Source organism: Kaistia defluvii, assembly GCF_026343955.1.
Lineage (GTDB): Bacteria > Pseudomonadota > Alphaproteobacteria > Rhizobiales > Kaistiaceae > Kaistia > Kaistia defluvii.
Genome location: NZ_JAPKNI010000006.1, coordinates 168844 through 223935, shown reverse-complemented (window position 1 = coordinate 223935; position 55092 = coordinate 168844). Strand labels below are relative to the sequence as shown.

Sequence of the window (55092 nt, the reverse complement as noted above, 5' to 3'; positions counted from 1 at the left end):
AGGACCGCCCCTGGCGATCCTCGATCTCGACGACCCAGATATCGGAATCGAACCGGGTTTCCGAGGCGATGCGTTCCTGCATGGCGAGCCGGTCGATCCGGTCGCCAATGCGGGAGAACAGCCGGTCCGTCGGCTTGCTGTCGTCGAACGCCGTCTGCGGCGCCGGGCCGTAGAGGTCCACCGTGCCATCCAGCCAGTCGACGACGACGAAGATGGCGCCGGCCTCTTCCGAGCCGCGCCGGACGACGGCGGCGAACGCCCCCTCGACGAAAGCGCGGCGGATATAGGCGGCGACCCACAGGCCCGACGTCACGCGCATGCTTGCCTCGATGCCTTCAGAAGGTGTTCATGGCGCCGATCAGGACCAGCTTGGCGATGACGGCGTCACCGGCCGCGCCGGTGAGCGGCAGTCCGTTGTCGAGCTCGAAGCGGCGAATGGCGTTTGCGGTCTTGCCGCCGCCATGGCCGTCGGTCTCGATCGGACCATAGCCGATTTCGTTCAACGCTTCCTGCACGCGCTTCACGCGGGCGCGCTCGGCCGGATCGTCGATCGAGCCGGTCGAGACGGGATCGGAAATATGCGCACGCGGCCCGCCCTTGCGGATCTGGCCCAGCAGGCGCGCGCTCGGTTGCCCGGTCGGGATCAGACCGATCTTCTTTTCATAAGCCGAGATGGCCGCCTTGGTCTGCGGTCCCATGACACCATCGACGGCGCCGTCATAGAGCTTGACGTCGGCCAGCGCCCGCTGGGTGTCGGCAATGAGATTGGCGGCCGTCGCCGGGCTGTTCGATGCGGAGATCGCCACCGGCAGCGGCTGGGTCTGGACCGCGCGCGGCTGCGTTCCCGGCAACTGGGTCGCGGCGACGCGGCTCTTCGGCAAGGGCACGGATACCGCCTCCGTACCGATTTCGAGCACCGGCCGCTCGGCGGCGCTGCGCGTCACAAAGAACGGGTCGGGATGATGCCGGGTCTGCAGGAAGGCCGCGTTGGAGACGATCGCCGTCACCGCGATGGCGATCAGCGCGAAGCCGCCGGCGCGGCCCGGATTCTCGATGATCTTGTCGGCGAGCCGGCCGAGCAGGCTCTCGTTCTCCTGCACGACAGGGCGGGAACGGGCCTTCGGACGCTTGCGTCGGACCTGCGTCTCACGCTCACGCACGCCTGCGCTCCCTCTCCTGGAGGCCGGCGGATGGCACGGTCATGGCGCGGGCGGGACGGACCGGCAGCCGCACGGTAGCGACCGTGCCGCGGCCCGCTTCGCTCTGCAGCGCGAAGGTACCGCCCTGCAGCGCCACCAGCCCCTTGACGACAGAAACGCCGAGGCCCGTGCCCTCGCCGCGCCGCTCGGCGCAGGCATCGGCCTGGACGAAAGGCGTGCCGATCCGCGGCAAGTCGTGGGCGGCGATGCCGACGCCCGTATCGCGGACCTCGATGACGAGGTCGCCATGCTCCAGCGAGGCGGAGACGGTGATGGTTCCACCCGCCTCGGTGAACTTGGCGGCGTTGGAAAGCAGATTGAGCAGGATCTGCCGGCAGGCGCGACGATCGGCGACGATGTCCGGCAGCTCGCGGTCGATCCGGCGGACGAGCTTGACGCCGCGGCTGGCGATCTGCTGCGCCATCATGTCGAGCGCGCTGTCGATCACCGGCACGATCGGGAACGGCGCCGCCACGACATCGAACTTGCCGGCCTCGATCTTCGACATGTCCAGCACGCTGTTCACGACCTGCAGCAGATGCTCGCCGGAGGAATGGATCAGCCGGATGTAGTCGCGGTGCCGCGCCATCTCGAACTTGCCGAACAGCTCGCGCTGCAGCAGTTCCGAAAAGCCGATGATCGCGTTGAGCGGGGTACGCAGTTCGTGGCTCATATGCGCCAGGAACTGGACCTTGGACTGGTTGGCCTGATCGGCGGAGGACTGCGCCTCGGCGAAAGCCATCTGCTGGCTGCGGCCAGCGGTGACGTCGCGCATGACGGCGACAACCGAGCGCTCGCCTGTGGCGGCATCCAGCGCCGGTCGGCAACGCATCTCGACCCAGATGAAGCTGGCCGCCCCCTCCCCTTCGCGGCGCAGACGGAATTCGACGTCGCGAGGCTCACCCGTGCGGTCGGTTTCCGACAGGGCGTGCAGGTAGGCAGGCCGATCCGCGACATGGACGCGGTCGAACAGGCCATGGCCGATCAGTTCGCTCGACGCGCACCCCAGCATGGCGCGGGTGGCGGGCGAGGCGAACTCGACCGCGCCGACGCTGCTGTGGCGGGTAACGAGATCGATCGTGTTGTCGGCGAGCATGCGGTAGCGGGCCTCGCCGTCGCGCGCGGCGCCCTCGGCCACGCGCTGGACCAGTTCGATGCGCAGCGCCAGCCCCGCGCCATAGAGGATGGCGGCGGCAATCAGGATCGGCGCGAAGGAGGCGGGACCGTCCAGCGGTGCGGGCATCCAGCCGGCAAGGGCCACCAGCGCGAGGCCGGTCAGCGCGCAGGCCGAGATCGCGATCGAAGCCAGCGTGATCCGGCGCGAGCCGGACAGCGCCGCCTCGGCCGGTACGATCGCCAGCAGCACGAGCGCCGGCGAGCCAAGGCCGCCGGTCAGGGCGCCCCCCCAGACGACGAGCCCGGCCAGCGCCAGGGCGGAAAGAAGATGCGCCTCGCCATAGCGGCCGGTGCGCGACAGGAAGAAGGCGATCGGCAACGGCGCCGCCAGCCAGGCAAAGGCAACAGCCGCGGTGAAACTCGGCCGGCCGGCAAGAGCCAACCAGATCGGGAACAGCAGCAGGACGCCAAGCCCGACGGCGAGATGCGCCGCGATGAAGGCGCGGTGGCGCGCGGCAAGGAGCGAATCGTCAACGACCGAACCGTGCACCAGCCCGTCGATGATTCGCCGCAGGGGCTCGAATGAAACCGTCATACACAACACACCAATGACGCTCGTTTCGGCCTTCCGGCCCGGCTGCGGAGGCCCCGCGCAGGACCATCCGGCAATGAGCGCATCATGCCAGCGCCCGCTTAAGGGAACCCTAAAGGGAACGGTCATGGCGGCGGCGAGCCCGCCGCGCATGGTTAACCGATCCTGACCAACCTCTTTCAAATGCAGCGTTTTCTCTGCACCTCGCCTTCAGTTGCATCGCCTAGGATGACAATCAGCACCACGCGAAGGCCGTGGCGAAGCGGCGCGCAGAGAAGGCGGAAGGGCAGATCGATGTTTATCCTCCGGGCAGCATTCTGGTTTTCGGTCGTCGTCCTGCTGATACCCGGCGATCCCAGCCACGGCGTCCAGGCGCCGCGCGTCGATGCGATCGACGCCCTCCTCGCCGCGCGGGGCGCCGTTGCCGACCTATCCGGCATGTGCGAGCGCCAGCCGGACGTCTGCAGCCATGGCGGCGCGGCCCTGGCGGCCTTTGGCGCTAAGGCGCGCTATGGCGCGCAGCTGCTTTACAACACGATCGATGGATCGCTCGCCGGCGCGTCGCTGCCGAACGGTGGCACGCTGACGCCAGCCGATGTCGAGCCGAACTGGCGCGCGCCCTCGCAGCAGGCGAGAAAGGCCTGAACCGCCAACTTTCTGCCGCCCCGCCGTTTCACAGCGGAACGCAAAACGCTATATGCGGGGTGCCATGAACACCACCACCACGCTTTCGCCCATCGACCAGATCCTGGACGACTTCGCCTTTCTCGACGATTGGGATGATCGGTACCGCTATCTGATCGAGCTCGGCCGTGCGCTCGAGCCCCTTCCGCCCGAGGCGCATAACGACGCCAATCGCGTGCATGGCTGCGCCAGCCAGGTCTGGCTGCAGAAGGAAGTGCGGCAGGAGGCCGACGGGCCGCATCTCGACTTCAAGGGCGACAGCGACGCGCTGATCGTCAGCGGCCTCGTCGCCATCGTGATCGCGCTCTTCTCCGGCCGCCCGGCGGCGGAAATCGTGCAGACCGACGCCGAGGCCGTGTTCGAGAAGATCGGCCTGCGCGAACATCTGACGGCGCAGCGCTCGAACGGCCTGCGCTCGATGGTCAATCGCATCAAGAGCGAAGCGGCCGCCGAAGCCGCCGCCACCTGATCATCCCGCCTTCGGTTTGAAATCCTCGGCGCCCCAGTGGCGAACCGGGGCGGAGGCGCGTCCCTGCGCTCCCGACGCGAGCCCGTAGTGACGCGCCAGCGCCGAAAGCGCCAGTTGAAGCACAAGCTTGGCGGAACGCTTGGGCCAGCCGCGCTCGTGCTCGATCTCCTCGATTCCCTTCAGGAAGCAGCAGAAGTCGACCAGGAGGCCGGAGAACTCAGGCCCTGCGGCCGCGAGCGCCCGCTCGACCCGCAGCCGCGCAGAAAGCGCCGCGTCGGTCAGTTCCGCCATGCCGCCGGCGCCGCCCCGCCGTCCGCTGGCCACCGCCGCCGACCAGTTGGCCGTCACGCGCGGCATCAACTGGCCACGCGTGAAATCTGCCCGCAGCCGTTCGCCGGCCTGGAACGCCGCGTCATCGATCAGCGGCCGGCCGTCGCGGCCCTTGCGGCTGCGCAGCCAGGCGAGCGGGCTCTCGCCCTGGTCGACGAGAACGGAGGCGCGGCCACCCTCCTCCTCGATCGTCCTGCGTTCGCGGGGCTGGTGCTGGGCTCCGAAATCATCGCCGCCGGCGAGGCGCCTGCGGACCATTGCCCGTCCTGCCTGCGACAGCACATAGCCCGCGCCATCGGCATCGAGCGCGCCATCCGCCAGCAGCGCCTTGACGGCGATCGCTTCGACCGCGCCCCGGCGGTCGGTCAGCGGCGAGAGCAGGCGATACCCCTCCGCCTCGCGCACGATCCGTGCGCCGGCAGTGGCGAGACGGCGGGCCAGCCGCGCGGCTTCGCGATTCGCCATCACGCCCTCCCCGATCCAAGCTGGGCCTGGCAGGCCGCCCGCTCCAGGCGATCGACGAACTGGTCCACCCGTTCGATTTCGCGCTGTTCCTCGACCCGCCGGCAGGCATGCGCCGCCGTCGTCCGGTCCCGTCCGAACAACCGCCCGGCCTCGGTATAGGAAAGCCCCAGCGTGGTATGGGCGATATAGAGCGCGACGTGCCGCGCATAGGCCTCCTCCGCGGTGCCGCGACCGGCAGCGCATAATTGCTTGCCATCCACCGCCAGCGCCGAGCCAACCAGCGAAACCAGCATGCGCTTCGTCGCCTCCTCCCGTGCATGCCGCCGCCGGCGTTCCCGGCTTGCCGCCGCCAAAACCGTCCGAACCTCCATCCGAACCTCCCGTTATGCGCACTATAGGAATTATTTCCTATATCACCATAGAGCAATGAAGCGCAGGCGGGGATAGATTTTTGGGTGTGCCGGGAAAGGCTCGTTCCCGATTGCGCCGGGGAATAGAGCGCGGGCTTATCCCCGGTATGCAGCGCGGCGCGAAAATGACGGCTTCGAAACCAGGAGCCGACCATGACCGAAGCTGCTGCATCCCTCGATAGCCCGGCCTTGCGGGCAAGCCTCCGCCACCGTGCGCGACACGCCGTGGACACCACCATCCAAAGCGGCATCGCGCTCTACCGCCGTCAGACCTGCCTGCCCCGCCTGCTGCCGCTGCTGCCGGCGGAACTGGCAGACGAGAGCGAGACGGCGCGGCGGCGGATCGTCGCCAGGCTTGCCCGCGCGCTGCGGGCCGAACGGATGCGCGGTCGGGCGGGGCATTGGAGCTATGACCTCAACCGCCACATCGCGCTGCATCAGGCTTATGAAGGCGAGCGGCAGCGGCTGAGACCCTGAGCCATGCCGGCAACAAAAAAAGGCCCGGCGGATGCCGGGCCTTTTGAGATCCTTGGAAGGAAGGACTAACGGACGCGCTTGCGCTGCTGACCGAGGCCCATCTTCTTGGCCAGTTCGGAACGGGCCGCGGCATAGCTCGGAGCGACCATCGGATAGTCGGCCGGCAGGCCCCACTTCTCACGATATTCTTCCGGCGACAGGTCGTAATGCGTGCGCAGGTGGCGCTTCAGCGACTTGAACTTCTTGCCGTCTTCCAGGCAGACGATAAAGTCCGGGAACACCGACTTCTTCGGGTTCACGGCGGGCTTCAGCGGCTCGGGCTCGGGCTCGACAACTCCGCCATGGGTGCGGTTCAGGGCCTGATAGACTTCGGTGATCAGCCCGGGGAGGTCATGGGCCGAAACCGAATTGTTGCTGACGTAAGCGGAGACGATATCGGCGGTCAGATCTATAAGGTCGCTTCCTGCCGTTTTTTCAATCATGGTCTACCCTAACTTCGGTTGTGTCGTCGCAATTCTGTAGCGAGTAAATTGAGAGCTTGCGGCTTCGATGGCGCCGAGCCGCACTTATCCAAGCGGCGGCAGTGGTCATCGGAGCGCGAAATTCGTTACTTCGTGGCACCTATATAAGTGCGCTTCCGCGAAGACAAGCACTAAGTCGGTGCATTGATAGGCGATGGCACATCTTTGTGGTCGCGGCGATTCGTCTCGGCCAATCTTCAGGTGATCACACGGGCGGAGGGGAAACCCCACTCACAATGCCGCGATCAATACATAAATCGCCAAAAGCGCGGTCGCCCAGAAGGCAATCTGGCCCGTCGGCCAGTTGCCGGCCAAGGTGAGGCGACGCAGTGTCTCCTCCCGAAACGCAGACCAACCTTGGCTCAGGCCTTCCCCGACAGCCGATAGAGACAGGCGAAGCTTATCCAAGTTGCTACGCCAGCGCGGCACTACCAGACGTGGCAGTTCTCGCCAGAGCCAGTCCACGTCCAGCGTAAATCCGGCTTTTGGCTGAAGTAACGGCCAAGCGCCGACAAATATGCAACTTGCCGCGATTAACATCAGGATCTGGAACAGGATGTGATCGATCGTCAGGATCGGCACGCCGGCAATCTCCGGCGCCAATTCCATCAGCCAGCCCGGAAAGCAACCCGGGCCCAGGATGAGGACGCAGAGCAGTCCCATCGCCGCCTTCATCGATGTGGCGGGTTCCAGCGCCACCGTCGCACGCGGCGCCCCGAACAGCGCAAACCAGGGCAGCTTCAGCCCGATATACAGGAAGGAACCGGCCGAGACGGCCGACAGCGCGAACCAGTAAAAGCGCGCCTGATCTTCCGCCAGCGCCGCCAGGATCGCCGACTTGCTGACAAAACCGGCCGTCAGCGGCAAGGCGGCCAGGGAAAGCCCACCGATCAGCATCGCCACCGCTGTGAACGGCATTGACCGCGCCAGGCCGCCCAGCGCGCTCAACCGGGTCTCCCCGGTCGCGCGCAGGATCGATCCCGCCGCCATCATCAGAAGCGACTTGTAGAGGATATGCGCCAGCGCATGCAGCGCGGCGGCGGCCAGCGCCAGCGGCGTTCCGACGCCGACCGCAACGACCATGAAGCCGACCTGGCCGACGATCGAATAGGAGAGCAGCTTGCGGATGTCGTTCTCGAGCAGAGCATAGATCAGCCCATAGACGGCCATGGCGAGACCGATCCACAGCAGCGCCGGCTCGCCTGGAAACAGACGGATCAATACCAGCACGGCCGCCTTGGTGGTGAAGGCCGACAGGAACACCGCGCCCGACCACGACGCCTTCGGATAGGCGTCCGCCACCCAGGCCGAAAGCGGAAACGCGCCGGCATTGAGAAGAATGCCGGAGAGCATCAGCCAGCGCCCGATGCTGTCGGCGCGCATCGGGTGCATCGCGACGCCGCCGGCTCCGGCGATCTCGGCCGAGATGCCGGCCAGCAGCAGCACGCCACCCAGCACGTGGATCAGCGCATAGCGCAGGCCCGCGCGCGCATTTCCGTTCGACCAGATCACCAGCGTCGAGCCGATCGCCAGGATCTCCCAGAACACGAACAGCGTGACGAGATCGCCGGCGAAAGCGATGCCCTGGGCAGCGCCGGCATAGATGAGCGCAGTCGCCTTCTCCAGGCCGCTCGACTGGCTTATGCCGTAGAGCGCTCCCGTCACCGCGGCGATGCCGAAGGCCGTGCCGAAAATGCGGGCCATCCGGTCGGGCGCCAGCGGCACGAGCTGCATGCCGAGCCAGTCGATTGCAATGCCCGGGCCGAGCGGCAGTGCCCAGACAAGCGCAAGCGCGGCGACGGGCGCGGCCAGGAAGAGTCCGTTGCGCAGCCCTCCCTTCAGAAGCGGCAGGAGCAGGCCGGCGACGATCAGGATGACGGCAGGCGAAAGCGGCCCGAAGGTCTCAGTCATCGACCCGCTCCCCGGGACGCCGCATCAGGCGCCCCCAGCCATAGGCGATGACGACCGCCGCGGCGGCGCCGAGGAGGCCAAACCAGGCGGCGAAGCCCGGCGTGCCATCGATGCCGAAGCTGGCGTGATGGGTAACGAAGCTGTCGGCCACGACCAGCAAGGCCAGGAGGGCGACCAGGGCGAGCAGGATCTTGAGGCGGGTAGCGGTCATGACTGCCTCCCGGCACGAATTTGGAAAAAGCCCCTCACCCCACCCCTCTCCGGTGCGCGGGAGAGGGGGCGCGACGGCGTATGCGGGATCGATGGAGCTGCGCCGGAGGCGCGCCGGCGTAAAAGCCCTCGCCCGCTTGCGGGAGAGGGTTGGATGAGAGTCTTGCTGAAATCGTTCATCTCACCCTCCCATGATCATCGAAGCGAGGCGGAACGGCACGCCCGGGAAAAGGAAGAGCCCGATCGTGCCGGCTGCCGTCACCGTCAGCGCGATCACCATCGCCAGCGGCGCTTCCTGCCGCGGCCCATTGGCCGGGCGCAGGAAGGCACGCGTCAGGATCGGGAGGAAATAGGCGGCGTTCAGCACGGTCGAGACGAGAATGACACCGACCGCGAACCAGTCCGTCGCGCCGGTCGCCGCGTCGAGAATGAACCACTTTCCGAGAAAACCGGCGGTTGGCGGCAGGCCGATCATGGAGAGCGCACCGATCGCGAAGGCGCCCATCGTCCAGGGCATGCGGCGGCCGATTCCGTCCATCTGGCTGACCCGGGTCACATGCTCGGCCGTGTAGACCGAGCCGGCGGCGAAGAAGAGCGTGATCTTCGAAACCGCATGGGCGGCGATATGCAGGCCCGCCCCGATGACGGCGACGGGGGATGCGAGCGCTGCCGCCAGCACGATGTAGGAGAGCTGGCCGATGGTCGAATAGGCGAGACGGCGCTTCAGATCGTCGGCGCGGAGCGCGATGATCGAGGCGGCCACGATCGTGAAGCCCGCAACATAGACCAGCCATTGGCTGGCGCCGCTCGTTTGCAAGGTCTCGATGCCGAACACCGACACGCTGACCTTGAGAATGGTGAAGACGCCGGCCTTGACCACGGCGACCGCATGCAGAAGTGCGGAGACCGGCGTTGGCGCGACCATGGCGGCCGGCAGCCAGCGGTGCAGCGGCATGACGGCGGCCTTGGCCGTTCCGAACACGAACAGGGCGAAGAGCAGCGCCAGCGCATCGTCCCCGAGCTTGCCGGCAAGAATGCCGCCAGTGCGGAAATCGAGCGTACCGGCGACGAGACCGGTCCAGACGATCGCCGGCAGCAGCAGCACCATCGAGGCGCCGATCAGCGTCAGCAGATAGACCCGCCCGGCCCGCATCGCCGCCGGGCTCTGCTTGTGCGTCACCAACGGATAGGTCGAGAGCGAGAGAACCTCGTAGAAGACGAACAGCGTGAACAGGTTACTGGAAAAGGCGAGTCCCATGGTGGCGGAGATCGCGATGGCGAAGCAGGCATAGAACATCGTCTGGCGCGGCTCGTCATTGCCCCGCATGTAGCCGATCGAATACAGCGAGTTGACGATCCAGAGCGTCGCCGCGACGGCCGCGAACAGCATGCCGAGCGGGTCGATCTTCAGCGCCAGCGTCAGGCCGGGCGCCACCGAGGCCAGATGCAGCTCGGGCCGCGCGCCGGCCAGCACATGCGCCAGCAGCGTCATCACAACGCCGAAGAGCAGCAGGGCAGCCAGAAGCGTCGCCGCTTCGCGCAGGTTCGGCCAGCGGCCAAGCATGGCGATGGCCAGCGTGGCCCCCGCCGGCAGGGCCAGCGCCAGGGCAAGCAGGGTCGGGTCGCTCAGGAAGTTCATGGCACCATCCGGAGCAAGGTGTCAGCCGCTGCGCTCGCGAGGCCGGCGGGCCATTCGGCATGGACGCCGAACCAGATCGTGACGCCGGCAAGCCCCCACATGGGCAGCAGCATTTCAAGCGGCGCCTCGCTGGCCTCGCGCGCGGCAGCCGCCGGCTCGCGGAACCAGACAACCTCGACGATGCGCCCGACATAGAGCACGGCGATGAAGGAACTCGCGACGATCAGAATCGCCAGCCAGCCATGGCCCGCCTCCAGCGCGCCAAGGATGAGATAGTATTTCGAGACGAATCCACTGGTTCCCGGCACACCGATCAGACCGAGGCCGGCGATCGTGAGCGCCGCGGCGGTCCAGGGCATGACGCGGCCGATGCCGGCGAGTTCGTCGAGCTTGGCGGTGCCGGTGCGCAGCACGATCGCACCCATGGCCATGAAGGCGGCGCCCTTCATCAGCGCGTGGTTGAAGAGATGCAGCAGACCACCGGTAATTCCGGTCGGATTGGCCAGCGCCAGCCCCAGCGTGATGTAGCCGATCTGGCCGACCGACGAGAAGGCAAGGAGCCGCTTGATATCGTTCTGGACAACGGCGGCGGCCGAGGCGAGGAACATCGCCGCCAGCGACAGCCCAATCAGCAGCGAACCAAACGCGATCGAGCCGACATCGATATGGCCGCCGAACACCGTGAACAGGAAGCGCGCCAGCAGATAGATCGCCACCTTGGTCGCGGTCGAGGCCAGCAGCACCGCGGCGCTCGACGGCGCATAGGCATAGGCATTGGGCAGCCAGGCATGCAGCGGAAACAGCGCCAGCTTCAACCCGATGCCGATGACGATGAACGCCTCGGCGACGATCAGCCCCCGGGAGCTCTGCAGGCTGGCGAGGCGCTCGACGATCAGGCCGAGATTGAGCGTTCCGGTCACCAGATAGATCAGGCCGACGCCGATGACATAGAACGTCGCGCCGATCGTGCCGACGATCAGATACTGGTAGGCGGCGACCAGCGCCCGGCGGTCGCGGCCGAGCGCAATCAGGGTATAGGTCGAGAGCGACGAGATCTCGAGGAAGACAAAGGCGTTGAAGGCGTCGCCGGTCACGGCGATGCCGAGCAGGCCGGCGATGCAGAGCAGCATCATGGTGTAGAACGACGCGACCCGCTCCGGGATGATCTCGGCCAGAACGCTGCGGCGGGCAAAGATCATCGTCAGCACGGCGACAATGCCGACCAGCACGACGATGAAGGCGTTGACGGCATCGACGCGATATTCGATGCCGAGCTCCGGCGCCCAGCCGCCGATGCGGTAGGAAATCACCCCCTCCGCCTGCACGCGCCACAGCAACGCGAAAGCGACGGCCGCCGTCAGCGCCGAGGCGACGAGGCCGATCAGCCAGGCGGCGACACCATTGCGCGACAGCGCCGCGAGGATCGCGCCCAGCAGCGGCGCGAGGATCAGAAGGACCGGCAGATGCGTGGCGATCATGCGGCGGTTCCGCCCCGGCCGGATTTGCTGCGGTTTCTCACGCGATCCTTCAGATTTTCTTTGGGGCCTTCCTTGGCGAGGATCTCATCCTCTTCGATCGTGCCGTAGGCTTCCTTGATCCGCACCACCAGTGTCAGGCCGAGCGCCAGCGTTGCGATGCCGACGACGATCGCCGTGAGGATCAGCACATGCGGCAGCGGATTGGCATAGACGGCGCGGGCGGGATCGAGGATCGGCGGCGTGCCGCCCAGCACCTTTCCGGGCAGGATGTAGAGCAGGTAGACCGAAGTCTGGAACAGCGACAGGCCGATCAGCTTCTTGACCATGTTGCCGCGCGCGATAACGACATAGAGCCCGGCGACCATCAGGAGGATCGTGGCGATCTGGCTGAAATGCACGATCACGAACGCCTCCGGCCGGCAAAGGCGTAGTAGATCGCGATCATCGTCGAGAACACGGTCAGGAAAACACCGACCTCGACGAGGAACACGCCCCACTCCTGGCCATGAATCCGGTCATGGGCGAGATGGTTGTAGTCGAGGAAATTGTCGCCCAGCAGCATGCTCGCGAGCCCGACCGCGACATAGATCAGTACGCCGCCGGGGATCAGCACCTCCAGCAGCCCGACAGGCACGATCCTCTGCACGGGGCCCAGCCCGTTGATCAGCCCATAGAGGATGATCGCCGCCGCCGCGATGACGCCGGCCTGGAAGCCGCCGCCCGGACCGTAATCGCCATGGAACTGGACATAGAGCGCGAACAGCAGAAGCGGCGCCAGCATGAACTTGGTCGCGACGCGGAGGACGACATCGAGCCGCATCAGCTTTTCCCCTCGCCGCGCCGGCGCCGCAACAGTGCCAGGATGCCCATGCCGGCGGTGAAGACGACGGTTGTTTCGCCCAGTGTATCGAAGCCGCGATAGCTGGCGAGCACCGCGCTGACCACATTGGCGATGCCGGTTTCCGGCATCGAGCGGACGAGATAATCCGCGCCCTGGCGATGAATCGGCTGGTCGGGCGAGCCGAACTCAGGCAGGTCGCTCAAGCCCCAGAGCAGCGCGCCGGCCGTCACCACCGCAACGAAGAGCGGCATGATCTGGCGGCGCTTGCCGGGAGCCTCGACGGTATCGGTCAGCGACAGCGCGCCGAGGAAGAAGACCGTCGAAACACCCGCGCCGACCGCCGCCTCGGTCATGGCGACGTCGACGGCGTCGAGCACCACGAACAGCGTGGCCATCAGGAAACTGTAGACGCCGAGCAGCACGACGGCGGCGAACAGTCCGCGCACACGCACGATGCCGATCGTGACGGCGCCCAGCATCAACAGGAGAAGGATGGTGACGGTCGTCTCGATCATGGCTTGCGCCCCTTCGCTGCCGACTTCCTGCGCTTGGCGGCGGATTTCTTCGTGCCATCGGCGGCGAGCATCGGCTTGACGCCGGCCTGCAGCGCGGCGGCCGCCAAGGCGTGCGAGGCGACCGGCCCCATGAACAGGAGGAAGGCCAGCAGGAAGACGAGCTTCAGGGTCACCAGGGTGAAGCCGGCAAGAAATACCATGCCGATCAGCATCAGGCTCACGCCCAGCGTGTCGCCAACGGACGCCGCATGCATGCGCGTGAAAAGATCCGGCATCCGGTTCATGCCGATCGCGCCGGCGATCAGGAAGAAGGCGCCCGCGGACAGGAACAGGCCGGCGAGGATGTCGCGTGCGAGGTCCATCACGTTCCGTCGGCCTCCGCCTCGGCGCCGAGCGAGCCATGCCGGAAGAATTTGAGCACGGCGAAGATGCCGACATAGTTGAGCAAGGCGTAGGTCAGGCCGAGATCGAGGAACTCCGGCCGGCCGGTCAGGAAGCCGAACAGCGCCAGAACCAGGATCGCGCCGTTGCCGATCGAATTGGCCGCCAGAAGCCGGTCGAAAGTGGTGGGCCCGCGAAGCGCGCGCACCACGACCAGCGCCATGGCGACAAGCACGGCCAGAAGCGCCGCAGCGATCATGCCGCCCTCCCCTCGAACCGTCGGACGCGCCGGTCCATATCGCCCGCCTCCACATCCTCGGCGCTGGCCTTGGTCAGGGCGTGGACGAGGAACGTGCCCTGCTCGCGGTCGACCCCGACCGTGATCGTGCCGGGGGTGAGCGTGATGGAATTGGCATAGGTCGCAACGCCGACCGCCGTGCGGGCCGACACCCTGGTGTGGAAAAGCTGTGGCGAGATCGGCAGCTTGGGGTCGAGGATGATCCGGGTCACGGAGAGGGACGACTTGACGATTTCACGCGCCAGCCAGGGCCAATACACAAATCCGGCCAGCAGCCGGCCGATGGGATGGCCCTCGTCGTCGGCAACACCGAGCCGCCGCCCGGCCAGGGCCAGCAGGATCGAGATGACGAGTCCGGCACCGACCAGCCAAGGCGTGTAGTGCCCCGACAAAAGCAACCAAAAGGCGAACAGAAATAGAGCAAGACTAGCGGTACGCAGCATGTAATCGGCTCCTTCTGCTCAGGACATCCCCATCCGGTGGCGTGTGATTCGATGGATGGCCATAGACTAATCACGATGAGCCGCCCAACCCAAGGCAAGTCGGACCGTAAAGCGACAGCCGCGACAACGTGAACGGAACCGATTGTGAATTTCCGCTGATCGCCTATCTAGAGGACCCAGCCTGTGTTTCACCCGATTGCCATCTGCCGGCCAGCCTGACCGCAGATCGAAAGGAGCGTGCATGTCCACCGCCGATCGCCCCGACGCCACCATCCAGAAGATCGAGAAGACGGATGCCGAGTGGCGGGCCGAACTGTCGCCCGAGCAATATGCGGTCACCCGCCAGCAGGCGACCGAGCGGCCCGGCACGGGACCTTACCTGCATGAGAAGCGGGCCGGCCTCTACACATGCGTCGCCTGCGGCGCGCCGCTCTTCCGCTCCGAGACCAAGTATGAATCCGGCAGCGGCTGGCCGAGCTTCTTCGCTGCCGTCGATGACGCGGCGGTGGGCGAGGTCACGGATCGCTCGCATGGCATGGTGCGCACCGAGATCGTCTGCGCCCGCTGCGAGTCGCATCTCGGCCACCTGTTTCCCGATGGCCCCAACCCGACCGGTCTGCGCTACTGCACCAACGGCACGGCGCTGAAGCTGCAGCCGGACGACATCCAGGAATAGGCGCGGCCAAGCTTCCTGTGGGTCGAGGAGCCCGCCAAGGCGGGCTCCTCACCAAGCACCGCGCGTTCATGCCATAGTCAATGTCCAATATGCCGAGACGGCCGCAAGGCCGCATCGAGGAATTCCAGGGCCCAATCCCAGGCCGAGTCTTGTCCGCCACCCTTCCCGGAGCACCGCCCCTCGTGAACCCGCCGCTCGCCGCCAAGAAGCCTGTGACATCGACCGTTCACGGCGTCACCCTGACCGACGACTATGCCTGGCTCCGTGCCGACAACTGGCAGGAGGTGATGCGCGACCCGAGCGTGCTCGCGCCCGAGATCCGCGCCTATCTCGAGCAGGAAAACGCCTACACCTCGACCGCCATGGCCGACACAGAGGCCCTGCAGGCGACGCTGTTCGCCGAGATGCGCGCCCGGATCAAGGAAGACGACTCCTCCGTTCCCTCGCCCGATGGCGACTTCGCCTATGCAATGCGCTTCACCGAGGGAGCCGAACAGCCGCTGGTGGTGCGAACGGCGCGGGACGGCAGCGGACCGGAAACGATCCTGCTCGATGGCAATGAGATGGCTTCGGGCCGCGCCTACTTCCGCCTCGGCAGCGCCGATCACAGCCCCGACCACAAGCGCCTGGCCTTCGCCTATGACGACAAGGGTTCGGAATATTACACGCTGCATGTGCGCGACATCGAGAGTGGCGCGGATCTGTCCGACGCCATCGAGGCGACGACGGGCGGCGGCGTGTGGGCGGCCGACAGCAACACGCTGTTCTACACGGTGCTGGACGACAACCACCGTCCCTGCCGCATCTATCGCCATGTCGTCGGCACGCCGCAGTCCGAGGATGTACTGGTCTTCGAGGAAAAGGATCCGGGCTTCTTCCTCGGCGTCGGCCAGACCCAGTCGTCGCGCTACATCCTGATCGACAGCCATGATCACGAGACCTCGGAGGTCCACCTGCTCGACGCGGAGGATCCGACCGGCGCGCACCGCCTGATCGCCGAGCGGGTCACGGCGGAGGAATACTCCGTCGATCACAATGGCGACACGCTCTACATCCTGACCAATGCCGGCGGCGCCGAGGACTTCAAGATCGTCACCGCGCCGGTCGCTTCGCCCGGCCGCGAGAACTGGGTCGACCTCGTGCCGCACCGTCCTGGCACGCTGATCCTCGGCATGACCGTCTACCAGGACTACATGGTGCGGCTGGAGCGGGCCGGAGGCCTGCCGCGCATCGTGGTCCGCGCGCTCGCCAGCGGCGAGGAGCACCCGATCGCCTTCGACGAAGAGGCCTATTCGCTCGGCATGGGCGACGGCTACGAGTTCGATACCTCGATCCTGCGCTTCACCTATTCGTCGATGACGACGCCGTCTCGCGTCTATGACTACAACATGGCGACGCGCGAGCGGACGCTGCGCAAGGAGGAGGAGATCCCCTCCGGCCACAACCCGGCCGACTATGTCACGCGCCGCGTCTTCGCCAAGGCGGCGGACGGCGAGACCGTGCCGGTATCGCTGCTCTACCGCAAGGACACCAAGCTCGACGGCAGCGCGCCCTGCCTGCTCTATGGCTATGGCGCCTACGGCATCACCATTCCGGCCTCGTTCAGCATCTCGCGGCTGTCGCTGGTCGATCGCGGCTTCGTTTATGCCATCGCGCATATTCGCGGCGGCAAGGACAAGGGCTTCCGCTGGTATGCGGATGGCCGGCGCGAAAAGAAGATGAACACGTTCACCGATTTCATCACAGCCGGCGAGTATCTGGCGCAGCAGGGCTTTACCGCGCGCGGCAAGATCGTCGCCTGGGGTGGCTCGGCCGGTGGCATGCTGATGGGCGCCGTCGCCAATATGCAGCCGGACCTGTTTGGCGGCATCATCGCCGAAGTCCCCTTCGTCGACGTGCTCAACACCATGTTGGACGACACCCTGCCGCTCACCCCGCCGGAATGGCCGGAATGGGGCAATCCGATCGAGAGCGCCGAGGATTTCGCCGTGATCGCCGCCTATTCGCCCTATGACAGTGTCGGCGAACACGCCTATCCGCCGATCCTGGCGATCGGCGGGCTGACCGACCCGCGCGTCACCTATTGGGAACCGGCGAAATGGGTCGCGAGGCTGCGCGAGACCAAGTCGGGCGAGGATCTGCTGCTGCTCAAGACCAATATGGATGCCGGCCATGGCGGCGCTTCCGGCCGGTTCGACCGGCTGAAGGAGACCGCGTTCTCAACCGCCTTCGCCATCAAGGTGGTTGCCAGCAAGATCATCGGCAACGGCTGATCCTTTGCAGGACCGGCGGCGGCGCTTGACTTCACCGGGCGCTGCCGCACCTTTGACGAAAGGACAATCGAGGGCATGGCGATGAACAGATTGGCTGCCGCGATACTGGCTGCATCGGCGCTGGCGGGCGCGACGGCCGCGCCCGTGCCGGCGAGCGCGCAGGTCTTTTTCGGCCTCAGTTACGGACAGAATGTTTCGCAGGGCGACTGCAAGGGCCTGGCCGCTTCGCTCGGGCCGCGAAAAGTCTGGTTCTCGCGCTTCTCCGGCTCGAAGCCGGATGTCTGGGATCGCGGCCTGGAGCCGGCATGGGGCGTCGGCTGCTTCCGCACCCAGCAGGAATGCAAGCGCTGGCTCTACAACACCCAGACGGAATGGCCGCGCCTGATGAATTTCACCCGCTGCGCCCAGGGATTGCCGGCGCGGTTCTGATAACAAGCCCCTCACCCCAGCCCTCTCCCGCGAGCGGGCAAGGGAGTTCATCGGCGCTTGTTGAACCCCAAGCGATGAAGGCCACCGTCCGAAAAGCCCTCGCCCGCTCGCGGGAAAGGGCTTTGTGAGGGTCCTGCTTTCCCGGCCCACAAACGAAAAACCCCGGCTCAAGGCCGGGGTTTCCGTATTCGACGTCGATCCGTGGGATCAGACGGCCTTCTCGTACTGCTCCAGGACGTAGTCCCAGTTGATCAGGCTGTCGACGAACGCCTCGAGATACTTCGGGCGGGCGTTGCGGTAGTCGATGTAATAAGAGTGCTCCCAGACGTCGACACCGAGGATCGGCTTCGCGCCATGGATCAGCGGGTTCTCGCCGTTCGGGGTCTTGGAGATGGCGAGCTTGCCATCCTTGACTTCAACCCAGGCCCAGCCGGAGCCGAACTGCGTCGTGCCGGCGGCGATGAAATCGGCACGGAACTTGTCGTAACCGCCGAGGTCGGAATCGAACGCCGCCTGCAGCTTGCCCGGCAGCTTCTTGCCGCCGCCGTCCTTCTTCATCCAATTCCAGAAATGAAGATGGTTGTAGTGCTGGCCGGCATTGTTGAAGAGACCGGCGTTCTTGCCGTAGCTCTCCTTGACGATCTCTTCCAGGCTCTTGCCCTCGAGGCCCGAGTCCTTCAGCAGATTGTTGCCGTTGGTCACATAAGCCTGGTGATGCTTGTCGTGATGGTACTCGAGAGTTTCCTTCGACATGAAGGGACCGAGCGCCTCGTAGTCATAAGGCAGCGGCGGAAGTTCGAAAGCCATGGGAGACTCCTATCGACCATGTCGGTGGGTTTGGGGCTCGTTGGAAAACGGCGCCCCGGCGGGAAGGTTCCGAACGCAACATAGGCAGCGCCGGGTCGTCCGGCAACTCGTCTCCGTTCGGATGCACAATCAAAGGTATGCGGTTTCCGATCGCCGCGCCGGACCGCATCCCCAAAGGCGCGGCGGGGCGGGAAAGGCGATCATATTTGCGTGACCACGCCGCCTTCCGACTTGCCGCTGTCATGGTTCGCCGCGACAGTTGGAACGATTCCGAACACCACAACGGAGGATTGTCGATGCGATTCAAGATCATGCTGGCCGTACTGGCCCTGACGCTGGGAGCCGCGGGCCTCGCCCATGGCGCCGACGACGTCATCGCCCAGCGCCAGGCGCTGATGAAGGACAATGCCGGCGCCGCCAAGACGATCTTCCAGATGGTGCAGGGCAAGACCCCCTACGACGCGGCGGCCGCCCAGGCGGCGTTCGAGAAGATCGCCGCCGACATGAAGACGTTCCCGACCCTGTTCCCGGAAGGCTCGGACCAGGGCAAGACCACGGCCTCGCCCGCCATCTGGCAGGACAAGGCGGGATTTGAAGCTCTCGCCGCCAAGTTGGGCGCCGCCGCCACCGCGGGCGCCGCTGCGGCCTCAGGCGGTCTCGACGCCATCAAGGCATCGGCCGGGGAAGTCGGCGCCAGCTGCCAGAGCTGCCACGAGAAGTTCCGCATCAAGAAATCCTGACCGTGCGGATCCGTACCGCGAGCCTTGCCGCCGTCGCCGCCGCTGCCCTGGCTGCGGCGGCCTTCTGGTTGCTGACCGCGCCGCAGCCGCTCGACGCCGCCGTTCTGCCCGACAAGCCGGGCGACGCGGCGAAGGGCGAAAGGCTGTTCTGGGCCGGCGGTTGCGCCTCCTGCCACGCCGCGCCCGGCGCGAGCGGCGACGACCTGCTGAAGCTCTCCGGCGGCGTGGCGATCGCCTCCCCCTTCGGCACCTTCCACGCGCCCAACATCTCGCCGGACAAGACGCATGGCATCGGCGACTGGAGTACGCTCGACTTCGTCAACGCCATGAAGCGCGGCATGGCGCCGGATGGGTCGCACCTTTACCCGGCCTTCCCCTACACCTCCTATCAGCGGATGACGGTGCCGGATCTCCTGGATCTCAAGGCCTATCTCGACACGCTGCCAGCCGAGACGACCGCCAACCAGCCGCACGAGCTGCCCTTCCCGTTCTCGATCCGCCGGGCGATCGGATTGTGGAAGCTGCTCTATCTCGACGGCAAGACTTTCACGCCCGACCCGGCCAAGAGCGCGGCGGTCAACCACGGGGCCTATCTGGTCGAGGGGGCGGGCCACTGCAACGAGTGCCATACGCCGCGCACGGCGCTGGGCGGGCTGGAGATGGACCGCGCGCTTGGCGGCGCGCCCAACCCGTCCGGCAAGGGCAGCGTTCCCGACATCACCTCCGGGCCGGGCGGTCTCGCCGACTGGAGCGCCGAGGACATCGCCAACGCGCTCGACACGGGCTTCACGCCGGACTTCGATTCCCTCGGCGGCACGATGGCCGAGGTCGTGCGCAACATGGCGAAGCTGACGGCGGAAGACCGCCAGGCGATCGGCGAATATCTGAAGCAGGTGCCGCCGGTGGCAGCGCCCGACGCGCCCAAGCCCTGAGGGCCTTTCGCTTGACGGGACCGGTGTCGCCCTGCGAGATCACGGAAGTTTATTTTCCCGGCCCTGTCCGAATGGCGGGTCGGGCCGCGACATGGTCGTGAAGGCCGGGAATGGTCCCGCCTCTCGAACCGCACCGAGATTTCCATGCAATACGCCCTGCTCTTCTACGAAAACAGCCAGCAGTTCATGACCCGCGAACACGACCCCGAGACCGTCGCCTATTGGGGTGCGTGGAAGGCCTATGTCGAGGATATCAGCGCTTCCGGCATCGTTCGCGGCGGCGAGGGCCTGCTCGGCCCGGAGACGGCAACGTCCCTGCGCATCCGCGACGGGCAGCACCAGGTCCAGGACGGGCCGTTCGCCGATGCCAAGGAGCAGTTGGGCGGATTCTTCATCATCGAAGTCGACGATCTGGATGCGGCGCTCGCCTGGGCCGCCAAGGCGCCCTGTGCGCCTTATGGCGGCGTGGAGATCCGTCCGACGCTGACCACGATGTAACGAGCCGCTCGCGTCGGGGGGCGTATCCATGACGGGAGGTCGCGTCGAGCAGGCGGTTCGCGAGAGCTACGGCCGGCTCGTCGCCATCCTCTCCGCGCGAGGGCGCGATATCGGCGCGGCCGAGGACGCGCTTGCCGATGCGATCCTCGCCGCCCTGGAGCAATGGCCGGATCGGGGTATCCCGGATCGTCCCGAGGCGTGGCTGCTTGCCGTTGCGCGGCGCCGGTGGATCGACCGCGCGCGACGCGCAACGACCGATGAAGCGTTGTCGCGCTCGCTCGCGCTGCTGACCGACATCGCCGACGAGATCGATCTGGCGGCGCCGAACTTTCCCGACGAGCGGCTGAAGCTGCTTTTCGTCTGCGCCCATCCGGCGATCGATCCCGCCATCCACGCCGCGCTCATGCTGCAGAGCGTGCTCGGGCTCAACGCGGCGCGCATCGCCGCCGCCTTCGTCGTGTCGCCCGATGCGATGGGGCGCCGGCTGACGCGCGCCAAGCTGAAGATCCGCGACGCCGGCATCGGCTTCGAATTGCCGGACCGGCGCGAACTCGCCGGCCGGCTGGATCCCGTGCTCGACGCCATCTATGCCGCCTATGGCCATGGCTGGGACAGCCCGGAGGATGACAGCCAGCGGCATGACCTCGCGGCCGAGGCGATCTGGCTGGGCCGGACCCTGGTCGAGCTGATGCCGCAGGAGCCGGAAGCGCTGGGCCTGCTCGCCCTGATGCTGCATCTGGAGGCGCGCTCGCCGGCGCGGCGGGGGACGGACGGCGCCTATGTGCCCCTTTCGGAGCAGGATCCGTCGCTCTGGTCGCACGCCAGGCTCGCCGAGGCAGAGGCAGCGCTGGCAAGCGCCGGAGCGCTCGGACGGCCGGGGCGATACCAGCTGGAAGCGGCGATCCAGTCCGCCCATGCCGGCCGCCGACTGACGGGCCAACCGGATCGCTCCACCATCGCATCCCTCTATGACCGACTCTATCGCGCATCGCCGCGACTGGGCGTTGCCGTTGGCCGGGCCGCGGCGGTCGCGGAGGCGCATGGCGTCGAGGCCGGGCTGCGATGCCTGGCAGAACTCGACAGAGGCAGGGCTGAAGCCTACCAGCCCTTCTGGGCGGTTCGCGCCGACCTGCTGGCCCGGGCGAATGCGCGCGGCGGCGCGATCGAGGCCTATGACCGTGCCATCGCGCTCGCGACCGATGCCGCCGTTCGATCCTATCTGACCGAACGGCGCGCCCGGCTTATGTCCTGAACCGGCGCCTACCGCTCGGTCGGGCCGATCCACTTGGCGAGCGCCACCGGCTGGTAGTTCTCGTAGCGATCGAGCAGGGTGACGGGATTGTCGTCGACGATCAGCATGTCGCGATGCTCGGCGCGCACGAAACCGGCCTCGACGGTGTGATCGAGGAAGGCGTCGAGCTTCTCGTAGAAGTTCGCGACATCCAGCAGGCCGACCGGCTTCCTGTGATAGCCGAGCTGGGCCCAGGTCCAGATCTCGAACAGCTCCTCCAGCGTCCCGAGCCCGCCCGGCAGCGCCACGAAGCCGGTCGAGAGATCCGCCATCATCTGCTTGCGCTCATGCATCGAGCCGACGACATGCAGCCTGGTTAGATGCGGGTGGGCGATTTCCTTGTCGCGCAGCGCCTCGGGAATGACGCCGATCACCTCGCCGCCCGCCGCCAGCGCCGCATCGGCCACCGCACCCATCAGGCCGACCTTCGAACCGCCATAGACGAGCGAGGCGCCGCGATCGGCTATGGCGCGTCCAAGCGCCACCGCCGCGTCGCGATAATCGGGCCGGAAACCGGAGCTCGAACCACAGAAGACGCAGATCTTCACTGCGCGCCCTCCTCGGACAGCGCCGCCAGGATCCGCGCCCAGGAACGGATGCCACCATGGAAGCTGGTGAGGTCGTATTTCTCGTTCGGCGAATGGATGCGGTCGTTCTCCTGTGCGAAGCCGACCATCAGCGCATCGAGGCCGAGCACGGTCTTGAAGTCGCCCGCGACCGGGATCGAGCCGCCCGAACCGACCACGACGCAATCATGGCCCCATTCGTTCGTCAGCGCGGCGCGCGTCTTCACCAGCGCCGGGTTCTCGGCTGAGAGCCGGATGCCGGGCGAGCCGCCATGCCGGGTGAACTCGACCGTGCAATCGGCTGGCAGCTTCGACTCGACATAGGCGCGGAAGGCGGCGCGGATCTCTTCGGGATCCTGCTGGTCGACCAGGCGGAACGACACCTTGGCGAAGGCCTGCGACGGGATCACCGTCTTGAAACCCTTGCCGGTATAGCCACCGGAAATGCCATTGACCTCGCAGGTCGGCCGCGCCCAGATCTTCTCCAGCACGCTGCGGTCTTCCTCGCCGGCCGGGATCGACAGGCCGACCTCGCCGAGGAACTGGTCGGGATCGAAGCCGAGCGACTGCCACTGCTGGCGGATGCTGTCGGGGATCTCGCCGACACCGTCATAGAAGCCCGGCAGCGTGACGCGGCCCGTCTCGTCGCGCAGGCCGTCGAGGATCGAGACGAGGACATGGATCGGGTTGCGCGCGGCGCCGCCATACATGCCCGAATGCAGGTCGCGCGAGGCGGCGGTGATGGTGATTTCCTCGCCGACCAAGCCACGCAGCATGGTCGTCACGGCCGGCGTCTCGCGGTCCCACATGTTCGTGTCGCAGATGAACGCGAAATCGGCGGCGAACTCGTCCTTGTTGGCCTGCATGAACGGCACGAGGCTGGGGCCGCCCGATTCTTCCTCGCCTTCCAGCAGGATCGAGACCGGAATCGGCAGGGAGCCAGTGACGGCCTTCCAGGCGCGGAACGCCTCGATGAAAGTCATCAGCTGGCCCTTGTCGTCCGAGCTGCCGCGGGCGACGATCTGCTTGGTGCCGTCGGCGGCGGTGACGATCTTCGGCTCGAACGGGGCGGTATCCCAGAGCTCGATGGGATCCACCGGCTGCACGTCGTAATGGCCGTAGAACAGCGCGCGGGGCCCCTTGGCGCCGCCCTGGTGGGCGACGACCATCGGGTGGCCGGGAGTCGGCCGCGTGCTGGCGTCGAAGCCGATCGAGGCCAAATCGGCGGCGATCATCTCCGCCGCCTCCCGGCAGGCGCCCGCATAGGCCGGGTCGGTCGAGATGCTCTCGATTCGGATCAGCTTGAACAGCCGCTCAAGGCTGTTTTCGATATCGGCGTCGATATGGGCGAGAACGTCGGCGAGGCGATCGGACACGGGCGGGCTCCAGGGCAATGAGCGCGCGCAGGCACGCGCTGTCAGCGGCTCTGATACGCTCGCGGCCCGAAAAAGAAAAGGCAAGCGCTTGTCGCCCCTCCCACCACAATTCGCCGCATTGTAAGGCATTGGTAGAATGCCCACCTTACAAACCACCCACTGACGCCAAACCCTTCCCCGGCCGTCTGTTCCGGTCCCAATCTAGGATGTGATGAATGAAGCTCTTCTACGCTCCGGGCGCCTGCTCGCTGTCGCCCCATATCGCCCTGCGCGAAGCCGGCCTGCCCTTCACGATGGAAAAGGTCGACCTGCGCGCCAAGGCGACCGAGAGCGGTGCGGACTTCAAGGCGATCAACCCGAAGGGCTATGTGCCCGCGCTGGAACTCGACAATGGCCACGTCGTCACCGAAGGCCCCGTCATCGTGCAGATGATCGCCGACATGGCGCCCGAAAGCGGTCTGGCTCCGGCCTTCGGCTCGACCGAGCGCTATCAGCTGATGGACTGGCTCGCCTTCATCTCGACCGAACTGCACAAGGGCTTCAGCCCGCTGTTCAATCCCTCGCTCAAGGATGAGGCCAAGCAGAGCTTCAAGGACCGGCTGGCGCTGCGCTTCGCCTTCCTGACCGAGGCGCTCGGTGACAAGCCCTATCTGATGGGTGACAAGTTCAGCGTCGCCGATGGCTACCTGTTCACGGTGCTGCGCTGGGCCAAGGGCTTCAAGTTCGATGTCGGCGCGAAGCTCGACGCGTATTTCGACCGCGTCGCCGCGCGTCCGGCCGTCAAGGAAGCGCTCCAGGCCGAGGGCCTGCTCTCCGCCTGACCTGCGACACGCCAATACCCAAATGAAAATCCCCGGCGTCTCGGCGCCGGGGATTTTTTTGTGCCTGCCTGGTGCCGGGCGCGTCAGCGCGGGCGCAGAATGCTGCCCAGGACGCCGCGCACGATGGAGCGGCCGACAGAGCCGCCGATCGAGCCGGCAACGCTCTTGCCGATATTCGCCGCGACGTCGCCCGCCACGCGGTTGGTCACGGTGCGCGTCACCTCGCGCGCCACGCGCTGCGTCGCCGTGAAGCGCTCGCCGCGCTTCTTGTCGGTGCCGAGCAGCGAACCCAGAATGCCGCCAATGTCGAAGCCGCTGGCCGAGGCAGGGGCCGCCGCCTCGGCTTCCGCCGACGCATTGGCAGCGGCCTGGCGGCCCAGGATCTCATAGGCCGACTCGCGATCCACCGTCTTGTCATAAGCGATGCCGATCGGGCTGGTGGCGATGATCTGGCGGCGCTCGGCCTCCGTCACCGGACCGATGCGCGAGGATGGCGGACGAATGAGCGTGCGCGCGACGATACCGGGCACGCCCTTCGGTTCCAGGGTCGAGACCAGCGCCTCGCCGACCCCGAGCTGGGTGATGACGTCCATCGTCTTGAAGGCGGGATTGGGCCGGAAGGTGTCGGCCGCGACCTTCACCGCCTTCTGGTCGCGCGGGGTGTAGGCGCGCAGCGCGTGCTGGACGCGGTTGCCGAGCTGCGACAGCACGCTGTCCGGCACGTCGAGCGGGTTCTGAGTCACGAAATAGACGCCGACGCCCTTCGAGCGGATCAGCTTGACCACCTGCTCGACCTTGTCGAGCAGGGCCTTGGGCGCCTCGTCGAACAGTAGATGCGCCTCGTCGAAGAAGAAGACGAGGCGCGGCTTGGCGGGATCGCCGACTTCCGGCAGCACTTCGAACAATTCCGAAAGCAGCCAGAGCAGGAAGGTCGCGTAGAGGCGCGGCGAGTTCATCAGCTTGTCGGCGGCGAGCACGTTGACCATGCCTCGGCCATCCGTGGTGGTTCGCATCAGGTCGGCGATGTTGAGCGCCGGCTCGCCGAAGAAGGCGTCGCCTCCCTGATTCTCGAGCACCAGCAGCTGGCGCTGGATCGCACCGACCGACGCCTTGGTGACATTGCCGTATTTCGCCTGGATGCGATCGGCGTTCTCGGCCATGAAGGAAAGCATGGCCCGCAGATCCTTGAGGTCGAGCAGCAGCAGCCCTTCCTCGTCGGCGACGCGGAAGGCGATGGTCAGCACGCCTTCCTGGGTATCGTTCAGGTTCATCAGCCGCGCGAGCAGCAGCGGCCCCATCTCGCTCACCGTGGTGCGGATCGGGTGGCCCTGCTGGCCGAACAGGTCCCAGAAGACCGTCGGGCAGGCGCTGAACTTGTATTCAGCAGAGAAGCCGATCTCCTCGGCGCGCTTGGTGAGAAAATCCTTTGCCTCGCCCGGCTCGGCGATGCCGGATAGGTCGCCCTTCACGTCGGCGCAGAACACCGGCACGCCGGCATCGGAAAAGCCCTGCGCCATTACCTGCAGCGTGACCGTCTTGCCGGTGCCGGTAGCGCCCGTGACCAGTCCATGCCGGTTGGCGAGACCGAGCAGGAGATATTCCGGCTTGTCGCTCGTCCCGAGATAGATCTTGTCCGCTTCCAGCATCGGCATCGACACATTCCTCTGGCGCCGCCGCTTCGAGGATCGAAGGGCTATCGCGACCTTATAGAACCCATTCCGCTCGGCGCAATCTACTGTCGCGCATCCGATGTGACGAGACGACTTGCCATGACGGAACACAAAGGCGAACATCCAAGCCTAGACTTCCAGCACTTGGGATTCGCTCAGGAGAGTTCGAGAATGTCTTACCCCATCAAGGATATCGAAGGCATCGGCACTGTCTTCGCAGAAAAGCTGATTGCCGCAGGCATCCGGACGACCGGCGCTCTTCTTGAGCAGGCGAAGGATCCGAAGGGGCGCAAGGCGCTTGCCGCGACGTCGGGGCTCGGCGAGGACAAAATCCTGAAATGGGCCAACATGGCCGACCTGATGCGCATCAAGGGCGTCGCGGAGGAGTATTCCGAGCTGCTCGAGGCGGCGGGCGTCGACACGGTCAAGGAGTTGAAGACCCGGCGGGCGGACAATCTGGCGGCCAAGATGGCCGAGATCAACGCCACCAAGAAGCTGGTGCGCCAATTGCCTTCGGAGAAGATCGTCGAGACCTGGATCGAGCAGGCGAAGAACCTGCCGCCGATGCTCACCTACTGAGGTCGAGAAAACCCAAGCCCATGTCCGGGTGATGCAATCGCCCCGATCGGTTGCGCCGGAAGGCGAACGTCGTCGCGCGAGCGCCGATGCGCGTCCGGACCAACTCCAAAAGACGGAGAGGTCCGGCACCGTTCCAGTGGGCGGGGCGGCCTCCGGAACGGTGCCAGTGCGCAGATCGCGGAGGCGATGCGGCGCGCAGGGAGTTGGTGAACGTGCCAGGAGGCAGGGGCAGGAACACCAACTTGTCCTCAATGTACGGAGCGGGCGCCGGAAAGGTTTCAACGACCGCCAGATTTATTCGACGGCGGCGCGAAACCGACCGCGCCGGGGCCAGAAGGAACCCGGCCTGGCAGCCGGGTTCCGAGCAAAACCGTCGCCGGCTCGATTACGGAAGCAGGACGGCGTTGATGACGTGGATCACGCCGTTCGACTGGTTGACGTCGGCGATGGTGACGCGAGCCTTGTCGCCCTTGGCGTCCATGACCCAGATCTTCTTGCCGTCGACCTTGAACTTGAGCGACTCGCCCTGCACGGTCTTGTATTCGGCCATGCCATTCATCTTCTTGGCGGCCTTCATGATGTCCGCGGCGGAAATCTTGCCGGGAACGACATGATAGGTCAGGACGGCGGTCAGCTTGTCCTTGTTGGCGGGCTTCAGCAGCGTGTCGACGGTGCCGGCCGGCAGCTTGGCGAAGGCTTCGTTGGTGGGCGCGAAGACGGTGAACGGACCGGGACCGGACAGCGTGTCGACCAGGCCGGCTGCCTTGACGGCGGCGACCAGCGTGGTGTGGTCCTTCGAATTGACCGCGTTTTCGACGATGTTCTTGTTGGGATACATCGCCGCGCCGCCGACCATCACGGTCTTGGCGAAGCTGGGGGCTGCCATGGTGGCGACGCCGCCGAGGGCCAGGGTAGCGACAGCCGCGACGCGAATGAAATTGCCAAAATGAGACATGAGACTTCCTCCTGTAACGTCGGGATTTTCCCGTCCGTTGGTCCACGTTGAACTTCCGAAGTCGCGTATCGTGACAGTCAAGAAAATCCGTATTCAGGCGATGAGATAGCGTTGACGGAAATCGCATCTTCAAAATGCGATCTACATCCGTATCCAATTCCGGGATTTTCTTGATCGAGTCCGAAACGTCCTTCTGCTACCTTATACGGCGGCAGATCCAAACGGTTTCAGCGCGTCTCATAAAAATTGCACGCGGCGACCTCCAGGATGCGCTGATGGCAAAAACCGCCTGCGACCCGGTGTATCGAAGGCATGCGATTGCTTGCACGGGCGGGGTGCGCGCCATAATCTCCCGCGCGCCGAGTGGAGTTCCCTATGAAACCGACCAATCCCGTCTATACCGGCCTTCCGACCACCATCTTCGAGGTGATGTCGCGGCTTGCCATCGAGCACGGCTCGATCAATCTCGGCCAGGGCTTTCCCGATGTCGACGGGCCGGAGGACGTAAGGCGGATGGCGGCCGAGGCGCTGATCGCCGGGCCCAACCAGTATCCGCCGATGATGGGCGTGCCGGCGCTTCGCCAGGCCGTGGCCCACGCCAACAAGCGATTCTACGATCTCGACATCGACTGGAAGACCGAGGTCCTGGTCACTTCCGGCGCGACCGAGGCGCTCTCCGACGTATTCACGTCGCTGATCGAGCCGGGCGACGAAGTCGTGATGATCGAGCCGCTGTATGACTGCTACGTGCCGCTGGTGCGGCGCGCGGGCGGGATTCCGAAGATGGTGCGCGTGACGCCACCGCTCTGGAAGCTCGACCTCAACCAACTCGCCGCTGCCTTCTCCGACAAGACCAAGGCGGTGCTGCTCAACAACCCGATGAACCCGGCCGCGAAGGTGTTCACCCGCGACGAGCTGAGCGGGATCGCCGAACTCTGCGTGCGCTTCGACGCCTATGCGATCTGCGACGAAGTCTATGAGCACATCATCTTCGACGACCGCGCCCATATTCCGCTGATGACGCTGCCCGGCATGCGCGAGCGGACCGTGCGCATCGGTTCCGCCGGCAAGACCTTCTCCCTGACCGGCTGGAAGGTCGGCTATGTGACGGCGACGCCGCGCCTGCTCGATCCGATCGCCAAGGCGCACCAGTTCACGACCTTCACGACGCCGGCGGCCCTGCAGTCGGCGGTCGCGTTCGGGCTGGCCAAGGAAGACGGCTATTATGCCAGCCTGGCCGGAGACCTCGCCAGGAAACGCGACCGGCTCGCCTCGGGGCTGGAGCGGCTTGGCTTCGAGGTCGTCCCCTGCGGCGGCACCTATTTCGTCACCGCCGACACCGCCGCGCTCGGGCTTGGCGGCAGCGATGTCGAGATCTGCCAGCGCATGACGGTGGAAGCGGGCGTCACGGCCGTCCCCGTCTCGGCCTTCTATGTCGGCGATGCGCCCAGGACCTTCGTGCGCTTCTGCTTCTCGAAGCAGGATTCTATCCTCGACGCGGCGCTGGAACGGCTGGGCAACTGGATCGATAAAAAAGTAAAGGCGGTGGCCTAGCCACCGCCTCGATATCTCGCGACGAGGGATGCCGGCTCACTCGGCCGGCAGCAGATCGCCGATATAGACCACCGGTCCGGTCGCCTGGCCGGTCGGCGAGCCACCCTTGGGCTCCAGCGAAATCGCCAGTTTTTCGCCCGGCTTCAGCGAGACGTTCACCGACTTGAGATCGCTGAGATTGTCGGCGACGCCCATCGAGACGGTCGGACCTTCGGCCGGGACCTGCCAAAGCTCGTAGCTCTTGTCCGGCGGCGGCGCATCGCCGACCCGACGCAGCCTGATGGTGCCGGCATTGGTATCGACCGACGCCACGAAGGCCGGCTTGCCGCCCTCCCCGCCCAAGACCGCGACATAGTTGGCGGCGGGCGGCGGCGGCACGAGCCGGTCGCTGGCCACGACGACCGCGAGCACGGCGGCCGCGGCGCCGAAGATGCCGGTCGCGATCCGCAGCCGGCGCACGGTGCGCTCCAGCAGAAGCACGCGCGCTCCGCCGCTGCCGACGGCGCGGATCTGGGAAAGGATGCTGGCCCAGAGGCCGTCGGGCGGCGCCTGCTCGCCGGCGAGGTCGGCCAGCGGTTGCAGCCGGCCGGCCCAGCCGCCGATCGCGGCGCGAAGCGCCGGATCGCTCGCGGCGCGCGTCTCTACCGCGTCCCGCTCGGGCCGATCGAGCGTGCCGAGCACATATTCGCCGGCCAGGCCCTCCATTTCGTCGTCATCGGCCACCGAGGCACTCCTTCAAGGCGATCAGGCTTCGCCGCAATATCGTCTTCACCGTCGCGACCGGCTTGTCGAAGCGCCGCGACAACTCCTCCCGGCTGTAGCCATAGCTATAGGCCAGGAGCACCATGCCGCGCCGGTCGGGCTCCAGCCCTTCCAGGCAGCGCCGCAATTGCGGCCCGGTCAGGCCATCCGCCGTCGAGCCGGGGGCTGGCAGCTTTTCCGCCAGCTCCTCGTCGATGACGACGGTCGTCTTCGAAACGCGCTCCGATCCTTTGCGTACGGCGTCGATCGCCGCGTGACGGGCTATCGTCGTCATCCACGTGATCGGGGACGCCATGGCCGGATCAAACCTGTCGGCATGATTCCAGATCCGGACCCATGCCTCCTGCAGCGCCTCCTCGGCAGCTGCTTCACTAACGGCAATACGGCGGACCACGGCGAATAGTTTCGCGGAAGCACGATCATAGAGCCTTTTGAACGCGGTTTCGTCGCGCGAGGCGACGTCCCGCATCAGGGCGACCAGTTCGGCCTGCATCACCCCGTTGGAACCTTGATAGACCAAGCTCGTCCTCCCCCGCGTCCGACGACCGGATGACCAAGCTTAGGCGAAACTCCTCCGCCCTGCCATGGGCACGCGTCGCCCGATCGCGTCGGTTCCGCGCCCACCTGCGCGATCCGCCTTGCTACCGCCCTCGCGCATCGCTACATCCCGTCGAATGGCTCCTCCTCTGCTTCTCCTCCAGGACATCCGCCTCACCTTTGGCGGCCGTCCGCTCATCGAAAACGCCACGCTCTCGGTCTCGGCCGGCGAAAGGCTGTGCTTTGTCGGCCGCAACGGTTCCGGCAAGTCGACGCTGCTCAAGATCGCCGCCGGCACCGTCGAGGCGGATTCCGGCACGCGCTTCGTCCAGCCGGGCGCGACGCTGCGCTACCTGCCGCAGGAGCCGGATCTTTCCGCCTTCGCCACCGTGCGCGCCTATGTCGAGGCCGGCCTCGGACCGGGCGACGACCCGTACCGCGCCACGATGCTGATGGAATCGCTCGGCCTCACCGGCAACGAGGCGCCGAACACGCTTTCGGGCGGCGAGGCGCGCCGCGCGGCGCTGGCGCGCGCCATCGCGCCGGAGCCCGACGTGCTGCTGCTCGACGAGCCGACCAACCATCTCGACCTGCCGGCAATCGAATGGCTGGAAGAGACGCTCAAGTCGATGCGCTCGGCGCTCGTCCTCATCAGCCATGACCGCCGCTTCCTGGAGCGACTGTCCAAGGCGACGCTGTGGCTCGACCGCGGCACGACGCGACGGCTCGAGCAGGGCTTCACCGCCTTCGAGGAATGGCGCGACAACGTCCTGCATGAAGAGGAAAAGGAGCGCGAGCGCCTCGACCGCAAGATCAGCCAGGAAATCGACTGGGTGCGCTACGGCGTCACCGCGCGGCGCAAGCGCAATATGGGCCGCCTGCGCAAGCTCGAGGGCCTGCGCCAGGAGCGCCGCGACCAGCGCCGCGCCGTCGGCAGCGTCAACCTGCAGGCGAGTGAAGGCAATGTCTCCGGCAAGGCCGTGGTCGAGGCGATCGGCGTGTCGAAGTCGTTCGGCGACCGGGCGATCGTCCAGGACTTTTCCACCCGCATCCAGCGCGGCGACCGGATCGGCCTCGTCGGCGCCAATGGCGCGGGCAAGACCACGCTTCTCAACCTGCTGACCGGCGTCCTGCAGCCGGACAGCGGCATCATCAAGCTCGGCACCAATCTTCAGATGGTGACGCTCGACCAGCGCCGGGAGAGCCTCGATCCGAGCCTGCGCCTCGCCGACGCGCTGACCGAGGGCCGCGGCGACAGCGTCATGGTCAACGGCGAATCGCGCCATGTGATCGGCTACATGAAGGACTTCCTGTTTACGCCCGAACAGGCCCGCGCCCCGATCACCGCTCTCTCCGGCGGCGAGCGAGGCCGGCTGATGCTGGCGCGCGCCCTGGCGCGGCCCTCCAACCTGCTGGTGCTCGACGAACCGACCAACGATCTCGACCTCGAGACGCTCGACCTGCTCGAGGAACTGCTCGACGACTATCCCGGAACCATCCTGCTCGTCAGCCATGACCGTGACTTCCTCGACCGCGTCGCGACCTCGGTGATCGTGGCGGAAGGCGATGGCCGCTGGACGGATTATGCCGGGGGCTATTCCGACATGCTGATCCAGCGCGGCGCCGCAGCCCCGGCCCGCGCGATCAACAAGGCCGAGCGCAAGGACGAGAAGAAGGTCGCCGCCGACAAGGCGCCGCCCTCCAAGAGCAAGCTCTCCTTCAAGCAGAAGCACGCGCTGGAGACGCTGCCGGCGAAGATCGAGGCGCTCACCGCCGAAATCCGCAAGCTGGAAGCGACGCTCGCCAAGCCGAACCTGTTCGCCGTCGACCGCAAGGCCTTCGACACGGCCAATGCCCGCCTCGCGGCCGCCCAGCATGAGCGGGACGCGGCCGAGGAGGAATGGCTGACGCTGGAAATGCTGCGCGAGGAACTGGCGGGCTAGGCTCTTAAGGGCAAGGCGGGCCACCCCAACTCTCCTTGAACCCTCCCCTTGAGGGAGGGTCAAAACCGCGTCGCGGTTTTGGGGAGGGGTTCCTTCCCGACCTCGTAGCACAACCATCCCGACTTGTCGGGCGACGCCCCCTCCCCGAAAACGCCACGGCGTTTTCGACCCTCCCTCAAGGGGAGGGTTCAGAAGAAACACCCTACTCCACCGCCCGCACGCTTTCCCGCACCACGAGTTCGCAGGCCAGACGCACCTTCAGGGTCGGCACCGTGCCGTCGCGCCCCGTCGCCATGCGGCGCAGCAGATCGGTGGCGGCGAGCCGGCCCATCTCGTTGCGCGGCTGGCGCATCGTCGTCAGCGCCGGATCGTAGTGCACGGCATATTCCGTATCGTCGAAGCCGATGACCGATACATCGGCCGGAATGCCGACGCCCCGGTTCTTCAGCGCCCGCATGAAACCGAGCGCGATCTCGTCTGCCGCCGCGAAGACCGCGGTCGGCTTTTCGTCGAGCGCGAAATAATCCCTGGCTGCCCGCTCGCCGGAAGCAAAGTCGAAATTGCTGGCGCCCCGCCAGATCAGCGCCGGATCGACCGGCAACCCTGCCTCGCGCATTGCATCGCAATACCCACCGAGACGCTCGCTCGCCTCGAGCCCGCCCTCGGCGCCGGGAATATGGGCGATGCGGCGATGGCCCTGCGAAATCAGATACCGCACCGCCTCGGCCGAGGCGCCGCGATTGTCGACGTCGAAGACCGAGAATTGCGGCGTGCCGGGAATTTCGGAGAACATCAGCGACACGGGAACCGTGTCCGGCACCGAGACGAATTCCTCGTCGCGCGGGACATTCCCGGTGACGACCAGAACACCGTCGACCTGCCCGGCCCTGATCACGCGAGCATAGTGCGTCTCGCGGCTACGGCTTTGACGCGTATAGCCAATCAGCACGCCGTACCCGCCCTCGGTGAACACTTCCTCCAGCGCATTCAGCACCGGCGTGAAGAACGAATTGCCGATGCCGGGCAGCAGCACCAGCACCATCTTGGTCGATTTGGCGCGCAGCGACCGGGCAGCCGCGTTGGGCGTATAGCCGGTTTCGCGGATGGCCGAAAACACCGCGGCGCGGGTCGCCTCGGTCACCCGTTCCGGCAGGGCGAGCGCCCGGCTGACCGTCGCCGTGGACACGCCAGCGCGGCGCGCGACGTCCTGGATCGTGACGGATCGGGCAGCCGCTTCCGGCTCCGGCGGTTCTGATTTTCGCACCGTTTGGTCCTTCCCCAGTCCGGCTTTTCTTTTGCACTGCAAAATAACTTTGCGTTGACAGCCGGTTTGGGGAGTATACGGTAGATGTAATCGATTACAAGAATTCGGGCGTTCAAGTCCGGCAGATCGGACGGACGTTCACGAATTGGCGCCTTTGAGGAAAGGCGCTGAACCCCGGGAGGAGGAAGCATGAAGCATTTTACCAAGGCGTTGCTCGGTGCAGCAGCAGTCGTGGCCCTGATGGCTGGTCCGTCGGTCGCGGCCGAAAAAGCCGAAGTCATCCACTGGTGGACCTCCGGCGGCGAATCCGCTGCCGTGAAGGTGTTTGCCGACCAGTTCAACGCCGCTGGCGGTGAGTGGGTCGACGCCGCCATCGCGGGTGGCGAAGCCGCTCGCGCCGCCGGCATCAACCGCATCGTCGGCGGCAACCCGCCGACCGCCATGCAGTTCAATACCGGCAAGCAGTTCGAGGACCTGGTCGCCCAGGGCCTGCTCGGCAATCTGGACGAAGTCGCCAAGGCCGATGGCTGGGACAAGTTCCTGTCGCCGGTTCTCGTGAAGGCTGTTTCGCGTGACGGCCATTACTTCGCCGTCCCGGTCAACATCCACTCGAACAACTGGCTCTGGTACAACACGGCCCTGCTCGAAGCGAACCAGATCGAGCCGCCGAAGACCTGGGACGAACTGTTCGCCGCCATGGACAAGCTGAAGGCAGCCGGCGTCATTCCGATGGCGCAGTCGGGCGACGCCTGGACGCAGGTCCTGCTGTTCAACGACGTCCTGCTCGGCGTCGGCGGCCGCGACCTCTATCTGAAGGTCTATGGCGACAACAATGTCGAAGCCGTGAAGTCGCCGGAATTCGCCAAGGTCGTCGAGACCTTCGGCAAGCTTCGCGAATATGGCGATCCGGGCCAGCAGGGCCGCCAGTGGAACCAGGCCACCGGCCTCGTCGTCTCGGGCAAGGCAGGCTTCAACTTCATGGGCGACTGGGCCAAGGGCGAAGTGATCGCCGCCGGCCTGACCCCCGGCAAGGAAGTCGGCTGCGTTCCCGGCATCGGCAACCAGGTCTACTGGATCGGCGGCGACGTGTTCGTCTTCCCGAAGACCGACAATGCCGACGCCCAGAAGGCCCAGGCGCTGCTCGCCCACACCATGCTGACGCCGGAGACCCAGGTCGCCTTCAACGCCAAGAAGGGCTCCGTCCCGGTTCGCGGCGATGTCGACACCTCGAAGCTCGACGCCTGCGCCCAGGCCGGCCTGAAGCTGCTCGGCACCGAGAACGGTTCGGTCCCGGGCTTCGACTTCCTGCAGACGCCGGACAAGATCGGCTCGATCCAGGACGTCATCGGCCAGTTCTGGACCACTCCGTCGCAGGCCCCGGCGGACCTCCAGGCGAAGTTCGCCGACATCATCGCCACGGAATAACAAGGCTCCGACCCGGCCGGTTCTCCGGCCGGGTTTCCTCGTCGATCTGGCGCCACCGCGACGGTGAGCCGGTCCGCGGCGGCTCGCATCCGCCGGGCTATCGGAGTGCGTTATTGTGAAACCTCGATTCCTACGCTTCTGGATGGCGCAGGTCGCCCTGGCTCCTGCCTGGCTGATCGTGATCTTCGCCTATATCGGCACCATCCTCTGGACCATCCAGATCTCGTTCACGAGCTCGAAGGTCTTTCCGGTCTCCAACTATGTCGGATTCTCGCAGTATACCCGGCTGTTCGGATCGGAACGCTGGATCATATCGGTCCAGAACCTGGCGATATTCGGCATCCTGTTCATCGTCGGCTGTCTGATCCTCGGCTTCCTGCTGGCGGTATTCCTCGACCAGCGGATCCGCGCCGAAAGCGTGTTCCGCACGATTTTCCTCTATCCCTACGCCCTGTCGTTCATCGTGACCGGCCTGGTCTGGCAGTGGACACTGAACCCGACGCTCGGCATCCAGCAGACCGTGCGCAACTGGGGCTGGGAGAGCTTCACCTTCGATTGGCTGTCGCGCGGCGACCGGGCGATCTATGTCATCGCGCTCGCCGGCATGTGGCAGGCCTCCGGCCTCGTCATGGCGATCCTGCTCGCCGGCCTTCGCGGCGTCGACGGCGAACTGTGGAAGGCCGCCAAGGTGGACGGCATCCCGACCTGGCGCGTCTATCTCCACATCGTGATCCCGATCCTGACGCCGATGTTCGTGACGGCAACCGTGCTGCTCGCGACCGCGGTGGTGAAGGTCTACGACCTGGTGGTGGCGCTGACCAATGGCGGCCCGGGCATATCGACGGAGGTGCCGGCCAAGTTCGTCATCGAATATCTGTTCCAGCGCCAGAATCTCGGCCTCGCCACGGCAGCCTCGACCGTCATGATGATTACCGTGCTGTGCGTCCTCGCGCCCTGGCTCTACGTGCAGTATTTCCGCCAGCCGAGGAGCGCGCACTGATATGGCTTCTCTCACTGCAAACGCCCCTGTCGAGCCTTCGGGACCCCGGCCGAAACGGATCGGCCCCGGCCGCTACGGCGTCTACGCCTTCCTCATCATCTCGGCGCTGTTCTTCCTGATCCCGCTCTACGTGATGATCGTGACGTCGCTGAAGCCGATGGACGAGATCCGGATGGGCAATCTGTTCGCCCTGCCGGGATCGCCCAGCTTCGACGCCTGGATCAAGGCATGGTCGCAGGCCTGTACCGGCCTCAACTGCAACGGCATCCATGTCGGCATGCTGAACTCGATCAAGATCCTGATCCCGAGCGTCATCCTGTCGATCGCGGTCGGCTCGGTGACGGGCTACGCCCTCTCCTTCTGGCGGCCCAAGGGCGCCAACATCCTGTTTGCCATCCTGCTGCTCGGCGCCTTCATCCCCTACCAGGTGTTCCTCTATCCGCTGGTGCGGATCCTCTCGATGGTGTCGCTCTACAATTCGATCCCCGGCGTGGTGTTCGTGCACACGATCTTCGGCCTGCCGCTGATGACGCTTCTGTTCCGCAACTTCTACGCCGGCATCCCGATCGACCTGTTCAAGGCGGCGCGCGTCGATGGCGGCGGGTTCTGGGCGATCTTCCTGCGGCTGATGCTGCCGCTCTCCACGCCGATCATCGTCGTCGCCGCGATCCTGCAGATCACCGGCATCTGGAACGACTTCCTGTTCGGGCTGATCTTCGCCGGTCGCGAGAACTTCCCGATGACCGTGCAGCTCAACAACGTCGTCAATTCGAGCTTCGGCGAGAAGGAGTACAACGTGAACATGGCTGCCACGATCCTGACGGCACTCGTTCCGCTCTTCGTTTATTTCGTGTCGGGACGCTGGTTCGTTCGCGGCATCGCTTCCGGCGCCGTGAAGGGGTGATCCATGGCCACTGTCTCCATTCGTGACCTCGAAATCGAATTCGGCAACCTCAAGGTCCTCAGGAATCTCGACCTCGAAATCGAACAGGGCGAGTTCATCGTCCTGCTCGGCCCGTCCGGTTGCGGCAAGTCCACGCTGCTCAACGCCGTCGCCGGCCTGCTCGACGTTTCCGCCGGCCAGATCTGGATCGGCGGCAAGAACGTCACCTGGGAGGAGCCGAAGAACCGCGGCATCGGCATGGTGTTCCAGTCCTACGCGCTCTATCCGCGCATGACGGTGACGGGAAACCTCTCCTTCGGCCTGAAGATGGCCAAGGTGCCGAAGGACGAGATCGACAAGCGCGTCGCCCGCGCCGCCAAGATCCTGCAGATCGAGCCGCTGCTCGACCGCCGTCCGGCCGAGTTGTCCGGCGGCCAGCGCCAGCGCGTCGCCATCGGTCGTGCTCTTGTGCGCGATGTCGACGTGTTCCTGTTCGACGAGCCGCTCTCCAACCTCGACGCCAAGCTGCGCACGGAACTGCGCGTGGAATTGAAGCGCCTGCACCAGGGCCTCGGCTCGACCATGATCTACGTCACGCACGACCAGATCGAGGCGCTGACGCTCGCCGACCGAGTCGCGGTTATGAATGGCGGCGTCATCCAGCAGCTGGCCTCGCCGAAGGAAATCTACCGCCGGCCGGTCAACCGCTTCGTCGCGGGCTTCGTCGGCTCGCCATCGATGAACTTCATCGACGGCAGGCTCTCGGTCGAGGGCGGCGTCGCGTCGTTCGAGCTTGCCAACGGCAAGCGGATCGACCTCGCCGGATACGAATTCGAGAAGCCGCCCGAGCATGGCCGCCCGGCGACCCTCGGCATCCGGCCGGAACAGGTCGATCTCGAACAGCGCGACCCGAGCTCCAGGCCGATCCCGGTCAATCTGACCCTGCTGGAGCCGATGGGCGCCGACAGCCTGGTCTGGGGCGATGTCGGGGGCACGACGTTCTCGGTGCGCATCGATGGCGATGCCCATGTCCAGACGCCGTCCGCGACGGATGCCTTCTTTCAGCCCGCCTACGCGTCGATCTTCGATCTCGCCAGCGGCCAGCGCCTCTGATCACCCCCTGAGCCGCCTGGCTTTCCAGGCGCCTTCCTCAAGAACGGATTCAAGAGAGACATTCCCATGTCGCAGCACAAGATCTCGTTTCAGCTCTACTCCGCCCGCAATTTCCCGCCGCTTGAAACCGTTCTCGAGGGCCTGGCCAAGATCGGCTATGACGCGGTCGAGCCCTACTATCCGCTCTATGGCGACGATGCCGCCGGCTACCGCGCCAAGGTCGACGCCGTCGGCCTCGTGACGCCCACCTTCCATGCGCCGCTCGAGGGCGTCGTCGGTGAGACCAGCCGTTTCATCGACATCGCCAAGACCATCGGCGCCGAAACCATCGTCATCCCCTATCTCGTCGCCGAACAGCGGCCGACCGATGTCGATGGCTGGAAGAAGCTGCATGAGAGCTTCGCCGGCGCGGCCGAAAAGGCCAAGGCCGCCGGTCTCGGCCTCGGCTATCACAACCATGACTTCGAATATGCGACACTGGCCGACGGCTCGCGGCCGATCGACCACCTGATCGGCAATGGCGTCAGTTCCGAGCTCGACCTCGGCTGGGTCGCCCGCGCCGGCCAGGACGTGGCCGCCGAGATCGACAAGCTCGCCGACGAGACGATCGCCTTCCACATCAAGGACCTCGCCCCCGCCGGAACGACCGCCGATGACGGCTGGACCAATGTCGGCGACGGCGTCGTGGACTGGAAGGCGCTCTGGCCGCATATCGAGAAGGCGAAGAAGGCCCGCATCCTCGTCGCCGAGCACGACAACCCCTCGGACTGGAAGCTCTTCGCCGAGCGTTCCTATGCGGCCATCAAGGCCCTGGTTTCCTGAAAGGCTTCCCCGACATGACCAAGGTTCACAAGATCGGCCTGATCGGCGCCGGCAACATTTCGGCCGCCTATCTGAAGCTGGCGCCGCTCTTTCCCGGCACCCAGATCGTGGCGGTCGCGGACATCGTGGCGGAGGCCGCCAAGGCGCGCGCCGACCAGTTCGGCGTCCGCGCCCTTACGATCGACGGATTGCTCGGCGATTCCGAGATCGACACGGTCATCAACCTGACCATTCCGTCTGCGCATTACGAAGTATCGAATGCGATCCTCTCGGCCGGCAAGCACGCCTATTCGGAAAAGCCGTTCGCGCTTTCCGTCGAGGACGGCAAGAAGCTGGTGGCTCTGGCGGACGCCAAGGGGCTGAAGCTCGGCAGCGCGCCCGACACCTTCCTCGGCGGCGCGGGCCAGACGGCGCGCAAGCTGCTAGATGAAGGCAAGATCGGCCGCGTCATCGCCGGCACCATGCATGTGATGAGCCATGGCATGGAGATGTGGCACCCCAATCCGGGCTTCTTCTTCCAGCCCGGCGGCGGCCCGATCCTCGATCTCGGACCCTATTACATCGCGGCGCTGATCAACCTGCTCGGCCCGATCCGCACCGTGACTGCCGTCGCGACCAAGGGGTTTGAAGACCGCCTGGTCACGGCCGAAGGTCCGCTCAAGGGCAAGACCGTGCCGGTCGGCACCCCCACGACGATCAACGCCATCCTCCATTTCGTCTCCGGCGCGCAGGTCACGCTGACGGCGAGCTGGGACGTCTGGAAGCACGGCCACGTCAATCCGATCGAGCTCTATGGCTCGGAAGGCACGATGCTGGTGCCCGATCCGAACTTCTTCGGCGGCAGCGTCCGCTACTCCGTGGAGAAGGGCGACTATATCGAAGTCGACAGCTCGGAAGCGCCGTTCGGCAAGGCCAACTGGGAAGACGGCAGGCATGCCAATTACCGCATGCTGGGCGTCGCCGACCTGCTCGACGCCGCCGATCAGGGCCGCGAGCCGCGCTGCTCGGGCCGGGTCGCGCTGCATGCCCTCGACGCGATGGTCTCGATCCTCGATTCGGCGGCGCAGGAGAAGGTGATCACGCTCTCGACCACCACAGAGCGCCCCGCCCCGCTGACCCAGGCCGACGCCGACCGCTTCACCGCGGCGCGCTGATCCCCAGCACGAAGCAGAACGGGGCCGCGTGCGGCCCCGTTTTTCGTTTGGGTCGGCAGGCTGCAAGGGGGCCTCTTCCTACCAGGCTGCGAGGGCGTCCTGCGGTCCTCCCTCGGCATGTCGAGGCTGCGCTCGTGCGGAGCGTTGCCGGCGGAGAGCCAGCCGCCGTCAGTTCGCCGGCCGGGCCAGCGCGGCGCGCTGTTCCGGCGGCAGGTTGAGAAGCGCTTCGAAGGTGCGCGACTGCACCTGTTCCTGCATGGCTCCGACCTCGATGCGGATGTTGCGCAGATGCGCATCGATCTGCGCCTTGTCGGGCAACGGCGCGGCGACGAGATCATTCAGCTCGCCCCGCAGCGTCTTCAGGCGGTCGATCCGGGCCAGGATGTCCGGCTTGAGCACGTTCAGCTGGGTCTCGATGCTTTCGAGCGCTTCGGGCGACAGGCGATTCTTGAGCCAGCGTAGCTCGGTCCGGATGATGCGCGGGCTCCTGTCCTCGGAACCCAGCCTGAAGCGGGCCAGATCGGTGACGGTCGCGCCGATGAAGAAGGCATTGACGGCCAAGGACACGACGAGCAGCCCCCATAGAAGGGCGCGCCGGGTCTTGGGTTCGATCCTGAAAGCCATCAGAAGTCTGCCTCTGACGGTCCGAAGACCAACGTATCCAGTTGCACCACGTCGACCCTTTGCGGTTCGACCTGGGCCGGGACCATCTCGGCGAAGGCGCTGCCGAGGGCGGCCGACAGCATCATGACGGCGGCGAGCGCCGCGATCCGGCGACGCCAGTGCACGACCTTCGACCCCGTCGCCTCGAGCAGCTTGCGGGTGATCCGCTCGACGGAACCGCTATCGGCGATCCGCTGGTCCAGCGATGCCGCCGCGCGGGAAAGCCGGGCCGCCTCGGCCACGGCGCGGTCGCGATGCCCACGGAACCTGCGGTCGGCCAGCAACGCCTCGCGCGCCCGACGGACGAGCATCAGGTCGGGCCAGAGATCGAGATCGGGGCCCCAGCGATCGACGGCGTCCTGCAGGTTGGCCGGACCGCTCGCCAGTTCGAAACGTCCGTCACCGGATGCCTTGCTCATGATCGCATTCCTTCCTGCCGATCGTCCTCGTCCTTGCCGCCAAGCAGGCTTCGAAGCCGGCGCCTGGCTCTTGCGAGGAGCGATTCATAGGCGTGCTCGCCAATTCCCATGATGTCCGCGCCCTCGGCCTGGCCCAGTTCCTGAAAGTGGGCCAGTACGATGACGGTGCGCTGCCGTTCCGACAGCTTGTCGAGGGCCGCCTGCACGACGCGGCCATCATCCTTCTGCGTCAGCTGACGCTCCGGGGTCGGACCATCGTCCTCGAGAATGTCGTCGAACCCGTCGATATCGAGATGCGGCCGGCGGCGCCGAAGCCGATCGATCGCGATGCGGTAGGCGACCTGATGCAGGAAGGTGCCGACGCGGGCGTTCGGTTCCCAGGTCGCGGCCTGCTTCCAGAGCCGCAGCAGCGCCTCCTGCACGACCTCCTCCGCCTCGGCCAGATCGGACAGCACGGACGCCACGAAGCGGGTCAATTTCGGCGCCTCGGCCTGGATCAGGCGCGCAAACGCCCCCTCCTCGCCGCCGGCGACCGCCTGCATCAGCGCATGGTCGGCCTGGATCGCCTTGTCGTCACCGGGATCATTCCTGCCTGCCAATGCGTCCGCCCGACCTTTCGAACCAATCCCGCCGGCGCTCTCGCCGGCTCGCCCGCCCGGGATCAGACGATAGCGTATCGACGCTGTCGTGGCAGCCTTGAGGCGGGGAAGATCGGGGTAGGAAAAGGCCATGGCGATCTCCCCCCTATTCCGCCGCGATGGCGAGAGGACGCGGCGGTGCTTCCTCCGTTCCCGTTCCCTTGCCCTCGCCGCGGGGCGCAACTCGCCCTTCCACGGCGGCAAGCTCGGCCACCAGCCTGTGCTCCTCGGCGATACGCGGCTTGGAGAAGCCGGCCAGCAGCAGGAACGAGACGGGCGTCAGGAACAGGGTCGCCAGGGCCGAGACCCCGAGTCCGCCGACCATGATCCAGCCGAGCGCGGCGCGCGCTTCCGAACCGGCGCCGCCGGTCAGGATGAGAGGCAGGCCGCCCAGCACGGTCGCGATCATCGTCATCAGCACCGGACGAAGCCGGATCAGGCAGGCATTGCGGATCGCGTCGCGAACCGACTGGCCCTCGTCGCGCAACTGGTTGGCGAATTCGACGATCAGAATGCCGTTCTTCGCCATCAGGCCGACCAGCATGACCAGGCCGATCTGGGTGTAGATGTTGAGCGAGCCGCCCGAGAGCAGGATGGCGTAGATGCCCGCCGCGACGCCGAAGGGCACCGTGGTGAACAGGATCGCCGCCGAGACGAAGCTCTCGAACTGCGCCGCCATCACCAGCAAAATGATGACCACGGCAAACAGGAAAGTCTGCAGGATGCCGCTCGACGTCTCGTTGAGGGTCGCCGCCTCGCCCGTCAGCACGATGTTCATGCCAGCCGGCAATTCCCTGGCGGCTTCCTCGTTCAGGATCTGCATGGCCGAGCCGAGGTCGACGCCGGGGCTCAGCGTCGCGGTGATCGGCACGGCGCGACGCAGCGACTGGCGCGCCAGCGTCGGCGACGTCGCGCCTTCGCTGACCGAGATCACGGAGGACAGGGGCACCATGGTGCCGCTGCCCGTGCGGACCTGCACGTTCATCAGATCGCTCGGGGTCACGATCATGCCGTCCGGGGCAAGCGCCGTGATGTCGATCTTGTCGTCGCCGACATAGAAATTGCCCATGTCCGCGCCGGCCAGCAGCGTCGAGACGATGGTACCGATATCGGCGACCGAGATGCCGAGATCGGCGGCGCGGTCCCGGTTGATGTCGACCGAAAGCTGCGGCTGATTCAGGTCGTAGTTGAGCTGGACATTGGAGAAGGCGGGATTGGCGCCCAGCGTGTTGATGAGCTGCTGCGCCGCCTTGGTGATGCCGTCATATTCCACGCCCGTGACGGCGAAGGTGAGGCCTTGGCCGCCGCCGCGAATGCCGAGGCTGTTGGGCTGGCGCAGATTGATCATCGCACCCGGGATCGAGCGGATCTTGCGGCTGAGTTCGGCGGCGATCTGCGCCTGACTGCGGGTGCGTTCACCCCACGGCGCGAGCGTCACCATCATGAAGCCGTTGCTCGGGCTGCCGAAATTGCCGGCCACCGAGAAGATGTTGGTCGCCTCGCCGGATTTCAGTAACGGTTCCACGGCGCGCGTCACCAGCGACATCTGGCCCTGCGTGTAGTCGACCGTCGATCCCTGCGGCGTCGTCATGGCGATCATGACCGAGCCGCGATCCTCCTGCGGCGTCAACTGCCGCGGCAGCATGTCGAAGGCCAGCACCGCGCCGCCCGCGAACAGCAGGCTGATCAGGATGATCACCGCCGGCGCCTTCAGGCAGAAATCGAGCACGCGCTCATAGACCCGCTGGCCGATATTGCCGACCGCGTTCAGCCCGCGCTGCAGGACATTGCCGCCCTCGTCATGGCCGTGATCGCCCTTGTCGAGCAACCTCGACGCCATCATCGGCGCCAGTGTCAGCGCCACGAAGCCGGACAGCGTGACCGCGAAAGCGAGCACGAAGCCGAATTCGGAGAACAGTCGGCCGGCGGTCCCCTTGAAGAAGGAGATCGGGACGAACACCGCGACCAGGGTGGCCGTGGTGGAGATGACGGCGAAGAACACCTGCTTGGCGCCGAGAACGGCGGCGGCGCGCGCGCCGACGCCCTGGGCGCAATAGCGGGTGATGTTCTCGAGCACCACGATGGCGTCGTCCACCACCATGCCCGTCGCCAGCACCAGCGCCAGCAGCGTCAGGATGTTGAGCGAGAAGCCCATCAGATACATCGCCGCGATCGTGCCGAGCAGCGAGACCGGCACCGTGACGGCTGGAATGAGCGTCGACCGGAGCGAGCCGAGGAACAGATAGATCACGCCGATGACGATGAGGATCGCCAGGGCGAGGCTGCGCTCGACTTCCTCGAACGAGCCCGAGATGAAATCGGCGTCGTCGGACGTGACCCGGACCGAGACATCCTTCGGGAGCGTCGAGGCCAGTTCCGTGATGGCCTTGCGCACGCCGGCCGAGATTTCCAGCGTGTTGGAGCTGGCCTGGCGGACGATGCCGAGGCCGACGCCGACGCGGCCATTGACCTGCAGGCTGGAGGATTTCGCGGCCGGGCCGAACACCACGTCGGCGACATCGCCAACCCGCGTATCGCCCTTGATCCGGATCGCCTTGACGTCGTCCGCGCTCTTCACGCTGGCGTCGGCGCGCACGAACATGTTGCGGTTCGTGTCCTTGAGATTTCCGGCCGGCACGTCGAGCGCGACGGTGGCGAGCGCCGTCTTCAGATCCGCGACCGTGAGGCCGAACGAGGCGAGCCGCATCGGATCGATATAGATGCTGATATTGGGCGAGCGATCGCCGTTGATCTGCACGTCGGCGACGCCGTCTACGGCCTTCAGGCGATCGACGATCACGTCGTTCACCAGCTTGGTCAGGTCCTCGATCTTCTCGGTCGGCGACGTGACGGCCAGCCGCATGATCGCGTCGCCATTGGTGTCCGCCTTGGCGATGGTCGGTGGATCCGCGTCGTCCGGCAGGTTGCGCTGGGCGTTGCCGACCGCGTCGCGCAGGTCGTTGGCGGCGACGTTGATGTCGACGGAATCGGAGAACTGCACCGTGACGCGGCTGCGGCCGCTGGTCGATTGTGACTGGATGTCGGTCCAGCCGGTGACGCCGGCCGCCGCCTTCTCGATGACGCTGGTGATCTCCTTGTCCATCGTATCCGGCGTGGCGCCGGTATAGGTGGTGGTGATCGTGACGACCGGCTGGTCGATATTCGGCAGTTCGCGGATCTCGACGCCGCGATAGGCGGCGAGACCGGCAATGACGATCAGCAGATTGAGAACGATGGCCAGAACCGGGCGCCGAACCGAAAGCGCGGAAATGCCGCCCGGCACCGCCCCTTCCTTCGGCATCAGGCTCGTGGTGTCGTCGACGCTCGATCCTTTCGGGTCGTCCGGATCGCGCGAAGGGTCCGCTCCATCGGTGCGCATGATCAGCTGCCCTTCCCGGTGGAGGGATTCGCGCCCGGTGCGGCAGCGGCGAATTCGGCCACCTTGGAGCCCTCGCGGAGGCGTTGCAGGCCCTCGACCACGACCTTGTCGCCCTCCTTCAACTCGCCCGAGACGAGCACGCGTCCACTCTGGCGCTCCAGCACGGTGATCGGCAGGCGCTTGGCGACGTCGTCTACTACCGTCCAGATATAGGAGCCGGCCCGGTCCCACTGGATCGAGAGGGCCGAGATGGCCATGCGCTTCTCGCCGGCGAAGCCGAGCGAGACGACGACCGACATGCCCGGCTTGACGCCGACCGCGTTGGCAGTGTCCGCGTCGAGCGAGGCCTCGACCTTGAGGGTGCGGGCGCTCGGGTCGATGCGCGTGTCGACCGAGGTGACCTTGCCGGAGATCGTCGCATCCGGCTTGCTCGCCGCCGTCGCCGTCACCGCCAGGCCTTCCGCCACCCGGCCGGCATAACGCTCCGGCACCAGGAAGCTGACCAGCAGGGTCGAGACATCGTCCAGCGTGGTGACGACCGTCGACGAGGTGACGAAATCGCCGACCGCGAGGTCGCTCAGGCCCACGACGCCCTCGAAGGGCGCGGTGATGGTGCGGCGGTCGAGCGCGATCTGCGCGCCGAGCACGGCGATCTGCGCCTTGCGCTCCGCCGACTGCGCATCCTCCAGCGCCGAGAGCGCGAGGTTGCGACTGGCCGAGAGCTTCTGGGCGCGATCCAGCGCGGCCTGGGCATCCTTGAGCGCGATATTGGCAAGGTCCAGCGCGACGCGCTGGTCGGCATCATCCAGCCGGACCAGGGGCTGATCCTTGCGGACCTTGTCGCCCGCCTTGAACAGTACCTCGTTCACGATCGCCGAGACCTGGGGGTAGATGTTGATCGACCGCGGCACCTTCACCGTGCCGACGGCGCGCACCTGGTCGCTTTCCATCTCGCTCGAGACGGCCTCGGTCACAACCAGCGTCGGCCCGCCGCCCCCCGCCCGGCCCCCACCGGGCGCCGCGGCGGCCGCCCGGCTTTCACCGCCCCACGAATCGCGATGCTGAAAGGCGTACCAGCCTCCCGCCGCCAGAAGGAGGACGACGGCGCAGACCAATATCTGTTTCCAAAGCGGCATAGTGTGTCCGGTGAATGAAGCCTGTTCCCCCCTTCAACGCGGCAACCGGCCGCTTCCGTCGCGGCGTTGCGGAAAAAGAATCGCCATGCCGTCGCAGCGCCGAAGGCCCTTTCTTCGCGACGAAGACTCCCGCGTTTCGCGCGAGGCCGCGCCACGGGACGAAAACAGAGCGCGAGAGCGCGGCCATCGCCCGCCTCCCGCAAGGTAAAAATAGGTCGTCGGCGCACTATCAACAGATCAGTCTTTGTGGCCGCCATGGAAATCGGCCTGGTTTTGAGGCATGGCCCCGCCGACTCCCGCAGGGGAAATACAGCCTTACGGGCCGTTGCTGCGGCGGCAGGCACCCAGGGTTGCGACTTGGCGCGCATATGATCCGATTGATCAGCCGCACCCTGCGCCGCGGCCGCATTTCGGGACTTTACTCAAGCCCCGCGATCGTGGACGGTAGGTATGGAGGAATGATCCTGCTTGTGGGATTGCGGCCGTCTCGACGGCCGCGCCCGTTTGCGTGTCCATCTTGGAGGTTTGATTAATGGCAAGTCTGACGTTGCGCGAAGTCCAGAAGTCGTTTGGTGAAGTTCCCATCATCCGCGGCGTCGATCTCGAAGTGAAGGACGGCGAGTTCTGCGTCTTCGTTGGCCCGTCGGGTTGTGGCAAGTCGACGCTTCTGCGTCTGATCGCCGGACTTGAAGGCACGACGGACGGCACCGTCCGCATCGGCGATCGCGACGTGACCCGCCTGGCGCCGGCCGAGCGCGGCGTTTCGATGGTGTTCCAGTCCTACGCCCTCTACCCGCACATGACCGTCGCCGAGAACATCGGCTTCGGCATGAAGATGGCCAAGATGCCGAAGTCCGAGATCCAGGCGCGCACGGAAAAGGCAGCCAAGATGCTGCACCTGACGGAGCTGCTGCAGCGCCGCCCGGCCCAGCTCTCCGGCGGTCAGCGCCAGCGCGTCGCCATCGGCCGCGCGATCGTTCGCGAGCCGGACGTGTTCCTGTTCGACGAGCCGCTGTCGAACCTCGACGCCGCGCTGCGCGTGCAGATGCGCATCGAGATCTCCAAGCTGCACAATGATCTCAAGGCGACGATGATCTACGTCACCCACGATCAGGTCGAAGCCATGACCATGGCCGACAAGATCGTGGTGCTCAGCGCCGGCAAGATCGAGCAGGTCGGTTCGCCGCTCGAGCTCTACCACCGCCCGAACAACATCTTCGTCGCCACCTTCATCGGCAGCCCGAAGATGAACCTGTTCAAGGTCAACGTCACGGAAGTGACCGGCGGCTCGGCGATCATCGCCCTGCCCGGCGGCTCGACCCTGGCGGTGCCGACGCGCGGGGCCACCATCACCCCGGGCCCGATGACCCTCGGCGTTCGTCCGGAGCATCTCACGATCGCCCCGACCGACACGGGCGGCATCCCCGGCGTCGTCTCGCTCTCCGAGCATCTCGGCGGCGAAACCATGCTCTATATCGACGTGGACGGTTCCGACCCGACCGTCGTCAAGGCCGATGGCCTTGCCGCCCAGCGTTCGGGCGACAAGATCCGCATCATCGTCGCGCCGGAGACGGTCCACCTGTTCGACCAGTCGGGCAAGGCCGTCGTGAACGGTTCGCTGATCTAGGATGCCTCGGGGGCCCTGCCCCCGGCATTCCCTGGACTGGCTGCATCGCCGTAACGAAGCCCGGAAGGTTCGCCTTCCGGGCTTTTGTTTGCCCTGTCCCGAGACCGCCGGAACCGCCCGCCAGCTGGCGCGAAACCCGGCCGCGCGGCGACGCGTCCCGGGCGGGAAGAGTCGATTCGGTTGAACTCTGGAAAACAAGACTTTAAAGAGAAGGTATTAACGACCGCTCGAGCGGCGCCCGATTCCGGGGCGCGGGCTTGATCGGGGGTAAAAGAGGGACGCCATGCGCCTGACCCAGCAGACCAGCTATTCCATCCGCATCCTGCTTTATTGCGCCGCCAATCCGGGCAGCAACAGCCGGATCAAGGATATCGCGGCGACCTACAGCATCTCCGAGCTGCATCTCTTCAAGATCATGCACGTCCTCGTCGAGAGCGGATTCGTCGAGACCATCCGCGGCCGCAATGGCGGCATCCGGCTTGCCCGCTCGGCGCATGAGATCTCGATCGGCGAAGTCGTTCGCGCCACCGAAAGCAACTTCTTCCTGACCGACTGCTTCGACACGGCCAACCGGGATTGTCCGCTGGTCGATTCCTGTGGCGTGAACAAGATTCTGGCGGAAGCGCTGCGCGCCTTCTTCGCCGTTCTCGACAGCTACACCATCGCCGACGTCGCCAAGGATCGCGGCCAGCTTCGCGGCCTTCTCGATCTCGACCACGAAGCGATGCACCCGGTTGCCGCCCTCTCCTTCGCCGCCCAGCCCTCCTGAGCGGCGTCGGCCACGAATTTATAGTTGACTTTCAGTCTCATATTTTAATACCTGCACATGTGGCGGTCCCTGCGAAGGGGCCGACGGCTTCCTTCGGATGACGGGGTGGAACATGGCAGTTTTGAGTGGCGGCAAGCGCGTCGGCGTGCAGCTCGGCGCGGCACTGGCCCTGATGGCGGCGACATCGGTCGCCGAAGCGCAACCCGCGCCCCCATCGCTCTCCATCGAGCTGAATGGCGCCGAGGCCAATGCCAAGGCCTGCCGGCTGAGCTTCGTCATCGACAACCGCCTCTCGACCGGCATCGACGACATGGCGCTGGAACTGGTGCTGTTCGAGCAGGATGGCCGAGTCAACCGCTTCGTCGTCGTCCGCACCGCCAAGGTGCCGGCCGGCAAGAGCCGTGTCCGCCAGTTCGACATCCCCGAGACGTCCTGCCCGTCGATCGCCCGCATCCTCGTCAACGACGTCAAGGAATGCAGCGGCGCCGGCCTCACCCCCGGTTCCTGTGCCGAGAGCATCCAGGTCGCGACGCGCACCGACATGCGCTTCGACAATTGATGATGACGCGAGGGATCGAGGCTCCGTGATGAAGGTTCGGCGCGCGTCCTGGGCTTGGGCACTGATCCTGTCGATCGCGGCGCATGGCGCGGTGGTCGCAGCCTTCACGCCCGATCCCGACGCGGTCGCGGAAGCCGGCAGCGGCGCCGGGAGTTCGGTCGAGGGTTCAATCGACGCGACGCTCGGATCGGATGTCGAGATCCAGGAGTTCCTCAGCGAAGAACTGCAGACGGCGCAGGATACCGAGGTCGCCCCTACCGCCGAGCCGACGACGCTGGCCGCCCTCTCCCCCTCCCCGATCAATGCCGAGCCGACGCCGCAGTTGGCGCCATCAGCGGTCGCCGAGGCCGTCGAGGCCACGGCCGTGGCCGAGATCACCCCCAGCGAGACGCCGTCGAGCAGCATAGCGCCGGTACGGACGGCCGACATTTCGGCGACGCCGGTCGAGAGCGACCTCCCGGCCGCGCCCTCGCCCGCGACGACCGAAATCGCGCCCACGGAGACGCTCGCCGCCATCGCCCCGACGACACCGGACCTCGCGCCAGTCGAGCCGACCGTCGCACCGGTGCAGACCGCCGTGCTGACGGCGATAGAGCCGGCGGAGGAACTGCCGCCCCTGCCCGAGGCCAAGCCGGTCGAGGCGCTGCCCGTCGAGAAGCCAGTCGAGACCCGGCCGGTCGAAGCCAAGCGCGTCGAGCCGAAGCCGGTTGAGAAGAAGATCGCCGAAAAGGCCGAGCCGACCCGCAAGCCGCCGCGAGAGAAGGCGGAAAAGGCCGACCGGAAGCGCAGGGCCGAAGCGCCGAGCCGCGGCAATGCCGAGACGGACAGCCACCGTGGCGCATCCGTCGCCAGCAATAACACGACCGCCCGCGACAGCGGCAAAGGACGGTCGCGCGAGGCGGGTTCCGGCGCTGCCGCCAATTCCAACTACAAGGGCAAGGTGCGGGCCAAGATCGCGCGTTCGACCCAGATGCCCAGCAAGGCGAAGCGGCTCGGAATCAGCGGCCGCGCCCAGGTCCAGTTCGTGATCACGCCGTCGGGCGACGCCCGGAACATCGTGGTGGCGAGCAGCGCCGGAAACCCGATGCTCGACGAAGCCGCCATCTCGGCGGTCCGCAGGGCATCCCCCTTTCCGCGCATGCCGGAAGGCATGACCCAGCTCGAGATTAGCGTTCCCATCGCCTTCAGACTCCAGGACCGCTAGCCTCGAGCCTTTCACCGTTTCTCTGAACCGGAGAAAGGCTCCAACTCCTTGTGGGATCGCGTTTTCTTTGCGCGAACCGGTACCCACTTCGCTCGAAAACGCTCTCGGCAGCCCGCCGCTTGACGGCGAAGCCATGCTGGACCCACACTCCGGCAACAATGGAGACGATCTTCCATGGAAGCGCGCGACGTTCTGGCCCGGACCCCGCTATTTGCCGACGTGCTTTCGGCGCGGCAGATCGACGAGCTCGCCGCGCGCAGCAAGGTCTATGACGTCGGCAAGGACCGCGTGCTGATGACCGAGGGGGATTTCGGCACCTCGATGTTCATTCTCGTCAGCGGCAAGGTCGACGTCACCGTCGCCGGCACCCGCCATCCGCTACGGGAAGTCGCCATGCTCGGTCCCGGCGAAATCTTTGGCGAGATGTCGCTGATGACCGGCGCCCGCCGCGCCGCTACCGTCACGACGATGGAGCCGACCCGCGTCGTCGAGATCACCAAGGTGGCGCTGGAAAACGTTCTCACGCATTCGCCCGAACTGGTGGACCATTTCGGCGCCGTCCTGGCCAGGCGCCGGGCGGAACTGGAGCAGATCGCCGACGACGAGCATGCGAGCCGGATCCTCGGCATCCGCACCGACGAGATCGTCGCCGCCATGCGGCGGCTATTCGGGCGGGGGTGAGCCAACCGGCCGAGGCAAGGCCGCAGTTGGGGCATCAAGGACACGCCCGCCTGAACGACATGCTTCCGTGCTTCCGTGCCCCCGGTGTCAGTCGCAGTAGCGGTCGTGGTTCGCGCCGCAACCGCAATTGTAGTCACCGTCGCCGCAGGAAGGCCCGGAATCGTAGTTCCGCACGCGGTTGTTCAGATCGTTGATGATGTCGTTGCGGCCACCTTCCTGGGCCTTCAGCTTCTCCGGATAGGGCAGGAAGCTGTCGCCATAAAGCGGATAGGGCACGACCCCGGTGACGCGGATCAGCGAGCCGTCCCAGGTCAGCGGCCCTTCGATACGCCCGCCCTTGTGGATGCGCAGCGCCTTGCCGGGCCGGTCGAGCGTGACCTCGCGCCCGCCGGGCAGCGTGATCACCAGCTTGCCCTCGACCAGGATGATGACGGATTCGCTGGGTCCGACGATGGTGTCGTAGATGGTGCCGCGCACGCCGATCGTCGCGACCGGCGTCTTCAGGTGATAGCTGCGCGGATCGGACGAACCGGAGACGAAGCGAAAGATGCCCTTGGTGGCGCGCAGCGCGATGTCGTTCTGCGAGCGGCCGGGATCGTAGACGAAACGGTCGAGGGTGATGTCCGAGCCGGGCCCCACATTCAGGCTGGTCTCGTCCAGGAACAGGAGCTGCGCGGTCGAGTTGTCGCCCGTGCGCACCTGCTGGTTCTGGACAATGGGGTCGCGCACGGCGAGCGGACGCGCGGCGCCCCGCACCACGCCTTCCACCTTGTTGTGAATCGCCCCAGCCCGGCCGATCGTCGTCTCGGCGGCGGAGACCGGGGCCGCAGCGACCGTGGCGAGGGCCAGGACGGCCGCGGCGGTCCTGATGAGACGACCGATACGCATGATGGGCTCCCGGTTGCTGGGATCATTGGAATTGCCGAGGATTTTGCCACTCCGCGTCCGACAAACCAAGCCCGGCGGCAAGAAGAGCGAGCGGAGACACTACGGAAGGACCGCTTTTGCGGTAGTCGTGGCCAATCTGCACCGCTCGCCAGCAAAGTCGCGGCGAGCGGTCGACAGAGGTTGCCCCAGGACCCGGTGGAATTTATCCTTGGTTAATTCAGGATTGATGGGGAGCTTCCGAGCGTGAAGCGCAGTCTTCTGGCGTTTGCACTCGCCGCCTACGCCGTAGCGCTTGGTGCGTCCCTCGCGCCGGCGCTGGCCGTGGATCGTTCGGAGGCGATCGCCCTCGGCGAGGCTTACCAGCGCGTGCTCGCCAACCCGACCGATACCGCCGCCAACATGGAATATGCCCGTCTGGCCGAGGCTGTCGGACAGCCGCGCAAGGCGCTGGCGACCTATGAACGCGTGCTGCTCTACGACCCCGAAAACGCCGAGGCTCTGGCCGCGCTGGTCCGCATCCGTCGCGAGCTGCAGCCGGACACGACACTCGTCACGCTGACGGGCGGGCTCGGCTATGAGAGCAACCCGCTGCAGCGCCATAGCGACCTCGAAAGCTCGCTCAAGGCCTATGTGGCCGGGCGGGTCGAGGACGAGCGCCGTCTGGGCGACACGCGCTGGCGCACGCTGCTGCTCGGCAACGCCGAATATTTCAGCGATGTCAGCTACCTCGACTATGGCTATCTCGGCGGCGTCACCGGGCCGATCCTGCCGGTCAGCACGCAGATCAACGTCAACCCATTCGCCGGCGGCGGCGTGTCGTTCCTCGACAACGCCTATTATTATTCCGAGGCGATCGCCGGCATGCAGTTCGAGGGCTACTTGCAGGGCGCCTATCAGCTGCTGCGCGTACGCGGCGGCTATCGCAGCTTCGGCGACCAGTCCATCTCGACGGATGGCTTCTATGCCGATGTCATCGGCCGCTGGGCGTTGCCGCAGGTGGTGCAGAACAGCGACGTCTTCGTCTTCACGCCGCATGCGCGCTGGAGCGGCATTGGCGGCATCGACGTGACCAATGGCAGCCTCGGCCCGGATGACATCAAGCCCGGCAATTATGTCTCCTGGGGCGCGCGCTTCGAATATTTCAACCAGGTGGCCGATTGGCTGACTTTGGGTGGCGGCGTCGACATCACCCAGACGCTGTACAGCAACCTCTACACGCCGGACGGCGCGGATCGCGACGACGTGATGATCGAGCCGCTCCTCAGCGCCGTGTTCAACCGTGCGCTCGGCATGCAGACCGACATCGCGCTCGACTACCGCTACCAGTGGAACCAGTCGAACGACGAGCAGGCCGAATTCGGCAACCACATCGCCATGGCGCGGGTGGTCACGCGGTTCTGAGGCGTCCGGTCCCAATTGGACCATGGATGGTTCATGGCCATGCGAAGACTAAGCCTCTGATGCTCCAAGCGCGTGTCAACACGCTCGGCCATCCTCCTTCGAGGTCGGCTTTGCCAAGCACTCCGGGATGAGGGTCGAGTTCTTCAATATCGGTCCCTGAGATCGCCGGCGCGTCTGGATCCGCCTCGGCCGGGGCGTGCGGGGTCGGCGTTTCAACGACGACGCCGGCAACGCTCGCGACCCGCGCGAAAAAAACGCCCGGTGCTATCGATTGACCAGCACCAGCGCCAGCGTCATCGCTAGATAGGTCGCCTGGTGCGCCAGCTGGTCGAGGCCCATCGCCCACCAGTACGCCTTATCCTTCGGACCCCAGCCAAACCGGGCGCCAAGGTCGTTCTTGAGCCAGTCGATGTGGTAGTGCAACACGAATTCCATCGCCAGGATCAGCAGCGCGATCGGCAGGCGCGTCGGATAGATCAGGAAGACCGGAATCGAGCCGAGGGCGTGGATCCCGGCATGAATCAGCCCGGCCGGATGGCCATAACGGCCCTTGTTGAGGATCTGGTTGGTCGTCTGCAGGAAATAGTCGCAGACGACGTGCTTGACCTGGAATATTGCCAATGCAGCGATCGGTGCGAGCGTCGGATCGATCAACACGGTCCCCCGGAATGCCGCCGGCTTGCCTGTGCAACCCGGACACGGTTCGAATCTGGCAGAACGCGCGCGGGCCGAATGTGATCCACGTCACAGGTCGATGGTGATCTGTGGGGACGGCTCCCCCCCGGGTCCGCCGCGCGCCGAAAGCCGCTCGAGCATAGTGTGATAATAGCCGGCAAAGCGAGCCGGCGCGGAGGACTTTGCGCGATAAAATGCCTCCCGCCAGATCGCCGGATCGTGCTGCGGCAGCACGGCGGCGAAAGCCTGCTGCGCCGCGACGAAGTCCGGCTCGGCATCGGCCGGCACCATGGTGAAGATCCGGCTGACGCCAAGGCGGCCGCGCACCTGGATGCGGTCGATCTCGACCAGCCCGGCGCTCCCCGCCGCCCGCACCGTCGGCTCGCCGACAATCACGCCAAGGCCGTACTCCTTGGTCAGTTGCTCGAGGCGGCTGGCGATGTTGACCTCGTCGCCGATCGCCGAATAGTCGAAGCGCCGGGCCGTCCCGAGATTGCCGACGCAGCAGGCGCCGGTATTGATGCCGATGCCGATCCGCACCTCCGGCATGGCGCGCCCACGCTCGGCCGCCGCGGCCTGCCAGCCCGCGTTCAGCTTGATCATGGCGGCCATCATCGCCTCGGCGGCGTCCAGCGCATGGCGCGCGTGGTCGGGATCGTCGAGCGGGGCGTTCCAGAACGCCATGACGGCGTCGCCCATATATTTGTCGATCGTGCCGCGATGCTCGAGGATGATGTCGGACAAGGGCGTCATCAGCTCGTTGATGAAGCCGGTCAGCTCGGTCGCGCTCAGGCCTTCCGCCAGGGTGGTGAAATTGCGCACGTCGCAGAACAGCAGCGTCAGCTCGCGCATCTCGCCCCCCAGTTCCAGCCGCGTCGGATCGGCGATGATCTCATCGACCACCGCCGGCGAGACGTAATGCTGGAAGGCGCGGCGGATGCCGGCGCGGGCGCGCTCGGCCTGGCGGAAAGTGTAGAGCACCGATCCGATCACCAGCAGCGCGA

General features: G+C 66.1%; 58 protein-coding genes (2 of these 58 cut by a window edge). 26 read left to right on the top strand and 32 right to left on the bottom strand.

Annotated elements, in window-relative coordinates; translation table 11 throughout:
- The 3 genes in view from OSH10_RS17045 to OSH10_RS17035 are tightly spaced (at most 16 nt apart) and all read right to left on the bottom strand, a layout consistent with a single transcriptional unit that may run on beyond the window.
- A protein-coding gene (locus OSH10_RS17045; RefSeq protein WP_266333112.1) for a DUF1491 family protein crosses the window boundary here: on the bottom strand, positions 1 to 319 show its 5' portion. 23 nt of this gene lie to the left of the window's left edge; only the first 319 of its 342 coding nucleotides appear in the window; its start codon is at positions 317 to 319; its stop codon lies beyond the left edge, outside the window.
- A gap of 16 nt (positions 320 to 335) precedes the next feature.
- Positions 336 to 1160 (bottom strand): peptidoglycan-binding domain-containing protein, encoded by an 825-nt coding sequence (locus OSH10_RS17040; protein ID WP_266333111.1) that lies wholly within the window; start codon positions 1158 to 1160, stop codon positions 336 to 338.
- Positions 1153 to 2910, bottom strand: a complete 1758-nt coding sequence (locus tag OSH10_RS17035) for a PAS domain-containing sensor histidine kinase (protein ID WP_266333110.1) — start codon at positions 2908 to 2910, stop codon at positions 1153 to 1155. The genes OSH10_RS17040 and OSH10_RS17035 overlap by 8 nt, the downstream gene beginning before the upstream one ends.
- 291 nt (positions 2911 to 3201) lie before the next feature.
- On the opposite strand from OSH10_RS17035, the gene OSH10_RS17030 reads away from it, so the two are divergent.
- Together OSH10_RS17030 and OSH10_RS17025 are read left to right on the top strand one after the other, a co-directional pair.
- On the top strand, positions 3202 to 3552 hold the full coding sequence (locus OSH10_RS17030; RefSeq protein ID WP_266333108.1) for a DUF5330 domain-containing protein: 351 nt from the start codon (positions 3202 to 3204) through the stop codon (positions 3550 to 3552).
- Between the two features lie 64 nt (positions 3553 to 3616).
- On the top strand, positions 3617 to 4060 hold the full coding sequence (locus tag OSH10_RS17025) for a SufE family protein (protein WP_266333107.1): 444 nt from the start codon (positions 3617 to 3619) through the stop codon (positions 4058 to 4060).
- Here the strand turns inward: OSH10_RS17025 and OSH10_RS17020 are convergent, their stop codons facing one another.
- Entirely contained in the window at positions 4061 to 4855 is a 795-nt protein-coding gene (locus OSH10_RS17020; RefSeq protein ID WP_266333105.1) for a DUF6456 domain-containing protein, read from the bottom strand.
- Positions 4855 to 5148 (bottom strand): helix-turn-helix domain-containing protein, encoded by a 294-nt coding sequence (locus OSH10_RS17015; RefSeq protein WP_266333104.1) that lies wholly within the window; start codon positions 5146 to 5148, stop codon positions 4855 to 4857. Before OSH10_RS17015 ends, OSH10_RS17020 begins: the two co-directional genes overlap by 1 nt.
- Positions 5149 to 5418: 270 nt before the next feature.
- Between OSH10_RS17015 and OSH10_RS22935 the strand changes: the two genes are divergently transcribed.
- Entirely contained in the window at positions 5419 to 5742 is a 324-nt protein-coding gene (locus tag OSH10_RS22935) for a hypothetical protein (protein WP_323181622.1), read from the top strand.
- A 65-nt stretch (positions 5743 to 5807) separates the two neighbouring features.
- Here the strand turns inward: OSH10_RS22935 and OSH10_RS17005 are convergent, their stop codons facing one another.
- The 11 genes from OSH10_RS17005 to OSH10_RS16955 form a co-directional block, all read right to left on the bottom strand.
- Complete coding sequence (locus OSH10_RS17005; RefSeq protein WP_266333103.1) at positions 5808 to 6224, bottom strand: MucR family transcriptional regulator; 417 nt, start codon at positions 6222 to 6224, stop codon at positions 5808 to 5810.
- 270 nt (positions 6225 to 6494) lie between these two features.
- Positions 6495 to 8174: a proton-conducting transporter transmembrane domain-containing protein gene (locus OSH10_RS17000; protein ID WP_266333102.1), complete on the bottom strand. Its 1680-nt coding sequence runs from the start codon at positions 8172 to 8174 to the stop codon at positions 6495 to 6497.
- Complete coding sequence (locus OSH10_RS16995) at positions 8167 to 8385, bottom strand: hypothetical protein (RefSeq protein WP_266333101.1); 219 nt, start codon at positions 8383 to 8385, stop codon at positions 8167 to 8169. The genes OSH10_RS17000 and OSH10_RS16995 overlap by 8 nt, the downstream gene beginning before the upstream one ends.
- A gap of 180 nt (positions 8386 to 8565) precedes the next feature.
- Complete coding sequence (locus tag OSH10_RS16990) at positions 8566 to 10023, bottom strand: monovalent cation/H+ antiporter subunit D family protein (protein ID WP_266333100.1); 1458 nt, start codon at positions 10021 to 10023, stop codon at positions 8566 to 8568.
- Positions 10020 to 11501: a monovalent cation/H+ antiporter subunit D family protein gene (locus OSH10_RS16985; RefSeq protein WP_266333099.1), complete on the bottom strand. Its 1482-nt coding sequence runs from the start codon at positions 11499 to 11501 to the stop codon at positions 10020 to 10022. Before OSH10_RS16985 ends, OSH10_RS16990 begins: the two co-directional genes overlap by 4 nt.
- Positions 11498 to 11905, bottom strand: coding sequence for a cation:proton antiporter subunit C (locus OSH10_RS16980; protein ID WP_266333097.1), 408 nt, complete (start codon positions 11903 to 11905; stop codon positions 11498 to 11500). The genes OSH10_RS16985 and OSH10_RS16980 overlap by 4 nt, the downstream gene beginning before the upstream one ends.
- Positions 11902 to 12321, bottom strand: coding sequence for a Na(+)/H(+) antiporter subunit B (locus OSH10_RS16975; RefSeq protein WP_266333096.1), 420 nt, complete (start codon positions 12319 to 12321; stop codon positions 11902 to 11904). Before OSH10_RS16975 ends, OSH10_RS16980 begins: the two co-directional genes overlap by 4 nt.
- The gene (locus OSH10_RS16970) at positions 12321 to 12857 is read right to left on the bottom strand and encodes a DUF4040 domain-containing protein (RefSeq protein WP_266333094.1); all 537 of its coding nucleotides are present in this window, start codon (positions 12855 to 12857) and stop codon (positions 12321 to 12323) included. Before OSH10_RS16970 ends, OSH10_RS16975 begins: the two co-directional genes overlap by 1 nt.
- Positions 12854 to 13219 carry a monovalent cation/H(+) antiporter subunit G gene (mnhG, locus tag OSH10_RS16965; protein ID WP_266333153.1) on the bottom strand — a complete coding sequence of 122 codons (366 nt, stop codon included), beginning with the start codon at positions 13217 to 13219 and terminating at the stop codon, positions 12854 to 12856. The genes OSH10_RS16970 and mnhG overlap by 4 nt, the downstream gene beginning before the upstream one ends.
- On the bottom strand, positions 13219 to 13497 hold the full coding sequence (locus OSH10_RS16960; protein ID WP_266333093.1) for a monovalent cation/H+ antiporter complex subunit F: 279 nt from the start codon (positions 13495 to 13497) through the stop codon (positions 13219 to 13221). The genes mnhG and OSH10_RS16960 overlap by 1 nt, the downstream gene beginning before the upstream one ends.
- Positions 13494 to 13979 (bottom strand): Na+/H+ antiporter subunit E, encoded by a 486-nt coding sequence (locus OSH10_RS16955; RefSeq protein WP_266333092.1) that lies wholly within the window; start codon positions 13977 to 13979, stop codon positions 13494 to 13496. The genes OSH10_RS16960 and OSH10_RS16955 overlap by 4 nt, the downstream gene beginning before the upstream one ends.
- Positions 13980 to 14220: 241 nt before the next feature.
- Here OSH10_RS16955 and msrB point away from each other — a divergent pair, with 241 nt between their 5' ends.
- From msrB to OSH10_RS16940, 3 genes are all read left to right on the top strand, one after another.
- On the top strand, positions 14221 to 14655 hold the full coding sequence (msrB, locus tag OSH10_RS16950) for a peptide-methionine (R)-S-oxide reductase MsrB (RefSeq protein ID WP_266333091.1): 435 nt from the start codon (positions 14221 to 14223) through the stop codon (positions 14653 to 14655).
- Positions 14656 to 14837: 182 nt separating this feature from the next.
- Entirely contained in the window at positions 14838 to 16928 is a 2091-nt protein-coding gene (locus OSH10_RS16945; protein ID WP_266333090.1) for a S9 family peptidase, read from the top strand.
- An 81-nt stretch (positions 16929 to 17009) separates the two neighbouring features.
- Entirely contained in the window at positions 17010 to 17357 is a 348-nt protein-coding gene (locus tag OSH10_RS16940; protein ID WP_266333089.1) for a hypothetical protein, read from the top strand.
- A 207-nt stretch (positions 17358 to 17564) separates the two neighbouring features.
- Here OSH10_RS16940 and OSH10_RS16935 read toward each other — a convergent pair whose 3' ends face one another.
- Positions 17565 to 18164: a superoxide dismutase gene (locus OSH10_RS16935; protein WP_266333088.1), complete on the bottom strand. Its 600-nt coding sequence runs from the start codon at positions 18162 to 18164 to the stop codon at positions 17565 to 17567.
- Positions 18165 to 18460: 296 nt separating this feature from the next.
- Between OSH10_RS16935 and OSH10_RS16930 the strand changes: the two genes are divergently transcribed.
- The 4 genes from OSH10_RS16930 to OSH10_RS16915 all read left to right on the top strand — a co-directional run bounded on the left by OSH10_RS16930 (position 18461) and on the right by OSH10_RS16915 (position 21586).
- Positions 18461 to 18904: a c-type cytochrome gene (locus tag OSH10_RS16930; protein ID WP_266333086.1), complete on the top strand. Its 444-nt coding sequence runs from the start codon at positions 18461 to 18463 to the stop codon at positions 18902 to 18904.
- 2 nt (positions 18905 to 18906) lie between these two features.
- Positions 18907 to 19836 (top strand): cytochrome c, encoded by a 930-nt coding sequence (locus OSH10_RS16925; protein WP_266333085.1) that lies wholly within the window; start codon positions 18907 to 18909, stop codon positions 19834 to 19836.
- Positions 19837 to 19980: 144 nt separating this feature from the next.
- Positions 19981 to 20334, top strand: a complete 354-nt coding sequence (locus OSH10_RS16920; protein WP_266333084.1) for a YciI family protein — start codon at positions 19981 to 19983, stop codon at positions 20332 to 20334.
- 28 nt (positions 20335 to 20362) lie between these two features.
- Positions 20363 to 21586, top strand: coding sequence for an RNA polymerase sigma factor (locus OSH10_RS16915; RefSeq protein ID WP_266333083.1), 1224 nt, complete (start codon positions 20363 to 20365; stop codon positions 21584 to 21586).
- Between the two features lie 8 nt (positions 21587 to 21594).
- Here OSH10_RS16915 and OSH10_RS16910 read toward each other — a convergent pair whose 3' ends face one another.
- Both OSH10_RS16910 and OSH10_RS16905 read right to left on the bottom strand, forming a co-directional pair.
- Entirely contained in the window at positions 21595 to 22173 is a 579-nt protein-coding gene (locus OSH10_RS16910) for an LOG family protein (RefSeq protein WP_266333082.1), read from the bottom strand.
- Positions 22170 to 23567 (bottom strand): M20/M25/M40 family metallo-hydrolase, encoded by a 1398-nt coding sequence (locus OSH10_RS16905; RefSeq protein ID WP_266333081.1) that lies wholly within the window; start codon positions 23565 to 23567, stop codon positions 22170 to 22172. Before OSH10_RS16905 ends, OSH10_RS16910 begins: the two co-directional genes overlap by 4 nt.
- Positions 23568 to 23782: 215 nt before the next feature.
- On the opposite strand from OSH10_RS16905, the gene gstA reads away from it, so the two are divergent.
- Complete coding sequence (gene gstA / locus OSH10_RS16900; protein ID WP_266333080.1) at positions 23783 to 24388, top strand: glutathione transferase GstA; 606 nt, start codon at positions 23783 to 23785, stop codon at positions 24386 to 24388.
- Positions 24389 to 24471: 83 nt separating this feature from the next.
- On the opposite strand, the gene OSH10_RS16895 is transcribed toward gstA, so the two are convergent.
- Complete coding sequence (locus OSH10_RS16895; protein WP_266333152.1) at positions 24472 to 26034, bottom strand: helicase HerA-like C-terminal domain-containing protein; 1563 nt, start codon at positions 26032 to 26034, stop codon at positions 24472 to 24474.
- 195 nt (positions 26035 to 26229) lie between these two features.
- Here OSH10_RS16895 and OSH10_RS16890 point away from each other — a divergent pair, with 195 nt between their 5' ends.
- Positions 26230 to 26637, top strand: a complete 408-nt coding sequence (locus tag OSH10_RS16890; protein ID WP_266333151.1) for a DUF4332 domain-containing protein — start codon at positions 26230 to 26232, stop codon at positions 26635 to 26637.
- Between the two features lie 385 nt (positions 26638 to 27022).
- Here the strand turns inward: OSH10_RS16890 and OSH10_RS16885 are convergent, their stop codons facing one another.
- On the bottom strand, positions 27023 to 27592 hold the full coding sequence (locus OSH10_RS16885; RefSeq protein WP_407660725.1) for a fasciclin domain-containing protein: 570 nt from the start codon (positions 27590 to 27592) through the stop codon (positions 27023 to 27025).
- 375 nt (positions 27593 to 27967) lie between these two features.
- Here OSH10_RS16885 and OSH10_RS16880 point away from each other — a divergent pair, with 375 nt between their 5' ends.
- Positions 27968 to 29146 (top strand): aminotransferase, encoded by a 1179-nt coding sequence (locus OSH10_RS16880; protein ID WP_266333079.1) that lies wholly within the window; start codon positions 27968 to 27970, stop codon positions 29144 to 29146.
- Between the two features lie 36 nt (positions 29147 to 29182).
- Here the strand turns inward: OSH10_RS16880 and OSH10_RS16875 are convergent, their stop codons facing one another.
- Together OSH10_RS16875 and OSH10_RS16870 are read right to left on the bottom strand one after the other, a co-directional pair.
- Entirely contained in the window at positions 29183 to 29869 is a 687-nt protein-coding gene (locus OSH10_RS16875; protein ID WP_266333078.1) for an anti-sigma factor, read from the bottom strand.
- Entirely contained in the window at positions 29859 to 30428 is a 570-nt protein-coding gene (locus OSH10_RS16870; RefSeq protein WP_266333077.1) for a sigma-70 family RNA polymerase sigma factor, read from the bottom strand. The genes OSH10_RS16875 and OSH10_RS16870 overlap by 11 nt, the downstream gene beginning before the upstream one ends.
- Before the next feature lie 154 nt (positions 30429 to 30582).
- Here OSH10_RS16870 and OSH10_RS16865 point away from each other — a divergent pair, with 154 nt between their 5' ends.
- A complete protein-coding gene (locus OSH10_RS16865) occupies positions 30583 to 32388 on the top strand; it encodes an ABC-F family ATP-binding cassette domain-containing protein (RefSeq protein WP_266333076.1) in 1806 nt (601 codons plus the stop codon).
- Positions 32389 to 32590: 202 nt separating this feature from the next.
- Here OSH10_RS16865 and OSH10_RS16860 read toward each other — a convergent pair whose 3' ends face one another.
- Positions 32591 to 33652 carry a LacI family DNA-binding transcriptional regulator gene (locus tag OSH10_RS16860; protein ID WP_266333075.1) on the bottom strand — a complete coding sequence of 354 codons (1062 nt, stop codon included), beginning with the start codon at positions 33650 to 33652 and terminating at the stop codon, positions 32591 to 32593.
- A 189-nt stretch (positions 33653 to 33841) separates the two neighbouring features.
- Between OSH10_RS16860 and OSH10_RS16855 the strand changes: the two genes are divergently transcribed.
- The 6 genes from OSH10_RS16855 (at position 33842) to OSH10_RS16830 (ending at position 40049) form a co-directional block, all read left to right on the top strand.
- The gene (locus tag OSH10_RS16855) at positions 33842 to 35077 is read left to right on the top strand and encodes an ABC transporter substrate-binding protein (protein ID WP_266333074.1); all 1236 of its coding nucleotides are present in this window, start codon (positions 33842 to 33844) and stop codon (positions 35075 to 35077) included.
- Between the two features lie 115 nt (positions 35078 to 35192).
- Positions 35193 to 36077, top strand: coding sequence for a carbohydrate ABC transporter permease (locus OSH10_RS16850; protein WP_266333073.1), 885 nt, complete (start codon positions 35193 to 35195; stop codon positions 36075 to 36077).
- A gap of 1 nt (position 36078) precedes the next feature.
- The gene (locus OSH10_RS16845; RefSeq protein WP_266333072.1) at positions 36079 to 36981 is read left to right on the top strand and encodes a carbohydrate ABC transporter permease; all 903 of its coding nucleotides are present in this window, start codon (positions 36079 to 36081) and stop codon (positions 36979 to 36981) included.
- Between the two features lie 3 nt (positions 36982 to 36984).
- Complete coding sequence (locus OSH10_RS16840; protein WP_266333070.1) at positions 36985 to 38073, top strand: ABC transporter ATP-binding protein; 1089 nt, start codon at positions 36985 to 36987, stop codon at positions 38071 to 38073.
- A gap of 66 nt (positions 38074 to 38139) precedes the next feature.
- A complete protein-coding gene (locus OSH10_RS16835) occupies positions 38140 to 38895 on the top strand; it encodes a sugar phosphate isomerase/epimerase family protein (protein ID WP_266333069.1) in 756 nt (251 codons plus the stop codon).
- 14 nt (positions 38896 to 38909) lie between these two features.
- Positions 38910 to 40049, top strand: coding sequence for a Gfo/Idh/MocA family protein (locus OSH10_RS16830; RefSeq protein WP_266333068.1), 1140 nt, complete (start codon positions 38910 to 38912; stop codon positions 40047 to 40049).
- Positions 40050 to 40217: 168 nt separating this feature from the next.
- On the opposite strand, the gene OSH10_RS16825 is transcribed toward OSH10_RS16830, so the two are convergent.
- The 5 genes from OSH10_RS16825 to OSH10_RS16805 form a co-directional block, all read right to left on the bottom strand.
- Entirely contained in the window at positions 40218 to 40673 is a 456-nt protein-coding gene (locus tag OSH10_RS16825) for a periplasmic heavy metal sensor (RefSeq protein ID WP_266333067.1), read from the bottom strand.
- Positions 40673 to 41131, bottom strand: a complete 459-nt coding sequence (locus OSH10_RS16820; RefSeq protein ID WP_266333066.1) for a hypothetical protein — start codon at positions 41129 to 41131, stop codon at positions 40673 to 40675. The genes OSH10_RS16825 and OSH10_RS16820 overlap by 1 nt, the downstream gene beginning before the upstream one ends.
- Positions 41128 to 41862: an RNA polymerase sigma factor gene (locus OSH10_RS16815; protein ID WP_266333065.1), complete on the bottom strand. Its 735-nt coding sequence runs from the start codon at positions 41860 to 41862 to the stop codon at positions 41128 to 41130. Before OSH10_RS16815 ends, OSH10_RS16820 begins: the two co-directional genes overlap by 4 nt.
- Before the next feature lie 13 nt (positions 41863 to 41875).
- Positions 41876 to 45070 carry an efflux RND transporter permease subunit gene (locus tag OSH10_RS16810; protein WP_266333149.1) on the bottom strand — a complete coding sequence of 1065 codons (3195 nt, stop codon included), beginning with the start codon at positions 45068 to 45070 and terminating at the stop codon, positions 41876 to 41878.
- Between the two features lie 80 nt (positions 45071 to 45150).
- Positions 45151 to 46284, bottom strand: coding sequence for an efflux RND transporter periplasmic adaptor subunit (locus tag OSH10_RS16805; protein ID WP_266333063.1), 1134 nt, complete (start codon positions 46282 to 46284; stop codon positions 45151 to 45153).
- 532 nt (positions 46285 to 46816) lie between these two features.
- On the opposite strand from OSH10_RS16805, the gene OSH10_RS16800 reads away from it, so the two are divergent.
- The 5 genes from OSH10_RS16800 to OSH10_RS16780 all read left to right on the top strand — a co-directional run bounded on the left by OSH10_RS16800 (position 46817) and on the right by OSH10_RS16780 (position 51124).
- Positions 46817 to 47911: an ABC transporter ATP-binding protein gene (locus OSH10_RS16800; RefSeq protein WP_266333062.1), complete on the top strand. Its 1095-nt coding sequence runs from the start codon at positions 46817 to 46819 to the stop codon at positions 47909 to 47911.
- 283 nt (positions 47912 to 48194) lie between these two features.
- The gene (gene rirA, locus OSH10_RS16795; RefSeq protein ID WP_266333060.1) at positions 48195 to 48680 is read left to right on the top strand and encodes an iron-responsive transcriptional regulator RirA; all 486 of its coding nucleotides are present in this window, start codon (positions 48195 to 48197) and stop codon (positions 48678 to 48680) included.
- Between the two features lie 112 nt (positions 48681 to 48792).
- A complete protein-coding gene (locus OSH10_RS16790) occupies positions 48793 to 49239 on the top strand; it encodes a hypothetical protein (protein WP_266333059.1) in 447 nt (148 codons plus the stop codon).
- 28 nt (positions 49240 to 49267) lie between these two features.
- Positions 49268 to 50443, top strand: a complete 1176-nt coding sequence (locus tag OSH10_RS16785) for an energy transducer TonB (RefSeq protein ID WP_266333058.1) — start codon at positions 49268 to 49270, stop codon at positions 50441 to 50443.
- A gap of 174 nt (positions 50444 to 50617) precedes the next feature.
- A complete protein-coding gene (locus OSH10_RS16780; protein ID WP_266333057.1) occupies positions 50618 to 51124 on the top strand; it encodes a Crp/Fnr family transcriptional regulator in 507 nt (168 codons plus the stop codon).
- Positions 51125 to 51211: 87 nt separating this feature from the next.
- Here the strand turns inward: OSH10_RS16780 and OSH10_RS16775 are convergent, their stop codons facing one another.
- On the bottom strand, positions 51212 to 52012 hold the full coding sequence (locus tag OSH10_RS16775) for a FecR family protein (protein ID WP_266333056.1): 801 nt from the start codon (positions 52010 to 52012) through the stop codon (positions 51212 to 51214).
- Positions 52013 to 52255: 243 nt separating this feature from the next.
- On the opposite strand from OSH10_RS16775, the gene OSH10_RS16770 reads away from it, so the two are divergent.
- Positions 52256 to 53413 carry a porin family protein gene (locus OSH10_RS16770; protein WP_266333055.1) on the top strand — a complete coding sequence of 386 codons (1158 nt, stop codon included), beginning with the start codon at positions 52256 to 52258 and terminating at the stop codon, positions 53411 to 53413.
- A 264-nt stretch (positions 53414 to 53677) separates the two neighbouring features.
- Here OSH10_RS16770 and OSH10_RS16765 read toward each other — a convergent pair whose 3' ends face one another.
- Both OSH10_RS16765 and OSH10_RS16760 read right to left on the bottom strand, forming a co-directional pair.
- On the bottom strand, positions 53678 to 54067 hold the full coding sequence (locus OSH10_RS16765; protein ID WP_266333054.1) for a DUF3307 domain-containing protein: 390 nt from the start codon (positions 54065 to 54067) through the stop codon (positions 53678 to 53680).
- 90 nt (positions 54068 to 54157) lie between these two features.
- A protein-coding gene (locus OSH10_RS16760) for a CHASE2 domain-containing protein (protein ID WP_266333052.1) crosses the window boundary here: on the bottom strand, positions 54158 to 55092 show its end. The gene runs 1255 nt beyond the window's last position; the window shows 935 of its 2190 coding nt (coding positions 1256-2190); its start codon lies beyond the right edge, outside the window; the stop codon is at positions 54158 to 54160.

Bases quoted from the DNA above. Each gene is read 5' to 3' on its own strand.
- OSH10_RS16995 (WP_266333101.1), bottom strand. From the start codon at position 8,385: ATGACCGCTACCCGCCTCAAGATCCTGCTCGCCCTGGTCGCCCTCCTG.
- OSH10_RS17030 (WP_266333108.1), top strand. From the start codon at position 3,202: ATGTTTATCCTCCGGGCAGCATTCTGGTTTTCGGTCGTCGTCCTGCTG.
- OSH10_RS16820 (WP_266333066.1), bottom strand. From the start codon at position 41,131: ATGAGCAAGGCATCCGGTGACGGACGTTTCGAACTGGCGAGCGGTCCG.
- OSH10_RS16960 (WP_266333093.1), bottom strand. From the start codon at position 13,497: ATGATCGCTGCGGCGCTTCTGGCCGTGCTTGTCGCCATGGCGCTGGTC.
- OSH10_RS16840 (WP_266333070.1), top strand. From the start codon at position 36,985: ATGGCCACTGTCTCCATTCGTGACCTCGAAATCGAATTCGGCAACCTC.
- OSH10_RS16855 (WP_266333074.1), top strand. From the start codon at position 33,842: ATGAAGCATTTTACCAAGGCGTTGCTCGGTGCAGCAGCAGTCGTGGCC.
- OSH10_RS16815 (WP_266333065.1), bottom strand. From the start codon at position 41,862: ATGGCCTTTTCCTACCCCGATCTTCCCCGCCTCAAGGCTGCCACGACA.
- OSH10_RS17025 (WP_266333107.1), top strand. From the start codon at position 3,617: ATGAACACCACCACCACGCTTTCGCCCATCGACCAGATCCTGGACGAC.
- OSH10_RS17020 (WP_266333105.1), bottom strand. From the start codon at position 4,855: ATGGCGAATCGCGAAGCCGCGCGGCTGGCCCGCCGTCTCGCCACTGCC.
- OSH10_RS16915 (WP_266333083.1), top strand. From the start codon at position 20,363: ATGACGGGAGGTCGCGTCGAGCAGGCGGTTCGCGAGAGCTACGGCCGG.
- mnhG (WP_266333153.1), bottom strand. From the start codon at position 13,219: ATGGACCTCGCACGCGACATCCTCGCCGGCCTGTTCCTGTCCGCGGGC.
- OSH10_RS17035 (WP_266333110.1), bottom strand. From the start codon at position 2,910: ATGACGGTTTCATTCGAGCCCCTGCGGCGAATCATCGACGGGCTGGTG.
- OSH10_RS16780 (WP_266333057.1), top strand. From the start codon at position 50,618: ATGGAAGCGCGCGACGTTCTGGCCCGGACCCCGCTATTTGCCGACGTG.
- OSH10_RS16920 (WP_266333084.1), top strand. From the start codon at position 19,981: ATGCAATACGCCCTGCTCTTCTACGAAAACAGCCAGCAGTTCATGACC.
- OSH10_RS16835 (WP_266333069.1), top strand. From the start codon at position 38,140: ATGTCGCAGCACAAGATCTCGTTTCAGCTCTACTCCGCCCGCAATTTC.
- OSH10_RS17005 (WP_266333103.1), bottom strand. From the start codon at position 6,224: ATGATTGAAAAAACGGCAGGAAGCGACCTTATAGATCTGACCGCCGAT.
- OSH10_RS16970 (WP_266333094.1), bottom strand. From the start codon at position 12,857: ATGATCGAGACGACCGTCACCATCCTTCTCCTGTTGATGCTGGGCGCC.
- OSH10_RS16940 (WP_266333089.1), top strand. From the start codon at position 17,010: ATGAACAGATTGGCTGCCGCGATACTGGCTGCATCGGCGCTGGCGGGC.
- OSH10_RS16785 (WP_266333058.1), top strand. From the start codon at position 49,268: ATGAAGGTTCGGCGCGCGTCCTGGGCTTGGGCACTGATCCTGTCGATC.
- OSH10_RS17000 (WP_266333102.1), bottom strand. From the start codon at position 8,174: ATGACTGAGACCTTCGGGCCGCTTTCGCCTGCCGTCATCCTGATCGTC.
- OSH10_RS16830 (WP_266333068.1), top strand. From the start codon at position 38,910: ATGACCAAGGTTCACAAGATCGGCCTGATCGGCGCCGGCAACATTTCG.
- OSH10_RS16810 (WP_266333149.1), bottom strand. From the start codon at position 45,070: ATGCCGAAGGAAGGGGCGGTGCCGGGCGGCATTTCCGCGCTTTCGGTT.
- OSH10_RS16990 (WP_266333100.1), bottom strand. From the start codon at position 10,023: ATGAACTTCCTGAGCGACCCGACCCTGCTTGCCCTGGCGCTGGCCCTG.
- OSH10_RS16975 (WP_266333096.1), bottom strand. From the start codon at position 12,321: ATGCGGCTCGATGTCGTCCTCCGCGTCGCGACCAAGTTCATGCTGGCG.
- OSH10_RS16955 (WP_266333092.1), bottom strand. From the start codon at position 13,979: ATGCTGCGTACCGCTAGTCTTGCTCTATTTCTGTTCGCCTTTTGGTTG.
- OSH10_RS16890 (WP_266333151.1), top strand. From the start codon at position 26,230: ATGTCTTACCCCATCAAGGATATCGAAGGCATCGGCACTGTCTTCGCA.
- OSH10_RS16935 (WP_266333088.1), bottom strand. From the start codon at position 18,164: ATGGCTTTCGAACTTCCGCCGCTGCCTTATGACTACGAGGCGCTCGGT.
- OSH10_RS17015 (WP_266333104.1), bottom strand. From the start codon at position 5,148: ATGCTGGTTTCGCTGGTTGGCTCGGCGCTGGCGGTGGATGGCAAGCAA.
- OSH10_RS16865 (WP_266333076.1), top strand. From the start codon at position 30,583: ATGGCTCCTCCTCTGCTTCTCCTCCAGGACATCCGCCTCACCTTTGGC.
- OSH10_RS16775 (WP_266333056.1), bottom strand. From the start codon at position 52,012: ATGCGTATCGGTCGTCTCATCAGGACCGCCGCGGCCGTCCTGGCCCTC.
- OSH10_RS16800 (WP_266333062.1), top strand. From the start codon at position 46,817: ATGGCAAGTCTGACGTTGCGCGAAGTCCAGAAGTCGTTTGGTGAAGTT.
- OSH10_RS16880 (WP_266333079.1), top strand. From the start codon at position 27,968: ATGAAACCGACCAATCCCGTCTATACCGGCCTTCCGACCACCATCTTC.
- OSH10_RS16805 (WP_266333063.1), bottom strand. From the start codon at position 46,284: ATGCCGCTTTGGAAACAGATATTGGTCTGCGCCGTCGTCCTCCTTCTG.
- msrB (WP_266333091.1), top strand. From the start codon at position 14,221: ATGTCCACCGCCGATCGCCCCGACGCCACCATCCAGAAGATCGAGAAG.
- OSH10_RS16885 (WP_407660725.1), bottom strand. From the start codon at position 27,592: ATGTCTCATTTTGGCAATTTCATTCGCGTCGCGGCTGTCGCTACCCTG.
- OSH10_RS22935 (WP_323181622.1), top strand. From the start codon at position 5,419: ATGACCGAAGCTGCTGCATCCCTCGATAGCCCGGCCTTGCGGGCAAGC.
- OSH10_RS16825 (WP_266333067.1), bottom strand. From the start codon at position 40,673: ATGGCTTTCAGGATCGAACCCAAGACCCGGCGCGCCCTTCTATGGGGG.
- OSH10_RS16985 (WP_266333099.1), bottom strand. From the start codon at position 11,501: ATGATCGCCACGCATCTGCCGGTCCTTCTGATCCTCGCGCCGCTGCTG.
- OSH10_RS16845 (WP_266333072.1), top strand. From the start codon at position 36,079: ATGGCTTCTCTCACTGCAAACGCCCCTGTCGAGCCTTCGGGACCCCGG.
- rirA (WP_266333060.1), top strand. From the start codon at position 48,195: ATGCGCCTGACCCAGCAGACCAGCTATTCCATCCGCATCCTGCTTTAT.
- OSH10_RS16790 (WP_266333059.1), top strand. From the start codon at position 48,793: ATGGCAGTTTTGAGTGGCGGCAAGCGCGTCGGCGTGCAGCTCGGCGCG.
- OSH10_RS16895 (WP_266333152.1), bottom strand. From the start codon at position 26,034: ATGCTGGAAGCGGACAAGATCTATCTCGGGACGAGCGACAAGCCGGAA.
- gstA (WP_266333080.1), top strand. From the start codon at position 23,783: ATGAAGCTCTTCTACGCTCCGGGCGCCTGCTCGCTGTCGCCCCATATC.
- OSH10_RS16930 (WP_266333086.1), top strand. From the start codon at position 18,461: ATGCGATTCAAGATCATGCTGGCCGTACTGGCCCTGACGCTGGGAGCC.